Origin of the sequence: Streptomyces sp. NPDC102270, from assembly GCF_044766405.1 — a bacterium.
Taxonomy (GTDB): Bacteria; Actinomycetota; Actinomycetes; order Streptomycetales; family Streptomycetaceae; genus Streptomyces.
This window is the reverse complement of the sequence record NZ_JBIWLX010000022.1, coordinates 113,619-171,289: the sequence shown is the minus strand read 5'-3', so window position 1 is coordinate 171,289 and position 57,671 is coordinate 113,619. Positions and strand designations below refer to the sequence as shown.

At 69.8% G+C, this 57,671-nt stretch carries 49 protein-coding genes and 1 riboswitch (2 of these 50 cut by a window edge); of the genes, 35 read left to right on the top strand and 14 right to left on the bottom strand.

The features are described 5' to 3' along the window. Positions 1–369, bottom strand: the beginning of a protein-coding gene (gene lexA, locus ACIRP7_RS37805) for a transcriptional repressor LexA (protein WP_352382363.1). The gene continues 411 nt to the left of window position 1, outside the view; 369 of the gene's 780 nt are visible here — the first part of the coding sequence; the start codon lies at positions 367–369; its stop codon lies off the left edge, out of view. A 552-nt stretch (positions 370–921) separates the two neighbouring features. Here lexA and nrdR point away from each other — a divergent pair. From nrdR to ACIRP7_RS37790, 3 genes are all read left to right on the top strand, one after another. Then, a complete protein-coding gene (gene nrdR, locus ACIRP7_RS37800) occupies positions 922–1,500 on the top strand; it encodes a transcriptional regulator NrdR (RefSeq protein WP_403669068.1) in 579 nt (192 codons plus the stop codon). A 157-nt stretch (positions 1,501–1,657) separates the two neighbouring features. Then, complete coding sequence (locus tag ACIRP7_RS37795) at positions 1,658–4,558, top strand: vitamin B12-dependent ribonucleotide reductase (protein ID WP_403669065.1); 2,901 nt, start codon at positions 1,658–1,660, stop codon at positions 4,556–4,558. A gap of 142 nt (positions 4,559–4,700) precedes the next feature. Further along, positions 4,701–5,408 (top strand): DUF6215 domain-containing protein, encoded by a 708-nt coding sequence (locus ACIRP7_RS37790; RefSeq protein ID WP_403669062.1) that lies wholly within the window; start codon positions 4,701–4,703, stop codon positions 5,406–5,408. A 4-nt stretch (positions 5,409–5,412) separates the two neighbouring features. On the opposite strand, the gene ACIRP7_RS37785 is transcribed toward ACIRP7_RS37790, so the two are convergent. Continuing rightward, on the bottom strand, positions 5,413–5,964 hold the full coding sequence (locus ACIRP7_RS37785) for a TerD family protein (protein ID WP_403669060.1): 552 nt from the start codon (positions 5,962–5,964) through the stop codon (positions 5,413–5,415). Positions 5,965–6,085: 121 nt separating this feature from the next. Here ACIRP7_RS37785 and ACIRP7_RS37780 point away from each other — a divergent pair, with 121 nt between their 5' ends. The 4 genes from ACIRP7_RS37780 (at position 6,086) to ACIRP7_RS37765 (ending at position 8,827) form a co-directional block, all read left to right on the top strand. Continuing rightward, on the top strand, positions 6,086–6,691 hold the full coding sequence (locus tag ACIRP7_RS37780; protein ID WP_352382354.1) for a YdbC family protein: 606 nt from the start codon (positions 6,086–6,088) through the stop codon (positions 6,689–6,691). Between the two features lie 43 nt (positions 6,692–6,734). Next, complete coding sequence (locus tag ACIRP7_RS37775) at positions 6,735–7,124, top strand: hypothetical protein (protein ID WP_403669055.1); 390 nt, start codon at positions 6,735–6,737, stop codon at positions 7,122–7,124. Positions 7,125–7,249: 125 nt separating this feature from the next. Next, complete coding sequence (locus ACIRP7_RS37770) at positions 7,250–7,909, top strand: histidine phosphatase family protein (RefSeq protein ID WP_403669052.1); 660 nt, start codon at positions 7,250–7,252, stop codon at positions 7,907–7,909. 12 nt (positions 7,910–7,921) lie between these two features. Further along, positions 7,922–8,827, top strand: coding sequence for an ADP-ribosylglycohydrolase family protein (locus ACIRP7_RS37765; RefSeq protein WP_403669049.1), 906 nt, complete (start codon positions 7,922–7,924; stop codon positions 8,825–8,827). Positions 8,828–9,103: 276 nt separating this feature from the next. On the opposite strand, the gene ACIRP7_RS37760 is transcribed toward ACIRP7_RS37765, so the two are convergent. Next, on the bottom strand, positions 9,104–10,651 hold the full coding sequence (locus tag ACIRP7_RS37760) for an MFS transporter (protein WP_403669046.1): 1,548 nt from the start codon (positions 10,649–10,651) through the stop codon (positions 9,104–9,106). 187 nt (positions 10,652–10,838) lie between these two features. Between ACIRP7_RS37760 and ACIRP7_RS37755 the strand changes: the two genes are divergently transcribed. The 3 genes from ACIRP7_RS37755 to ACIRP7_RS37745 all read left to right on the top strand — a co-directional run bounded on the left by ACIRP7_RS37755 (position 10,839) and on the right by ACIRP7_RS37745 (position 12,973). Further along, entirely contained in the window at positions 10,839–11,462 is a 624-nt protein-coding gene (locus tag ACIRP7_RS37755) for a TetR/AcrR family transcriptional regulator (protein WP_403669043.1), read from the top strand. A gap of 81 nt (positions 11,463–11,543) precedes the next feature. Continuing rightward, a complete protein-coding gene (locus ACIRP7_RS37750; protein WP_403669040.1) occupies positions 11,544–12,245 on the top strand; it encodes a ribonuclease HII in 702 nt (233 codons plus the stop codon). A 68-nt stretch (positions 12,246–12,313) separates the two neighbouring features. Further along, positions 12,314–12,973: a hypothetical protein gene (locus ACIRP7_RS37745; RefSeq protein ID WP_403669037.1), complete on the top strand. Its 660-nt coding sequence runs from the start codon at positions 12,314–12,316 to the stop codon at positions 12,971–12,973. Positions 12,974–13,195: 222 nt separating this feature from the next. Here ACIRP7_RS37745 and ACIRP7_RS37740 read toward each other — a convergent pair whose 3' ends face one another. Beyond that, positions 13,196–13,828: a hypothetical protein gene (locus ACIRP7_RS37740; RefSeq protein WP_330324930.1), complete on the bottom strand. Its 633-nt coding sequence runs from the start codon at positions 13,826–13,828 to the stop codon at positions 13,196–13,198. Between the two features lie 295 nt (positions 13,829–14,123). After that, complete coding sequence (locus ACIRP7_RS37735) at positions 14,124–16,295, bottom strand: RecQ family ATP-dependent DNA helicase (RefSeq protein ID WP_403669034.1); 2,172 nt, start codon at positions 16,293–16,295, stop codon at positions 14,124–14,126. A gap of 141 nt (positions 16,296–16,436) precedes the next feature. Here ACIRP7_RS37735 and ACIRP7_RS37730 point away from each other — a divergent pair, with 141 nt between their 5' ends. From ACIRP7_RS37730 to ACIRP7_RS37695, 8 genes are all read left to right on the top strand, one after another. Then, a complete protein-coding gene (locus ACIRP7_RS37730; protein ID WP_403669031.1) occupies positions 16,437–18,269 on the top strand; it encodes a DUF4192 domain-containing protein in 1,833 nt (610 codons plus the stop codon). A 463-nt stretch (positions 18,270–18,732) separates the two neighbouring features. After that, entirely contained in the window at positions 18,733–18,903 is a 171-nt protein-coding gene (locus tag ACIRP7_RS37725) for a hypothetical protein (protein WP_403669028.1), read from the top strand. Positions 18,904–18,934: 31 nt separating this feature from the next. Then, entirely contained in the window at positions 18,935–20,845 is a 1,911-nt protein-coding gene (locus ACIRP7_RS37720) for a glycogen debranching N-terminal domain-containing protein (protein ID WP_403669025.1), read from the top strand. 130 nt (positions 20,846–20,975) lie between these two features. Continuing rightward, positions 20,976–21,734, top strand: coding sequence for an NUDIX domain-containing protein (locus ACIRP7_RS37715; RefSeq protein WP_403669022.1), 759 nt, complete (start codon positions 20,976–20,978; stop codon positions 21,732–21,734). Positions 21,735–21,774: 40 nt separating this feature from the next. Beyond that, a complete protein-coding gene (locus tag ACIRP7_RS37710; RefSeq protein ID WP_403669019.1) occupies positions 21,775–23,775 on the top strand; it encodes an ATP-binding cassette domain-containing protein in 2,001 nt (666 codons plus the stop codon). A gap of 162 nt (positions 23,776–23,937) precedes the next feature. Continuing rightward, the gene (locus tag ACIRP7_RS37705; RefSeq protein WP_393603826.1) at positions 23,938–24,825 is read left to right on the top strand and encodes a FadR/GntR family transcriptional regulator; all 888 of its coding nucleotides are present in this window, start codon (positions 23,938–23,940) and stop codon (positions 24,823–24,825) included. Between the two features lie 487 nt (positions 24,826–25,312). Next, positions 25,313–26,851 (top strand): RNA polymerase sigma factor, encoded by a 1,539-nt coding sequence (locus tag ACIRP7_RS37700; protein WP_403669016.1) that lies wholly within the window; start codon positions 25,313–25,315, stop codon positions 26,849–26,851. Between the two features lie 121 nt (positions 26,852–26,972). Then, entirely contained in the window at positions 26,973–27,836 is an 864-nt protein-coding gene (locus ACIRP7_RS37695) for a S1 family peptidase (RefSeq protein WP_403669013.1), read from the top strand. Positions 27,837–27,978: 142 nt separating this feature from the next. Here ACIRP7_RS37695 and ACIRP7_RS37690 read toward each other — a convergent pair whose 3' ends face one another. Continuing rightward, positions 27,979–28,209, bottom strand: a complete 231-nt coding sequence (locus tag ACIRP7_RS37690; RefSeq protein WP_007385181.1) for a hypothetical protein — start codon at positions 28,207–28,209, stop codon at positions 27,979–27,981. A gap of 442 nt (positions 28,210–28,651) precedes the next feature. Here ACIRP7_RS37690 and ACIRP7_RS37685 point away from each other — a divergent pair, with 442 nt between their 5' ends. From ACIRP7_RS37685 to ACIRP7_RS37660, 6 genes are all read left to right on the top strand, one after another. Continuing rightward, positions 28,652–30,775 (top strand): type IIA DNA topoisomerase subunit B, encoded by a 2,124-nt coding sequence (locus tag ACIRP7_RS37685; protein WP_403669010.1) that lies wholly within the window; start codon positions 28,652–28,654, stop codon positions 30,773–30,775. Positions 30,776–31,111: 336 nt separating this feature from the next. Next, a complete protein-coding gene (locus ACIRP7_RS37680; RefSeq protein ID WP_403669007.1) occupies positions 31,112–31,639 on the top strand; it encodes a DUF1453 domain-containing protein in 528 nt (175 codons plus the stop codon). Continuing rightward, entirely contained in the window at positions 31,636–32,787 is a 1,152-nt protein-coding gene (locus ACIRP7_RS37675) for a sensor histidine kinase (RefSeq protein WP_403669004.1), read from the top strand. The genes ACIRP7_RS37680 and ACIRP7_RS37675 overlap by 4 nt, the downstream gene beginning before the upstream one ends. Next, positions 32,784–33,476, top strand: coding sequence for a response regulator (locus ACIRP7_RS37670; protein WP_403669001.1), 693 nt, complete (start codon positions 32,784–32,786; stop codon positions 33,474–33,476). Before ACIRP7_RS37675 ends, ACIRP7_RS37670 begins: the two co-directional genes overlap by 4 nt. A gap of 60 nt (positions 33,477–33,536) precedes the next feature. Then, positions 33,537–34,100, top strand: a complete 564-nt coding sequence (locus ACIRP7_RS37665; protein WP_403668999.1) for a DUF485 domain-containing protein — start codon at positions 33,537–33,539, stop codon at positions 34,098–34,100. Beyond that, the gene (locus ACIRP7_RS37660; RefSeq protein ID WP_403668996.1) at positions 34,097–35,689 is read left to right on the top strand and encodes a cation acetate symporter; all 1,593 of its coding nucleotides are present in this window, start codon (positions 34,097–34,099) and stop codon (positions 35,687–35,689) included. Before ACIRP7_RS37665 ends, ACIRP7_RS37660 begins: the two co-directional genes overlap by 4 nt. A gap of 93 nt (positions 35,690–35,782) precedes the next feature. Here ACIRP7_RS37660 and ACIRP7_RS37655 read toward each other — a convergent pair whose 3' ends face one another. Next, a complete protein-coding gene (locus tag ACIRP7_RS37655; protein ID WP_403668994.1) occupies positions 35,783–36,475 on the bottom strand; it encodes a response regulator in 693 nt (230 codons plus the stop codon). A 161-nt stretch (positions 36,476–36,636) separates the two neighbouring features. Here ACIRP7_RS37655 and ACIRP7_RS37650 point away from each other — a divergent pair, with 161 nt between their 5' ends. The 3 genes from ACIRP7_RS37650 (at position 36,637) to ACIRP7_RS37640 (ending at position 39,453) form a co-directional block, all read left to right on the top strand. Beyond that, complete coding sequence (locus ACIRP7_RS37650; protein ID WP_403668991.1) at positions 36,637–37,452, top strand: ABC transporter ATP-binding protein; 816 nt, start codon at positions 36,637–36,639, stop codon at positions 37,450–37,452. After that, positions 37,442–38,308, top strand: coding sequence for an ABC transporter permease (locus ACIRP7_RS37645; protein WP_403668988.1), 867 nt, complete (start codon positions 37,442–37,444; stop codon positions 38,306–38,308). The genes ACIRP7_RS37650 and ACIRP7_RS37645 overlap by 11 nt, the downstream gene beginning before the upstream one ends. A 74-nt stretch (positions 38,309–38,382) precedes the next feature. Then, complete coding sequence (locus ACIRP7_RS37640; RefSeq protein ID WP_403668985.1) at positions 38,383–39,453, top strand: ABC transporter substrate-binding protein; 1,071 nt, start codon at positions 38,383–38,385, stop codon at positions 39,451–39,453. 6 nt (positions 39,454–39,459) lie between these two features. On the opposite strand, the gene ACIRP7_RS37635 is transcribed toward ACIRP7_RS37640, so the two are convergent. From ACIRP7_RS37635 to ACIRP7_RS37620, 4 genes are all read right to left on the bottom strand, one after another. Continuing rightward, entirely contained in the window at positions 39,460–40,140 is a 681-nt protein-coding gene (locus tag ACIRP7_RS37635) for a response regulator (RefSeq protein ID WP_403668982.1), read from the bottom strand. Beyond that, entirely contained in the window at positions 40,137–41,807 is a 1,671-nt protein-coding gene (locus ACIRP7_RS37630; protein WP_403668979.1) for an ATP-binding protein, read from the bottom strand. Before ACIRP7_RS37630 ends, ACIRP7_RS37635 begins: the two co-directional genes overlap by 4 nt. Positions 41,808–41,897: 90 nt before the next feature. Further along, on the bottom strand, positions 41,898–42,842 hold the full coding sequence (locus ACIRP7_RS37625; RefSeq protein WP_403668976.1) for a sucrase ferredoxin: 945 nt from the start codon (positions 42,840–42,842) through the stop codon (positions 41,898–41,900). A 52-nt stretch (positions 42,843–42,894) separates the two neighbouring features. Next, a complete protein-coding gene (locus ACIRP7_RS37620) occupies positions 42,895–44,157 on the bottom strand; it encodes a citrate synthase (protein ID WP_403668973.1) in 1,263 nt (420 codons plus the stop codon). A gap of 112 nt (positions 44,158–44,269) precedes the next feature. Here ACIRP7_RS37620 and ACIRP7_RS37615 point away from each other — a divergent pair, with 112 nt between their 5' ends. Together ACIRP7_RS37615 and ACIRP7_RS37610 are read left to right on the top strand one after the other, a co-directional pair. After that, the gene (locus tag ACIRP7_RS37615) at positions 44,270–45,433 is read left to right on the top strand and encodes a citrate synthase/methylcitrate synthase (protein ID WP_403668970.1); all 1,164 of its coding nucleotides are present in this window, start codon (positions 44,270–44,272) and stop codon (positions 45,431–45,433) included. Between the two features lie 265 nt (positions 45,434–45,698). Continuing rightward, positions 45,699–45,938, top strand: coding sequence for a hypothetical protein (locus tag ACIRP7_RS37610; RefSeq protein ID WP_403668967.1), 240 nt, complete (start codon positions 45,699–45,701; stop codon positions 45,936–45,938). A gap of 49 nt (positions 45,939–45,987) precedes the next feature. Here the strand turns inward: ACIRP7_RS37610 and ACIRP7_RS37605 are convergent, their stop codons facing one another. After that, positions 45,988–46,545, bottom strand: coding sequence for a DUF6082 family protein (locus ACIRP7_RS37605; RefSeq protein ID WP_403668964.1), 558 nt, complete (start codon positions 46,543–46,545; stop codon positions 45,988–45,990). 322 nt (positions 46,546–46,867) lie between these two features. On the opposite strand from ACIRP7_RS37605, the gene ACIRP7_RS37600 reads away from it, so the two are divergent. Further along, positions 46,868–47,965, top strand: coding sequence for a CobW family GTP-binding protein (locus ACIRP7_RS37600; protein WP_403668961.1), 1,098 nt, complete (start codon positions 46,868–46,870; stop codon positions 47,963–47,965). Here ACIRP7_RS37600 and ACIRP7_RS37595 read toward each other — a convergent pair. Further along, complete coding sequence (locus ACIRP7_RS37595) at positions 47,962–50,415, bottom strand: DNA topoisomerase (ATP-hydrolyzing) subunit A (RefSeq protein WP_403668958.1); 2,454 nt, start codon at positions 50,413–50,415, stop codon at positions 47,962–47,964. The two genes, ACIRP7_RS37600 and ACIRP7_RS37595, sit on opposite strands and share 4 nt — an antisense overlap. 325 nt (positions 50,416–50,740) lie before the next feature. On the opposite strand from ACIRP7_RS37595, the gene ACIRP7_RS37590 reads away from it, so the two are divergent. The 4 genes from ACIRP7_RS37590 (at position 50,741) to ACIRP7_RS37575 (ending at position 55,530) form a co-directional block, all read left to right on the top strand. Then, the gene (locus ACIRP7_RS37590) at positions 50,741–52,141 is read left to right on the top strand and encodes a M16 family metallopeptidase (RefSeq protein WP_403669145.1); all 1,401 of its coding nucleotides are present in this window, start codon (positions 50,741–50,743) and stop codon (positions 52,139–52,141) included. Further along, positions 52,138–53,526, top strand: coding sequence for a M16 family metallopeptidase (locus ACIRP7_RS37585; protein WP_403668955.1), 1,389 nt, complete (start codon positions 52,138–52,140; stop codon positions 53,524–53,526). Before ACIRP7_RS37590 ends, ACIRP7_RS37585 begins: the two co-directional genes overlap by 4 nt. Before the next feature lie 189 nt (positions 53,527–53,715). After that, positions 53,716–53,879: riboswitch (cyclic di-AMP (ydaO/yuaA leader) on the top strand. A gap of 13 nt (positions 53,880–53,892) precedes the next feature. Next, entirely contained in the window at positions 53,893–54,645 is a 753-nt protein-coding gene (locus ACIRP7_RS37580) for a M23 family metallopeptidase (RefSeq protein WP_403668952.1), read from the top strand. Between the two features lie 189 nt (positions 54,646–54,834). After that, entirely contained in the window at positions 54,835–55,530 is a 696-nt protein-coding gene (locus ACIRP7_RS37575) for a GntR family transcriptional regulator (RefSeq protein ID WP_403668949.1), read from the top strand. 126 nt (positions 55,531–55,656) lie between these two features. Here the strand turns inward: ACIRP7_RS37575 and ACIRP7_RS37570 are convergent, their stop codons facing one another. Continuing rightward, complete coding sequence (locus ACIRP7_RS37570; protein WP_007385204.1) at positions 55,657–55,938, bottom strand: HPr family phosphocarrier protein; 282 nt, start codon at positions 55,936–55,938, stop codon at positions 55,657–55,659. A 196-nt stretch (positions 55,939–56,134) separates the two neighbouring features. Between ACIRP7_RS37570 and ACIRP7_RS37565 the strand changes: the two genes are divergently transcribed. Then, positions 56,135–57,671, top strand: partial view of a GNAT family N-acetyltransferase gene (locus ACIRP7_RS37565; RefSeq protein WP_403668946.1) — the 5' portion only. It continues 1,301 nt past the right edge of the window; 1,537 of the gene's 2,838 nt are visible here — the first part of the coding sequence; it begins with the start codon at positions 56,135–56,137; its stop codon lies off the right edge, out of view.

Genomic DNA, 57,671 nt, shown 5'->3' with positions numbered 1-57,671 from the left:
GCCCTGGTCCGAGCCGCGTACCTCGTACGCGCGCGGCCGGTGCGGGTCGCGGCGCAGGAAGCCCTTGCGCTCCAGCGCCATCAACTGATGGGCGACGGACGAGGTGCTGGACAGCCCCACCGCCTGGCCGATCTCCCGCATGGACGGCGGGTAGCCGCGCCGCTGGACGGAGTCCCTGATGACCTCGATCACCCGGCGCTGCCGGTCGGTGAGCCCCGAGCTGTCCGCACGGATGCCCGGAGGTCGGCCCGGCAGGGAGCGCTTGTGCCCCTCGGGATTCACGGCTTCGTTCATCGCATGCACCGGCTCGAGTCGGCCCTGGGAACGGTCCTGGGCAGTGATGGTGGCACTGTCTGCGGTCGTGGTCACGTCGGCCCCTCTCGATGGTCTCCCTGCTGGACAACGGTAGTTGCTTTCGAAAGGTTGCGCCAAACACACGTTCGAGTGAAAAATCGCGAATCGCCTTTCGCGATGATGTGTCTGGGTGTATGGCTAACGCGCCGCCGCCGAACAAAAGGGCCCATTGCTGTACTCTTCACCGCCGGATGGCGACCTCGCGGGTTGTTGCCCCAGTCTGCCACCTGGTGCGCTGTGGGCCGGGTAGCGGCTCCCATCTGTGCGGGAATCCCACGTCCCCTCCTTGTGGTGCCCACGGTATCTCCGCATGCGTCGCAGCGATACGGCTGTGCGCCGGGCGCCGGGACGGTCGTATGGCACATGCCAATACCGGCGCGACACATGTGTACGGCGTGTATGCCGTGCCAATCCCTACATGTAGTGCTTGGATTGCTACAGCAGCCCAGAAGTTGTGGTCCCCCGGGTCTCCGCGCCCGCTGCGATCGCCTATGCTGAGGGCTGGTTCGAGGGGCCCATGGGGCTCAGCGAGGCTATTGAGTCTGCTGTGAGGGAGGTTGGGAGTTCATGCACTGCCCCTTCTGCAGGCACCCCGACAGCCGTGTCGTCGACAGTCGTACGACCGACGACGGCACGTCGATCCGCAGGCGCCGCCAGTGTCCGGACTGCTCCCGTCGTTTCACGACCGTGGAGACGTGCTCGCTGATGGTGGTCAAGCGGTCGGGGGTCACCGAGCCTTTCAGTCGTACCAAGGTCATCAACGGTGTGCGCAAGGCATGCCAGGGGCGGCCTGTCACCGAGGACGCGCTCGCCCAACTCGGCCAACGGGTCGAGGAGGCGGTGCGGGCCACCGGAAGCGCCGAGCTGACCACCCACGACGTCGGGCTGGCCATACTCGGCCCGTTGCAGGAGCTCGATCTCGTCGCGTATCTGCGATTCGCCTCCGTGTACCGGGCCTTCGACTCGCTCGATGACTTCGAGGCCGCGATCGCGGAACTGAGGGAAGACACGGGACCCCCCGCCGCGGACGACGAGGACCGCGGTGCGGCTGTGGACGGCGACGAGGCCGTCGTGGAGAGCCGGGAAGACGATCGCGGGCCTGGAGGGACTGCTCAAGTCCCGGAGCCCGCCCGCGCCGCCGACTGATCGGCGGGCCGGGCCGGGACCCCGGGCCGGCCGGACGGCGGCGAACCAAGACCTGTTGCGGGCGGTAGTGAGTGGGTGCCCGCAATACCAGACAGAACACCGTGCCACGGGAACAACGGGGCACTTCAGGGCGTTTTCGCCCGTACAGGGAGGCGGCATGACAGAGACGGCGAGCGGTCCGGCACGGAGTTCCCGCGCCAAGGGCACCAAGGCGGCTGCTAACAAGGGCCTGCGCATCGAGCGCATCCACACCACCCCCGGCGTGCACCCGTACGACGAGGTGGAATGGGCGCATCGTGACGTCGTCATGACCAACTGGCGCGACGGCTCGGTCAACTTCGAGCAGCGTGGCGTCGAGTTCCCCGACTTCTGGTCGGTGAATGCGGTCAACATCGTCACCAGCAAGTACTTCCGCGGTGCCGTCGGCACCCCCCAGCGCGAGGTGAGCCTCAAGCAGCTCATCGACCGCATCGTGAAGACGTACCGGAAGGCCGGCGAGGACTATAAGTACTTCGCCTCGCCCGCCGACGCGGAGATCTTCGAGCACGAGCTTGCGTACGCCCTCCTGCACCAGATCTTCAGCTTCAACAGCCCTGTCTGGTTCAACGTCGGCACGCCCCAGCCGCAGCAGGTCTCGGCCTGCTTCATCCTATCCGTCGACGACTCCATGGAGTCGATCCTCGACTGGTACAAGGAAGAGGGCATGATCTTCAAGGGCGGCTCCGGAGCCGGCCTGAACCTCTCCCGCATCCGCTCCTCCAAGGAACTGCTGTCCTCGGGCGGCAACGCCTCGGGTCCCGTCTCCTTCATGCGCGGTGCCGACGCCTCCGCAGGAACGATCAAGTCGGGTGGCGCCACGCGCCGCGCCGCCAAGATGGTCATCCTCGACGTCGACCACCCCGACATCGAGGACTTCATCGAGACCAAGGTGAAGGAGGAGGAGAAGATCCGCGCCCTGCGCGACGCGGGCTTCGACATGGACCTGGGCGGCGACGACATCACGTCCGTCCAGTACCAGAACGCCAACAACTCGGTCCGCGTGAACGACACCTTCATGAAGGCCGTCGAGCAGGGCGGCAAGTTCGGCCTGACGTCCCGCATGACCGGCGAGGTCATCGAGGAGGTCGAGGCCAAGGCGCTGTTCCGCAAGATGGCCGAGGCCGCCTGGGCCTGTGCCGACCCGGGCATCCAGTACGACGACACCATCAACCGCTGGCACACCTGCCCGGAGTCCGGCCGTATCAACGGCTCGAACCCCTGCAGCGAGTACATGCACCTGGACAACACGTCCTGCAACCTCGCCTCGCTGAACCTCATGAAGTTCCTCAAGGACGACAGCAAGGGCAACCAGTCCTTCGAGGTCGAGCGCTTCGCCAAGGTCGTCGAGCTGGTCATCACCGCGATGGACATCTCCATCTGCTTCGCGGACTTCCCGACGCAGAAGATCGGTGAGAACACGCGCGCGTTCCGCCAGCTCGGCATCGGCTACGCCAACCTCGGCGCCCTGCTGATGGCGACCGGCCACGCGTACGACTCCGACGGCGGCCGCGCTCTCGCCGGGTCCATCACCTCCCTGATGACCGGCACGTCGTACAAGCGGTCCGCCGAACTCGCCGCGGTCGTCGGCCCGTACGACGGCTACGCCCGCAACGCGCAGCCGCACCTGCGGGTCATGAAGCAGCACTCCGACGAGAACACCAAGGCCGTCCGCATGGACGACCTGGACACGCCGATCTGGGCCGCCGCCACGGAGGCCTGGCAGGACGTGCTGCGTCTCGGTGAGAAGAACGGTTTCCGTAACGCCCAGGCGTCCGTCATCGCTCCGACCGGCACCATCGGTCTCGCGATGTCCTGCGACACCACCGGTCTTGAGCCCGACCTCGCGCTGGTCAAGTTCAAGAAGCTGGTCGGCGGCGGCTCGATGCAGATCGTCAACGGCACCGTCCCGCAGGCCCTGCGCCGCCTGGGCTACCAGGAGGAGCAGATCGAGGCGATCGTCGCCCACATCGCCGAGAACGGCAATGTGATCGACGCCCCCGGCCTCAAGCACGAGCACTACGAGGTCTTCGACTGCGCCATGGGCGAGCGTTCCATCTCCGCGATGGGCCACGTCCGCATGATGGCGGCGATCCAGCCCTGGATCTCCGGCGCGCTCTCCAAGACGGTCAACCTGCCGGAGACGGCGACCGTCGAGGACGTCGAAGAGGTCTACTTCGAGGCCTGGAAGATGGGCGTCAAGGCGCTCGCCATCTACCGCGACAACTGCAAGGTCGGCCAGCCCCTCTCCGCGAAGACCAAGGAGAAGGAGAAGGTCGAGGTCACGGAGAAGGCCGAGGCGACCATCCGCGAGACGGTCGAGAAGGTCATCGAGTACCGCCCGGTCCGCAAGCGCCTCCCCAAGGGCCGTCCCGGCATCACGACGTCCTTCACGGTCGGCGGTGCCGAGGGGTACATGACCGCCAACTCCTACCCGGACGACGGTCTCGGCGAGGTCTTCCTGAAGATGTCCAAGCAGGGCTCGACTCTCGCGGGCATGATGGACGCCTTCTCGATCGCGGTCTCCGTCGGTCTCCAGTACGGCGTGCCGCTGGAGACGTACGTCTCGAAGTTCACCAACATGCGCTTCGAGCCGGCCGGCATGACGGACGACCCGGACGTGCGGATGGCGCAGTCGATCGTCGACTACATCTTCCGCCGCCTGGCGCTCGACTTCCTGCCCTTCGAGACCCGCTCCGCGCTCGGTATCCACTCCGCCGAGGAGCGTCAGCGCCACCTCGAGACCGGCTCCTACGAGCCGACCGAGGAGGAGGTCGACGTCGAGGGGCTCGCCCAGTCGGCGCCGCGCGCCCAGGAGTTGAAGGCGGTCGTCACGCCGAAGGCCGAGGTCGTGGCGGCCAAGCCCGCCCCGCAGCAGGCGCACACCAGCGCCGAGCTGGTGGAGATGCAGCTGGGCATCCAGGCCGACGCTCCGCTGTGCTTCTCCTGCGGTACGAAGATGCAGCGGGCCGGTTCCTGCTACATCTGCGAGGGCTGCGGCTCGACCAGCGGTTGCAGCTGATCTGAGTTAGCCGTCCAGGGCGGTGCGGTCGGACATCGACCGCACCGCCTTCGGTTTTTTCCCGTTTCTCCACGGGACGATCACCCGTTAGGCTCCCCCAGCGCACGACCGGCGCGACGGCAGGATGGGGGACACGGGGAACATGGCTGAGCAGCAGATTGCCGCTGTCGCGGGGGGCGTGAGGCAGCCCGAGAAGGGCTCGAACGGGTGGGGCCAGGCCATAGCGGCACTGGTGGTGGTCGGGGGGCTCGCCGCTCTTTTGTTGTCAGGGACCTTTCAGCAGGAGTCCGGCGACCCCGAGCCGGCCGTGTGTCACGCGTCGGAGGACGCCCGGCCGTCGAAGCCCGTCTCAGGGGTGCAGTTGTGCACGGCCCTGAACCGTGCGGACCTGCCCACACTGCTCGGCACGCCGACCGAGTACGCGATGAACGCCAGCGGCAACGAGAGCGTCGGCGACTGGGCCGACGGCACCAAGACCGTCACACCCGAGGCGGAGGTCCAGCTCTCCAGCTACTCCGTGAGGCTGTCGACGTCCGACGACGACATTCCAGTGGCCGAGATGGCGCGCTTCCTGGGAAGTACCGCGGAGAGCAGGACGATAGGCGGACATCCGGCGGTCCTCTACTCGGACCGGACCATCGCCCTCAAGTTCGATCTCGGTGGCGGCAAGGTCGACTCCGGTCCCGGCGGTATCGCCCGGAGTCTGCTGGTCGCCAAGGACACCAAGGACGGCGGCGGCTACTACGAGGTCTCCATCTGGCGTCAGGACGACGTCGTACCCGATGACCTCGCGTTGTTCCGCGTCGCCGAGACGGTGCTGCCGACGGTCCCGGGCTGGACCGCCGGCTGACGCGTCACGCCCGGCCCATGCTCCGGGTGAACGTCGCGGGGTCGTCCTCGAAGCCCTTGATTCCGGGATGGAAGTCCCAGGTACCGGATTCCTGGCGGACGAACTCCCCGACTCTCGCGGCCGTAGCGCCGAGGACACTGCCGAAGTCGTCCTCGGCCAGGACCGTGTAACCCTCACGTATACGCAGACCCGGGTTGAGCACGCCGACGAAGGTGCGGTGCGCGGAGCGCTGCTGGATGACGGCGCCGACGACCACGCGCGTGTACCGGGCGTCCAGCCGGTCGAGTTCGAGGGTCATGACCTCGTCCCAGCCGAAGCCCTTGCCGTCCTTGCTGTCCCGGTTGAGATAGATGGTGCCGTCGGGGGAGCGGCTGTCGAAGTGCACCACATAGGCCGGATCGCCGTACGGGTCGGCCTCCACATAGGTCGCCGCGACGATGTCCAGGTCGGTGGGCGGTTGCCCCGCCGGACTCGGATCCCACTTGAGCGCGACCTCGACCTTGCGGATCCCCTTGTTGATGCCGCTCACCGGAATTCCCCTTCCCCCTGTGTCCACGGCCCGAACTGCCGGTCGGGCAAGACGTGTTGTCCATCCTGCCACGTGGGTCGGACACTTGGGGGCCTGCTCTGCCGCCGAGAGTGACCGGCGCCACGCTCCGTGGCCTTACCATGGCGCGGTGCTGGTCAAGTGGATTCGCTGCACCGTGGTGGACCGCCGCGGGTTCGAGCGGGGGCAGCGAAAGTGGGCGGGGCTTCTGGGAGAGCCGGGGTTTCGGGGACAGGGCGGAGGCTGGAGCCGGGGGCGGCAGGGTGTGGCGCACATCTTCTCCTTCTGGGAGAGCCGTTCCTTCTACGACTCCTTCATGGCGCGTTCCCACGACCGGCTCGCGGCGGCCCAGTCAGGCACGTTCAAGGACATACAGGTCAAGCTGTTCGACTACCGCTTCGACGTGAAGACGGGCTTCGAGCCCCGCTTCACCGACGCCGATCTGGTGCGGTTCGCCCATTGCCGCGTCCACGAGGAGCGCGCGGAGCACTTCTCCCTCATGCAGGAGAAGGTCTGGAATCCGGCGATGGCGGGTTCGCCGGGGATGATCCGCGGCCTGTTCGGCGAGGCCCCCGGCCACGAGTTCCTCGTGCTCTCGATGTGGCGATCGGCCGCCGAGCACGGCAAGTACCGCACCGAACGCGTGGAACGGCTCGCCCTGAGGGCCCAGACCGAGACCGACGTCGCCGCGCTCACGGGCGACATCCTGGATCTCGAACCTGCCTGGACGGTGTGAAACTCCGCAGGCACCCCTTGGGCCACACCACCAGGAGGAATCAGTGTCGTACCCGCGTCTGCTCACCCCCGAGGAAAAGCTCGCCGACGCGAAGAAGCTGTTGAACCTGCCGCGTATCGTCGTGATCTGCGGCTCCACCCGCTTCATGGCCGAGATGACCGAGGCCGACCTGCGGGAAACCGAAGCCGGAAAGATCGTCGTCAAACCCGGCTGTGACATGAAGTCGCCGCACGAACTCTGGTCCGATCCTGTCGAGGCCGAGGCGCTGAAGGGTCGACTCGACGATCTGCACCGGGCGAAGATCCGGCTCGCTGATGAGATGCTCGTGGTCGGCGACTACATCGGAGACAGCACCCGAGACGAAATCGCCTACGCCCGGTCGCTGGGCAAGCCCGTGCGGTTCACGCACCCCGAGGTCGACCCTGACGCCTGACCGCCCGCTGCCACCGCGTCTTGATCATCTAGGTGGGCGGCCGATGGGGCGGGAAATGTGTGACCTACGCCGTATGGAGCCCGTACGAGTCCTCGATACGCCCTCACCCGATCTAGGGTCTTGGCATGGCACGACCGCGGCGAATCATCCTTGTCCGGCACGGGGAGTCAACGGGCAATGTTGATGACACCGTGTATGAACGCGAGCCCGACCATGCACTGGCCCTGACCGAACGGGGCTGGCAGCAGGCGGAGGAGACCGGAAAACGGGTGCGAGAGGTACTGGGCCGCGAACAGGTCAGTGTGTACGTCTCCCCGTACCGTCGTACGCACGAGACCCTGCGCGCCTTCCACCTGGACTCCGAGCTCATACGGGTGCGCGAGGAACCCCGGCTCCGGGAGCAGGACTGGGGAAACTGGCAGGACCGCGACGACGTACGTCTCCAGAAGGCGTACCGCGACGCCTACGGGCACTTCTTCTACCGGTTCGCCCAGGGCGAATCCGGGGCCGACGTGTACGACCGTGTCGGCGGCTTCCTGGAGAGCCTGTTCCGCAGCTTCGAGGCGCCCGACCACCCGCCGAACGTCCTGATCGTGACGCACGGCCTGGCCATGCGGCTGTTCTGCATGCGCTGGTTCCACTGGACGGTCGCCGAATTCGAGTCGCTGTCGAATCCGGGGAACGCGGAGATGCGGATGCTCGTTCTCGGAGACGACGGCAAGTACGCCCTCGACCGGCCCTTCGGACGCTGGCGCGAGCCGCAGCCGTACGGGATCACCGATTAGAGTGGCAGACCGATGACCCCTGACTCCTCACCCGAAGCGCGTCTGCACCGCGCCCTGGCCAGCCTGCGTGGCCTGGCCGTGGGAGACGCGCTGGGCTCGCAGTTCTTCGTACCGGTGAACTACCCCCTGCTGAAGAACCGCGAGCTGCCGCCCGGCCACTGGCAGTGGACGGACGACACCGAGATGGCCTGCTCGGTCGTGGCCGTCCTGGCCGCCCACCATCGCATCGACCAGGACGCCCTGGCTCACTCCTTCGCCGAACACCACGACTTCGACCGGGGCTATGGCCCCGCCGTCAACCGACTGCTGCGGCTGGTCCGCGAGGGTGGTGACTGGCGTGAACTCGCCGCGGCCCTCTTCAACGGCCAGGGTTCCTGGGGCAACGGCGCGGCGATGCGCATCCCGCCCCTCGGGGCCTTCTACGCCGACGATCCTGAACAGGCCACCCACCAGGCGGAGATCTCGGCGTACCCCACGCATCAGCACCGCGAGGCCGTCGTCGGCGCCATGGCCGTTGCTGCGGCCGCCGCGCTGGCCGCAGCTCCCAGCGGTCCGCCCAGTCCAGACGCGCTTCTCGACGGTGTCATCGCGCTCGTCCCGAAGAGCGCCGTCGGGGCCGGGCTGCGGCGGGCCCGCGACATGCTCGACTACGCCGACGCCTCCACCGTGGCGGCCGTGCTGGGCTGCGGGCGCCGTACGACGGCCCACGACACGGTGCCGTTCGCGATCTGGTCCGCCGCCCGGTCCCTGGACGACTACGAAGAGGCGTTCTGGACGACCGCGCAGGTCGGCGGTGACGTGGACACGACCTGCGCCATCGTGGGGGGTGTGATCGCCGGGGGCAAGGCAGGGACGCCGCCCGTCGAGTGGGTGCACCGGACCGAGGCCTTTCCCGACTGGTTGCAGGTGCCGGCCTAGGCGCTCGTGCCGGGCCGGCACAACACCGTCGAAACTCTCCGTGCATGCCGGGAACTCTGCGTAACCAGATGCTCGTTGTCGTGACAGTTGCCGTGCGGCGGATGGGCCGGTGCACGCACAAGGCATGTGAGAGGGGCGGGTGTGGTCATGGAGTGGTTGCCGCTGCTCGCCCTGCTGTGCGCGGTTCTTCTGATGCGGATGGCCGGACCGCAGTACTTGCCGTCGATCCCCCGGACCCGGTCCGGCCATCCGCGGCTCATCGAGAGCCCGGCTCCATCAGCCGAGCCCCGGACCGGCCGTGCCGGCGAGTGCCTCCAGGTCGCTCTTGCGGACCTTGATGACCAACGAGGCGCTGACCAGGGCGAGTACGGCCATCGAGGCGGCCGCCACGAACCCCGACGAGATGCCTTGGGCGAGCACTTCGTGTCCCCACGGGGCGGGCAGCTGGTGCGTCTTGGCGAACTCCGCCTTCTGCTCCGCCGAACCGTCGGCCATGAAATGCGGCAGCTGCTTCTCCGCCTCGTCCCTGCTGGCCGATCCGAAGACCGTCGTCAGGATGGACAGACCGAGCGAACCGCCCACTTGCTGCGTGGCGTTGAGGAGCCCGGAGGCCGCGCCGGCCTCGTGCTGGGCCACACCGGAGACCGCGGTGATCGTCAGCGTCACGAAGTTCAGGCCCATGCCGAAGCCGAAGATCAGCATGGGCCCGAGAACTCCACCGGCGTAGGAGCTGTCGGAGCTGATGAGGGCCTGCCAGGCGAGCCCGGTCAACGCGAGCGCCGAACCCGTGAGCATGAACGGCTTGGGGCCGAGCACCGGCAGGAAGCGCTGCGACAGACCCGCCCCCAGCGCAATGACGACGGTCACGGGCAGGAAGGCGAGACCGGCCTCGATCGGGCTGTAGTCCAGGACGTTCTGGACGAAGAGCACGATGTAGAAGAACATGCCGAACATCGCGGCAGCGAGACTCAGCATGATCACGTACGTGCCCGAGCGGTTGCGGTCGGCGAACATCCGCAGGGGGGTGATCGGTTCCTTGGCGCGCGACTCGATGAACGCGAAGGCGAGCAGGAGCACCACGGCGATGCCGAAGGACCCAATGGTCAGGTTGTCCCGCCACCCCTCGTCGGCGGCGCGGATGAAGCCGTAGACCAGCAGGGCCATGCCACCCGTGGAGGTCAGGGCGCCCGCGACATCGAAGCGGCCGCTGTGCTTCTCGGACTCGCTGATGTAGAGCGGAGTGAGTACGGCGATCAGCACGCCGATCGGCACGTTGACGAAGAGCACCCATCGCCAGTCGAGCCACTCGGTGAGCATGCCTCCCGCCAGCAGGCCTATGGCACCGCCGCCGGCGGAGACGGCGGCGAAGACGCCGAAGGCCCGGTTCCGCTCGGGACCTTCGGGGAAAGTGGTGGTGATCAGCGCCAGCGAGGTCGGCGACGCGATCGCGCCACCCACGCCCTGCAGGACACGGGCGGCCAGCAGCTGCCAGGGCTCCTGGGCGAGACCGCCGAGCAGGGAGGCGAAGGTGAACAGCAGGATGCCGGTCATGAAGACCCGGCGGCGCCCGAGGATGTCACCCGCGCGGCCGCCCAGAAGGAGCAGGCCGCCGAAGGTGAGCGTGTAGGCGCTGACGACCCATGTGAGGTCGGTGGTGCTGAACTTGAGAGCGTCTTGAATGTGCGGCAGCGCGATGTTCACAATCGTCGCGTCGAGTACCACCATGAGTTGACAGGCGGCGATGACGGCGAGCGCGATGCCGGGTCGCCCCTCCCGGCGGGCCGCACCTGGTTTCTGATCCTTGATCAATTGAGAGGTAGTCACTATGGGTCCCCCACAAGCGCTTTAGTGAACGGTAGCGTTCACTGTTGCGCCAACGGTAGTGAGTCCCCAGTAGTGAACGCAAGCGTTCACTTAAGTTTGTTGGCGTGCGGCGTGTCCCCCTGTGTCGCCGTGCGGTGCTGCGTCCCTCCCCGGAATCCCCGCTTCCCTGTTCGCTGGAGACATTCAGATGGTTACCTCGCGCTGGACGGCCGCCCCCGCTCAGACGGCCTCCCTGCGTCGGCGCGGCGTCGTGCTGGAGCGCGCGATCCTCGACGCCGCACTGGAACAGCTCAGCACCGTCGGCTGGAACGGCCTCACGATGGAAGGCGTCGCCGCCGGAGCCCAGACGGGCAAGGCCGCGGTCTATCGCCGCTGGCCCTCCAAGGAGGATCTCGTCGCGGACGCCCTTCGAGCCGGACTGCCGCGTTTCGAGGAGACCCCCGACCTCGGCGGTGTGCGCGAGGACCTGCTCGAACTGTGCCGCCAGGCTCGCGAGGCGATGTTCTCCCGCCCCGGCTTCGCCCTGCGTGCAGTCATTCACGAATGCGACCAGACCCAGGCGGAACGTTTTCATGCCGTGATCTTCAACGGAGTCGTGGAGCCGAGCGTCAGACTCCTTCGTGAGATCATCATCCGTGGGATAGAGCGGGGTGAGGTGCGCCCTGACGCGGCCAACGACTATGTCTTCGATGCCATTCCGGCCATGATGATGTACCGCTCCAAGATGCGCGGAAGCGAATGGAGTGACGAGGACGTCGAGGAGATGATCGACCAGTTCGTACTGCCGCTGCTGCGGCCGGGTCGACCGTGAGTGGCCTTCGTGTATGTCTCGACGCCGCCGAGGGAACCGGGGTGTCGCAGGGTGATCCGATCGGCGTAGGCTAAGGGCGCCATGCCGTACGAACCGCCTACTCACACCGTCGAGCGCTCCCTCCGCGCCACGACCGGAGCGAAGATCATTGCCGGTGTCGACGAGGTGGGGCGAGGTGCCTGGGCCGGCCCCGTCACCGTCTGCGCTGCCGTCACCGGACTGCGCCGACCGCCCCAAGGCCTCACGGACTCCAAGCTGCTCAGCGTCAAACGCCGTACCGAACTCGCAGAGGAACTGCGGACGTGGGTGACGTCGTACGCGCTGGGGCACGCGAGTCACGAAGAGATCGACAACCTCGGTATGACGGCCGCCCTGCGGATCGCCGCCGTGCGCGCCCTGGAGGCACTCCCGGTCCGACCGGACGCGGTGATCCTCGACGGCAAGCACGACTATCTCGGAACGCCCTGGAAGGTCCGGACCGTGATCAAGGGCGACCAGTCCTGTGTGGCGGTCGCTGCGGCCTCGGTGATCGCCAAGGTTCAGCGCGACAAAATGATGGCCGAACTGGGTACCGAACATGCAGACTTCGGTTTCGCGGCCAACGCCGGGTATCCCTCGCCCGTGCACAAGGCCGCGCTGGAGGTTCGGGGCCCCACCCCGTACCACCGGTTGTCGTGGGCGTATCTTGATGCGCTGCCTCAGTGGCGGCACCTCAAGAAGGCCCGCAGCTGGGCGGACGGAAGCGTTCCGAAGATCGAGGGCCAGCTCGGCTTCGATTTCTGACGGTTCCGCTCACACTGATGTGCCACCCGTTGGCGCGAGCCGCACCAACGTTTGATAAAAATCAGCCCATGCCTCTCATTCCCGAGGAGCCTCAGATTCACGAGAGTGCCCAGGGTCCCCGCGCCACTCCGGCCAGTGGCCGCACCGCGCCGACCCCCCGCCCCGTACCCGGTCCACGCCCTGTGGCTCCGCCGCGCCCCGGTCGTCCCGGCCCGCTGAGGCCCGCGCCGCCGGTGCAGCGGACGCCGCACGACGTGGCCGTGGCCAAGCCCGCAGTGCCGGGCCCCGCCGCCCCTGCCACCTCCGCCCCGACTCCGGTCCCGGCGTCGGTTTCGGCGGCCCCGCAGATCCAGCTCATCCCGGCCTCGGCCGCCGGTGCGCTCGACGCTGCCGAGGAAGCCGTAGACCTCCTGCTGGATTCGGGCCGTGCCCCCGGTGAAGTGCTGGTGATCACCACCGGCGAACAGCATCCGTGGGCCACCCATGAGCTGTCCTTCGGTGAAGCCGCCTACTGGGCCCAGCACGACGCCGGTGACGACGTGTTCTACGCGGACGCCACCGCGGCCTCGCGGGCCGCGGCCCGTCCGGTGGTCGTGGTCGCCGTCAATGGTGGTTCCGCCGCTGCTGTCGCCGAGGGCCTGCCTCTGGCCCACACCCGGGCCGGTGCCCTGCTGATCGTCTGCGGCGACCCGCAGCAGATCAACTCGGTACTGGGCGCCGGCGTCTGAGCCGGTCTCGGTGGGGCCGGAAGGACACCGGGGGGTGAGGAAAGGGTGCCGCCTGGGCGGCACCTGTACGGCGAGCCCTTCGGCATGCCCGCGTCTGAGTGGACGGCGGGCTCGGGCCAGAAGCTCTGCCGGTTCCAGGACACGTGCGCTCGGTGGCACGACGTCAAGGGCCGTACGTCATGGACGTACGGCCGAAGAACGGTGACCGGGGCTGACTCGGCTTCAGCGAGCCGCCGCGCGGCGCAGGACCTCCGAGGCGGCGCCGCCGGTGCGCGGCAGCAGAGGCGGTGACTCGGACGTGGCGAAGGGCTCCGGCGCGGAGTCCGCGTTCGGCCGGCGTCCGCCGCGTCCCTCGCCGAGCACCTGCCATCCGTCGCGCGTCAGCGTGATGTACGCCCCGCAGCGCAGCCCGTGCAGGGTGCATGCGTCACGCAGACCCCACATCCACGCGCCGTCCTCCTCCGTCCAACGCGCGTCGCCCTCACGGCAGTAGAGCAGCACGGCGGTGCGCACGGGGGTACGGCGCCGCAGGTCGTGCGGGATCACCCGGCGCAGCTGGGCCAGGAGCGTGTTCCGGAACATCCAGCCGTCGGCCGGAGCCGGGCGGCGCGTGAACGAGGCGCTCGCCCGCAGCCGTTCGTCCGGGTCGAGGACCGCCACGATCGCGGTCGCCGGTTTGGGACGGTGCCGCGAGTGCAGCCCGCTGACGACCTCGCGCGGGTTGCGCAGCAACGGGATGCCGGCCTCGGCCCACTCGGCGGGTTCGAGCAGACGGGCCAGAGGGTTGGCGGATGCGGCGGACAGGTCGGTTGACGACGTGGACGCCGCGGAGGACGGAGCGAATCCGAAGGTCACGGTCCTCCCTTCGGCTACGCGCCCATACGGCGGGCGGGGTCGGATTCGGGGGAGCGCGCACCGCAGGAGAGCCCTACCGGTCAACGGGCGAGGCCGTGCGGGGAGCGGACCTCAATTCTTCCTGTCGAACTTGGTTGCGGCAACGAGCAATTGGGCCCGCCGACCCGAATCGGACTGTTCGTGGCTTATATCCCTACCCAGTGTTTTGCCGGGCGACGCCTGGGGCCTCCGAGCCCGGCAACTCCAGGCCCGCATCGGTGCACGCGTGTGGGGCGCCGTCGCCTTCGGTGCTTGCTCAGCCACGTACGGCCAGCACCAGAGGCAACACCCCTTGGGCACCCGACCGCGACAACAGTCGGGCGGCGACTGCGACGGTCCAGCCCGTCTCCATCATGTCGTCGACGAGCAGTACCGGGCCTGCGGCTGCCTGCAGCGCCTCCCGCAGGGGCTGAGGCACGACGAGTGCCCCGTGCAGGGCCCGCAGACGCTGGGCGCTGTTGGAACGGGGCAGGGAGAGGTCGTCGGAGTGGTCCGTGTACGTGAGGGACCCCAGCAACGGGAGGCGGCCGACAGCGGAGATCCGACTCCCCAGCGACTGCACCAACTGGGGCCGGCTGCGCGAGGGAAGGGTGACGACCCCGACAGGGCGGCCCGGTGCGTCCGGAGCGCCGGACGCCCAGCCGTCGGGCGACTTGGCCCAGTCGGCCAACACGGTCACGACGGCGTTCGCCACGTCGTCGGGGACCGGAGCGTCCGGAGTCTGGGGTGCGAGCAGTGGCCGCAGACGGTTGCCCCAGCCGATGTCCGACAGTCGCCCGAGAGCCCGGCCGGGCAAAGCCTGTTCGCCGGGCGGGATGCGGCCCTTCAGGTCGACGCCGATGGCAGGGAGGCCCGTGGGCCACATCCGGCGGGGCTCCACCACGACACCGGCACGGGAGAGCGAGCCGCCTGCCGTGTCCAGGGCGGCAGGGGAGATGTCGGCGGTGAAACGGGGGCCGGCGCAGTTGTCGCAGCGGCCGCAGGGAGCGGCCTGCTCGTCGTCCAACTGCCGCCTCAGGAACTCCATACGGCAGCCCGAGGTGGTGGCATAGTCGCGCATGGCCTGCTGTTCGGTGGTGCGCTGCTTGGCGACCCAGGCGTAGCGCTCGCTGTCGTACGACCACGGCGCTCCGGTGGCGATCCAGCCGCCCTTGACCCGGTGGACCGCGCCGTCCACGTCCAGCACCTTGAGCATGATCTCCAAGCGGGTGCGGTTGAGCTCCACCAGCGGTTCGAGCGCGGGCAGCGACAGGGGCCGGTCCGCCTGGGCGAGGGTGTCCAGAGTGCGTCGTACGGCTTCTTCGGGCGGGAACGCGACGGAGGCGAAGTAGGACCAGATCGCCTCGTCCTCGCGGCCTGGCAGGAGCAGCACCTCGGCGTGCTCGACGCCTCGTCCGGCGCGGCCGACCTGCTGGTAGTAGGCGATGGGGGATGAGGGCGAGCCGACATGGACGACGAAGCCGAGGTCGGGCTTGTCGAACCCCATGCCGAGCGCGGAGGTGGCCACCAGCGCCTTGACCTTGTTCGCGAGGAGGGCTTCCTCGGCCTGCTGGCGTTCGGCGTTTTCCGTCTTGCCCGTGTAGGAGGCGACGGTGTGCCCGCACTGTCGCAGGAAGGCGGTGATCTCCTCGGCGGCGGCGACCGTCAGCGTGTAGATGATGCCGGAGCCCGGCAGGGCGTCCAGGTGATCGGCGAGCCAGGCCAGCCGGTGGGCGGCGTCGGGCAGTTGGAGCACGCCGAGGCTCAGGCTCTCGCGGTCGAGCGGGCCGCGCAGGACCAGTGCGTCCGAACTCATACCGGTGCCCAGCTGCTCGGCCACGTCAGCGGTGACCCGCGCATTGGCGGTGGCGGTGGTCGCCAGTACCGGCACGCCGGGCGGGAGGTCGGTGAGCATGGTGCGCAGCCGGCGGTAGTCGGGGCGGAAGTCGTGGCCCCAGTCGGAGATGCAGTGCGCCTCGTCGACGACGAGGAGGCCGGTGGCGGCGGACAGCTCGGGCAGGACGTTGTCGCGGAAGTCAGGGTTGTTGAGCCGCTCTGGGCTCACGAGCAGCACGTCCACGGTGCCCGCGGCGACCTCGGCGCGGATGGTCTCCCACTCCTCCGGGTTCGAGGAGTTGATGGTCCGGGCGTGGATGCCGGCTCGGGCGGCGGCCTCGACCTGGTTGCGCATGAGCGCGAGCAGCGGAGAGACGATCACGGTCGGCCCGGCACCGCGCTCGCGCAGCAGGGCGGTCGCCACGAAATACACCGCGGACTTGCCCCATCCCGTGCGCTGCACGACCAGGGCCCGGCGCTTGTCGGCGACCAGCGCCTCGATCGCCCGCCACTGGTCCTCGCGCAGCCGCGCCGATCCGGTGCTGTCCCCGACGAGCCGGACGAGGATCTTGTCGGCAGCCTCGCGCAACTCCGTCTTGCTCGTGTGCGTCATGCCCCCATACAACAGGACGCCTCCGACAGCCGGGCATCGCGGCGGTCCGGCTGTGGACGACGAGACGGGGCTTGTCGTGGCCCTGATCGGACTTATCCACAGGCCCAAACGGAACATCGAGATCCGCGAGATCGTCTGCTCATGACGAATCACAGCGAAACGACGGGACCCGCCGCAAACGGCAACAACCGCGGACGGAACGGCGACGGACGGAACGGCGGACGGCACAGCGGCGGACGAAACGGCGGCGGGCCGGATCACGACGGCTCGGGCATCGGGGACCGGGTCGGATTCGACGCACCTGGCGCCGAACACCAGGTCACCCTGCGCACGCCGGGCGAACTGGCCGATGCCCTGCCCTACCTGCTCGGGTACCGGCCCGAGGACAGCATCGTTCTGGTCGCCCTGCACGACCGGGGTGGCCGCGGCCGATTCGGAGGGCGGGCCCGGCTCGGCATTCCCGCGAACAAGGACGACTGGCCGGCGGTGGCCCGGCAGCTGGCCCACGGACTGATCACCGGCAGCGAGCGCAGGGGCGCCCGGCCGGAACAGATGGTCGCCTACCTGTGCCAGGAACCGGGGGCCGGTGAGACGGGAAGGCAGATCACGGAGCGGCTCGCCCCGCTCGCCGGGCTGCTGCGCACGGAGTGCGGCCGGCTCGACGTTCCCGTGATCGAGGCGTTGTGCATCTCTGACGGCCGTTACTGGTCGTACTGCTGTCCGAGCCAGGAATGCTGCCCTGTGGAGGGCCTCCCTATGGGTCTGCCTGGCACATCGGTGCTCGCCGCCGCGGCCACGTACGCCGGACTGCAGGTGCGCGGCACACTGCGCGAGCTGCGGGCCAGGCTGCAACCCTGGGAGACCGCGGCCGCGCTGGAGCAGGAGGTCGCCCTGGACACCGCCGGCATGGCACTGGTCCCCAAGATGCTCGACCAGGCGGGCCGGACGGACGTGGCCGAGGAGACGCTGCGGCTGGCCAGGCGCACCATGACCCGTTTCGCTGAGGCAGTGCCCGTGTCGGGCCCGCTCCAGGCCGACCTGCGTGACGACGAGCTGCTGGGACACGAAGACGCGGCGCAACTCATTCTCGGTCTGCAGGACCGGACGACCCGGGACCGTGCGGCCGAGTGGATGGAGGCAGAGGAGGCCGGGCCGGCCCTGCGCCTGTGGCGCGCGTTGGCTCGCCGGTGTGTTGGACCCTACGGCGAGCACGCGGCGGCGCCGCTCACCCTCGCCGGATGGGTCGCCTGGTCCGAGGGCGACGAGATCGAGGCCAGGGAGGCGCTGGCCATGGCCCTGGGCGCAGATCCCAGCTATCTCTTCGCCCGGCTCCTGCACCAGGCATGCAACGAAGGACTCGACCCGGAGTCCATCCGCCGCTGCCTGCGCGCGGAACGCGAGGGGCGCGACGCACGCGCGCGGCCGGAGGCCGCTCAGTCCGACGACGGAAAGACGACCGAGGACAGGACGCGGCCGAACATGCCTGGTCCGGACGTGGGTCAGGCATCATCCCGGCCAGGTTCCGCCGGAATGGCGGAGCTGCCCGACACCTCGGAGGACGCCCTGCCTGCGTGTCCGTCCGGTGCTGAAGGTGCGTTGCCGCCGGGTCCGTCCGACGTCGAAGGCGCGCTCCCACGGTGCACGTCCGGCGTCGAAGGCGCGTTGCCATGGCGCACCTCCGCTGGCGGCGACGCGCTGTCGTCGTGCCCGTCCGATGCCGACCCGACTCTGTCGACCCCGGCGTCCACGGCCTCCCGTCGACGCCGGCGGGTGCGTTCCGGCGCTCGTGCCGATGCTCGTCCCCATTCCGCGGAGGCGGAGAAGCGACACCTCGGTGTCGAGGAATCCCGCCCGCGCTCCCGTTCGGCCCGCGGTACGCGTCCCGGTGCCGTCCGCCGCACCACCGGCAAGGACGACGCACGGCGACCCGAGGGCACACGGCCCGGGGGCGGTGCCACCGAGGAGGAGGGATGAGCGACCGCTGGAAGCATGTCGCGCGCGGGTGGTCACACCTGTGCCGCCGGGTGGTGGCTCCTGTCCGCCGCCATTCGGTCGGCTTCCCGGCCCGTGGGCGTGACCCCGAACAGGTCCGTCCCGTTCACCTGAGTGGCGGAATCCCCTACCGGACCGTACCGCCGCATCGCCCATGCCCTTCAGGAGCCCCGCACCGGGCGCCGAACCCGCCCGAGCCGCGCAGAGCGCAGAGGAAGCGCACCTTGCACCAGCCGACTCCACCCTCCACCGGCGAAGGCCGCCCCGCCCTCGGCGCCCGGACGACAGGGTGGAAGGGAAGCGCCGGTCCACCGCCGCGGGCCACGAACACGGGCATGCCTGAGTCGAGGTTCCCCAGCGGCACCGAGCACACCTCGGTGGCGGCGGAACACCGCCCGGACCCGACCGCGGAACAGGATCGGAAGGACACCGCTCCCTCCCTGTCATGGGACCGCGAGCCGTCTCCGTCGGAGGGGGCCGTACGACGCCCGGCGACACCGGCGAGGCCGAGCCCGACTCCCACGCCGACAGCGAGCCGCCCTCCCCGCACACCTTCACCCGTCCCGTCCGGACCGCCGCCTCAGAGCCCCTTCTCGGGCACCCGAGCCCCAGCTGACCTTCCCCCGGCACACTCGGTCATCATCTGCGTGGCGCTTCCCGGCCTCGCCATCTCCACGGATCAAGGGCAGCTGACCGGTCAGGGACTGGAAGGCTTCTACCGCGCAGGTCGACGGGTGCTCTCCCGGTGTCAGCTCCGTGTCGCCGGCCGTGAGCCACTCGCGGTCAAGGCACAGACGACCGCGGCGGATCGCGCACGCTTCGTGGCCACCGCGCGTGTCTCCCAGGGCGGCGGCCCGGATCCCGACGTGGTCGTAGAGCGCATCCGCCACGCGGACGGGACGGAACGCATCATGCTGCACAGCTCCGCCGCCCGCCCACTGCGCCTGCCGGTGGAGGTGGCACTCGGTACGGACCTGGCGGACCTGGGCGCGATCGCCTCGGGCCGAGCGGGACCCGAGCTGCCCGCGATCGTCCACGACTCCGGCCTGCGCTGGTCCTGCGCGGCAGGCGGGGCATCGGTCACGGCCGACCCACCACCCGCCGACGCGCTCGCGTCGGCAGGCCTGCTGCGCTGGGAGCTCGACCTGCCCCCCGCAGGCACGGTCGCTCTGGAGCTGCGCGTCCGGCTGGAGGGCACGGGCCCTGTCCGAGCTGTGGGGCGCGTGGCGACCAGCCCCCTGGCTTCCGCCCGCGCGTCGGGAGACCACTCCGCGGTCCAGCCGCTCCTGCACACGAGCATCGACGACCTTCAGTCCCTGCTGCTGCGCGACCCGGCACACCCCACCGACACCCACCTCGCGGCCGGAGTCCCCTGGCGCTGCGGCCTGGCCCCCGCCGACGCGCTCATCGCGGCCCGTATGACCCTGCCACTCGGCACCCGGCTCGCCGCAGGGACGCTTCGCACCCTCGCGCGCACCCAAATCCGCGGGCAGACAGCGCAGTCCGGCATGATTCCCGGGCCACGCCGGGACGCGGGCGTCCACCTTCCAGCCGGCTGTACGGGCACCGAGGCCACCCTGCTCTTCCCCGCCCTCCTCGCAGAGGCGTTCCGATGGGGGCTCTCGCCACAGGAGACGGAAGAGCTGCTCCCGACAGCCGAGCGGTGTCTGAGTTGGCTGCGGACGGCCGCGGGGGAGGGACCATATCTGTGCGACCCACAGCCGGGCGGCCCCGTCCGCTGCGAGACGCAAGCACATGCGCACCGCGCGGCCGTCCTCGGTGCCGACCTGCTCGACGCGTTCGACAGACCCGGCGGGGTGGCGCTGCGGCAGTGGGCCCGCGAACTACGCGTGGCCTTCCGCGAGGACTTCTGGGTCGAGGACCGCAGCGGTGGCCGACCGGCGGTTGCGCGGGCCCCCGACGGCCGCCTCCTGCCGCACCTCGGCGCCTCGGCTGTCCATCTCCTGGACACCGGACTGCTGGGCGGGGGCGAACAGGCACCCGGCCTGCTCGACAGGGTCCAGACCGAGCAGCTCGCCCGGCTGCTCGGAAGCCCGGCCATGGACTCGGGCTGGGGACTGCGCGGACTGGGCACGAACGAGGCGGGCTACAACCCGTTCGGCCATCGCACCGGTGCCGTGAGAGTCCACGAGACGGCGATCGCCGTAGCGGGCCTGGCCGCCGCAGGGTACGAGAAGGAGGCCGGCTCGCTCGTGCGGGGTCTGCTGGCCGCGGCTGAGGCCTTCGGCCACCGCCTCCCCGAGATGTACGCCGGTGAACAACGCACCGAAAGGAGCTCTCCTCTTCCCCACCCGGCGGCCTGTCGCCCGGCGGCCACTGCGGCGGCCGCCGCAGTCCATCTGCTCAGCACCCTCGCGGGAATCCGCCCCGACGTCCCGGCGGGGACGGTCACGCTGTGCCCCGTGCGCAGCGCGCCTCTCGGAGAGATCGGTCTGACCGGACTGAGGATCAAGGGAGCGCCGTTCTCGGTACGGGTCAGCAGGCTCGGGCTCGCCATGGTCGAGGAGGCCGCCGAAGGGCTGCAACTCAGGGCGTGACCTCGAGCGACACCTGGTCCGCCGGAGGCGCACAGAGGGAGAAGGGACCTGTTCAGGTGGCAGTGGATCAACTGCCGATGCGACCGGCGAAGGGAGTGTTTATCGTCAGGCAGACGACTATGATCGCCGCATGCCCTACGACCCGTCAGCCTTTCCGCCCTTCGCCGTCACCGTGGATCTGGTCGTACTGACCGTGCGTCGTCACGCCCTGTGCGCGCTCGCGGTACGCAGGGGCGAGCCGCCCTTCCAGGGACGCTGGGCGCTTCCCGGCGGTTTCGTGCGGGCCGATGAGGATCTGGCGCAGGCCGCTGCCCGCGAGCTGGCCGAGGAGACGGGACTGCGCGCCCATGACCCGGCTGTCCCCGTCCAGGACAACGGAGCGCACCTGGAGCAGCTCGCGACCTACGGTGACCCCAAGCGTGACCCCCGGATGCGTGTGGTGAGCGTCGCCCACCTCGCCCTCGCCCCCGACCTGCCCGCCCCCCGGGCAGGCGGTGACGCCAGCAACGCACGCTGGGCACCCGTCGAAGAGCTGTTGCAGCAGGGGGGTTACGGTCGAGACGGCGAGCCGGTCGCGCCACTCGCCTTCGACCATGCGCAGATCCTGTCCGACGGGGTGGAGCGCGCCCGCTCGAAGATCGAGTACTCGTCGCTGGCCACGGCGTTCTGCCCGCCCGAGTTCACCGTCGGCGAGCTGCGCCGGGTCTACGAAGCGGTGTGGGGCGTGGCACTGGACCCGCGCAACTTCCACCGCAAGGTGACGGGCACACCGGGCTTCCTGGTCCCCACCGGCGGCACCACCACGCGACAGGGCGGCCGCCCCGCCCAGCTCTTCCACGCCGGCGGCGCCACTCTTCTCAACCCCCCGATGTTGCGCCCCGAAGTGTGACGGACCCAAAAACGGGACATAACGCGCTATCTTGCTACGGGTGATCCAGGCGTTCGGACTGACCAGCCATTCCCACAAGGACCTCCCGCCCGCGGTCGATGACGTGTCCTTCGAGGCCCGTGCGGGCCACGTCACCGCGCTTCTCGGAGCGACGGGCGCGGGCAAGACGACAGCGCTCAGACTGATGCTCGAACTCCAACAGGGCCGCGGTCTCACCTACTTCAGGGGCCGCCCCCTGCACCGCCTCGCGCACCCCTCGCGCGAGGTCGGCGTACTCCTGGGCGAGGTGCCCGGCCATCCCGCACGCACGGTCCGCGGCCACCTGCGCATGCTCAGCGCCGCGGTCGGCGTCCCGGCCCGGCGCGCCGACGAAGTACTCGAAGTGGTGGGCCTGGTCAGCCTGCGCGACGAGCGGCTCGGCACGCTGTCGCGTGGCATGGACCGCCGCCTGGGCCTGGCCTGCGCCCTGTTGTCGGACCCGCACACACTCGTGCTGGACGATCCCGCCGACGGGCTCTCCACCCGTGAGAGCCACTGGCTGCACGGCATGCTGCGAGCGCACGCCACCCAGGGCGGCACAGTCCTGTTCACCACGTCCGAGCCCAAAGAGGCCGCGCGCGCCGCAGACCACGTCATCACGCTCGAGCAAGGCCGACTCGTCGCAGACCAGGTTGCCGCGGAGTTCGCCCGCACCCGACTCCGCCCCCGTGTCGCCGTCCGTACCCCCCATGCCGTCCGGCTCGCCGCCCTGCTCGCCAAGGAGGCCCGTACGGCTCAACGCTCCGTCGAAGTCGTCCGGGAAGGCGGCAACCGCCTGTCCGTGTACGGCAGTACCTGTGCCGACGTCGGCGAGACGGCCTTTCGTCACGGCATCCTGGTCCATCAACTCGCCGACGAGATGGGGGACATGGGGCCCGGTGCCGGGCCGTTTCCCGGCGAGACCGCGGAAGCGGCCCGGGACGCGAGGGAGGGCGGGACGGAACCCGAGTCCAGTGAGCTCCTTGGTCATCGGGCCGTGGGGTTGGCCGGGACAGCGCCGCGGGGCGGCCGAGCGCAGGACAAGCCCGCGTCGCAGGCCGGCTCGCACAGGCCCGGTGACCGGGTCGTGCCCGCCGACCGGAGAGCGCGCGGCGACCAAGCGGCACACGGCAGTCCCGACACCGGCAGCGGCCCGGCTGAGGGACGCGGTGATACTCCTCCGAGCCCCGCTACCGTCTCCAGGGCACCCGCCCCCCTGCCCCCTCTCCCACCCCCCATCTCCGCCAGGTCCGCCCCCAGCCCCTTGCGCCCCCTGCGCTACGAACTGCGTCGCGCGACAGGAATCGGCACCGGGTTCCTGACCGCGGCCGCCGTGCTCGTCACGTCCGCCCTCACCGCCGTACTCCTGGCGCGAGTCGGCCACACCCCGCAGGCACGTCTGCTGGCCGCGTGGCCGAGGGAGTTGCCGCTGCCCCCGGCTGCACTCGGAGCCGGCCTGCTCGGCGCACTCGCGTTCGGCGACGAGTTCCGCCACCCCGCCCTGGCTGCGGACCGCGGCAGCGTTCCCCGCCGACTGGGACTGCTCACCGCGAAACTCGTCGTCGCCGCCGTCACCGCGCTGGCGCTGGCTTTTCTCGCGGTGGGTTGCGACGCCGAAGTGCTCTATCTCGTCTACGGACGGGAACTCGCGGAAGTTCCCGCGGATTGGCTGGTGCTGAGCGCGAGTTGGTTCGGGCTCGTGGTCGGGTGTGCCTGGGCCGGTGTCCTGGCCGCCGGTGTCTTCCGGTCCACCGCGGCCGGGCTCGCCGCGGTGGTCGCCGTACCCGTTGTCGTCGTACCCCTTGTACAGAAAGCGCTGGAGGGTGCGTCCCTGCGAGCGGCGGCCGGTCTTCCCGCGCGGCTGCGCGAGGTCTTCCTGCTGCAATGGCCCTTCGGCGGCGAGCGCTACCTCGTCGGAGCGGTGCGTGTCATCGCCCAACCGGTGGGCGGGGCACTGACGTTGTCGCTGACCGCCCTGCTGTGTGCGTATCTGCTCACGACCCTGCGTAGCAGGGCCCGATGACGACCGACCGCGCGCTTCCGGTCCCGACCTGCGCACAACTTCCCGACGAAAGCGCATTTCTTTCCGATAAGGCGTCAATTGCGACGGGGTGAGCGATCACCCTTTCGTGTGCTTTTCACCAAAGACCTCAAGGGAGTTGGAGACGGCGCCGACAAAGGATCCGTGAGTACCCTTGCGCACACCATGATGACCGCCGCCCGCTCCGCCGACTCCGGTCTGGCCGGCCCGGGCGATCTCGACCGCTACCCCTACGCCGAGGCCCCGGCCGCAGGCCGCGTCGGCGCCTCCGTCTGGGACGGCTCGGACCCGGAGCTGGGCCGCGTGGGCCGACGGGCCGCGGGCAGCCGCGGGCGCGGACTGCACGGCCAACTCGTCCAGCAGCTCGGCCAGATGATCGTCTCCGGTGACCTGGGAGCCGACCGGCCGCTGGTCCCCGAGGAAATCGGCCAGCGTTTCGAGGTCTCCCGTACCGTCGTCCGTGAGTCGCTCCGCGTCCTGGAGGCCAAGGGCCTGGTCAGCGCCCGCCCGAACGTCGGCACGCGCGTGCGTCCCGTCAGCGACTGGAACCTCCTCGACCCGGACATCATCGAATGGCGGGCTTTCGGACCGCAGCGCGACAACCAGCGCCGTGAGCTGAGCGAGCTGCGCTGGACGATCGAGCCGCTCGCCGCGCGCCTGGCCGCGGGACACGGCAGGGAGGACGTCCAGCAGCGCCTCGGTGACATGGTAGAGATCATGGGGCACGCCATGAGCCAGGGTGACGCGCTCACCTTCTCCCGTGCCGACGCCGAGTTCCACTCCTTGCTGATCCAGCTCGCGGGCAACCGCATGCTGGAGCATCTCTCCGGGATCGTCTCCTCCGCCCTCCAGGTTTCCGGCGGCCCGGTCGCCGGCTGTGACCGGCCGAACGAGTCGTCCCTGGCGCACCACGGCCGGATCGCCGACGCCCTCGCCACCGGCGATGCGGCAGCGGCCGAGGCGGCCATGCGGCAACTGCTCACCGTCCATCCCGAGGTGGAGCGCGTGGTGCCGGCCCCGCGTGAGCACTGACCGCGCACCGCAAGCGTCGCGGCCGAGGATGTCCTCCACCTCCTTCGGCGTCGTCCGGCTGCCGAACCGCCTCCGTCGGACCCCGCAGGGTCTCCAGGGACCCTGCGGGGTCCGACGGTCCGGGGCGGTGACGTCACCCCGGACTGTGCCGACCCGTGCTGTGCCGACCCGGCCTCTGTCGACCTGGCCTCTGTCGACCTGGCCTCTGCTGGTCCGGGCAGGCGAGTGACCTTGTCTGTCCATGTCTGACTATTTTTGTCTGCCTACGGGGTGTGACTCGGGCCACGCAGATTGGGCGTAACGCTGGCGGGAGCAGCGCGATGACCTAAGAGGTGACAGCCGCGGAGGGAATACGGACGCCGTTTCAGGCGCTGTGCATCTTCCCGGCCCCCCGCCCGCGCCGTCGGCCACTCCCAGGCCGGTGGTCGGCCCCTGTCCGCTGTGGACGGGGCCGGAAGCCGTTTTCCAACGTTCCGAGAGGTTGTTCGTGTCGGCCAGCACATCCCGTACGCTCCCGCCGGAGATCGCCGAGTCCGTCTCTGTCATGGCTCTCATTGAGCGGGGAAAGGCTGAGGGGCAGATCGCCGGCGATGACGTGCGTCGGGCCTTCGAAGCTGACCAGATTCCGGCCACTCAGTGGAAGAACGTACTGCGCAGCCTCAACCAGATCCTCGAGGAAGAGGGTGTGACGCTGATGGTCAGTGCCGCGGAGCCCAAGCGCACCCGAAAGAGCGTCGCAGCGAAGAGTCCGGCCAAGCGCACCGCCACCAAGACGGTCGCGGCGAAGACGGTGACCACGAAGAAGGCCACCGCCACCGCCACCCCGGCGGCCCCCGCCGCCGAGCCCGCAGTCGAGGGCGAAGAGCTCACGAAGCCCGCCGCGAAGAAGGCGGTCGCCACCAAGAAGGCGGCCGCGAAGAAGACCGTCGCCACCAAGAAGACGGCGGCGGCCAAGAAGACGACCGCCAAGAAGGACGACGCCGAGGTCGTCGAGGAAGAGGTCCTCGAGGACGCTCCCAAGACCGGCGACGAGCCCGAGGGTGCCGAGAGCGCCGGCTTCGTGCTGTCCGACGAGGACGAGGACGACGCGCCCGCGCAGCAGGTCGCGGCCGCCGGCGCCACCGCCGACCCGGTCAAGGACTACCTCAAGCAGATCGGCAAGGTCCCCCTGCTCAACGCCGAGCAGGAGGTCGAGCTCGCCAAGCGCATCGAGGCCGGTCTGTTCGCCGAGGACAAGCTGGCCAACGCCGACAAGCTCGCCCCGAAGCTCAAGCGCGAGCTGGAGATCATCGCCGAGGACGGCCGCCGCGCCAAGAACCACCTCCTGGAGGCCAACCTCCGTCTGGTGGTCTCCCTGGCCAAGCGTTACACCGGCCGCGGCATGCTCTTCCTGGACCTCATCCAGGAGGGCAACCTCGGTCTGATCCGCGCGGTCGAGAAGTTCGACTACACCAAGGGCTACAAGTTCTCCACGTACGCCACCTGGTGGATCCGTCAGGCCATCACCCGCGCGATGGCCGACCAGGCCCGCACCATCCGTATCCCGGTGCACATGGTCGAGGTCATCAACAAGCTCGCGCGCGTGCAGCGCCAGATGCTTCAGGACCTGGGCCGCGAGCCCACCCCGGAGGAACTGGCCAAGGAACTCGACATGACCCCGGAGAAGGTCATCGAGGTCCAGAAGTACGGCCGCGAGCCGATCTCGCTGCACACTCCTCTGGGCGAGGACGGCGACAGCGAGTTCGGTGACCTCATCGAGGACTCCGAGGCCGTCGTCCCGGCCGACGCAGTGAGCTTCACGCTCCTGCAGGAGCAGCTGCACTCCGTCCTCGACACCCTGTCGGAGCGCGAGGCGGGCGTGGTCTCGATGCGCTTCGGCCTCACCGACGGTCAGCCGAAGACCCTCGACGAGATCGGCAAGGTCTACGGCGTCACGCGCGAGCGCATCCGCCAGATCGAGTCGAAGACCATGTCGAAGCTGCGTCACCCGTCGCGTTCGCAGGTGCTGCGCGACTACCTCGACTAAGCCGTAGTCGTACGACACCGAAGGCCCGGCCCCTCTTTGGGGACCGGGCCTTCGTGCTGCGCGCACAGGCGCCCTGCATGACTCTGGGTTTCCGATCATCACCCCCGAGTGAGGAGCATGCATGCGTCACCCCATTGCCCGGGCGCTGGTCCGGCCGCTGGTACTGGCGGCCCTGACGGCGGCCATACCGCTGGCGTCGGCCGCCCCCGTGGCTGCCGACAGCATCGTCGTCGGGGGCTTCCCGGTCGATGTGTCCAAGGCGCCCTGGACGGTTGCCCTGTCCAGCCGTGACCGGTTCGGAGGTACGCGCGCCGGGCAGTTCTGCGGCGGTGTCGCCGTCGGCCGCACCACGGTGCTCACCGCGGCCCACTGCATGGGCGAGGACGTCCTCGGGGCACCACCCGAGCAGGTGAGCGACTTCCGCGTCATCACGGGCCGGACGGATCTGCTCTCGGATCAGGGGAAGGAGATCGCCATACGTGAAGCCTGGGTGAATCCCGGCTACGACCCGCAGAGCAACGCCGGGGACTTCGCCGTCCTCACCCTCGCCGAGCCGCTGCCGCAGAACGCGGTCATCGCCATGGCGGACGCCGGCGACACCGCGTACCAGCCGGGAACCGGTGCCACGGTGTACGGCTGGGGTGACGTCACGGGCGGCGGCGACTACGCGCGCAGCCTCCGGGCGGCACAAGTACACGTGCTGGCCGACGCGGGCTGCACGGAGGCTTATCCGGGCGGCGCCGACGGCACCTACCGCGCCGACAGCATGCTGTGCGCCGGGGAGGACTGGGGCGGTCGTGACGCCTGCCAGGGGGACAGCGGTGGGCCGCTGGTCGCCCAGGGGAAGCTGATCGGGCTGGTGTCCTGGGGGAGCGGCTGTGGACGAGCGGGCAGCCCTGGTGTGTACGCCCGTGTGTCCGACGTCCTGCGGACGCTGGGACCGGCCGGTCGCAACCGGGCCGACGGACGCCATGGAACCGCGTGACAGTGCCTTGGGGGCGTTGAGCGTCCCCGCAGAGCCATGAGGTCCTCGCAGAGCCATGAGTAAGGGCGGCTGCCCCTGGGAGCAGGGACAGCCGCCCTCATGCCGGCCTGTGCCGGAGCTGGCTCGTCGTGGACGCGAAGTGTCAGCGTTCTTCTTCTGAGACCGATGCGGGAACGGCCGTGAGCCGCTCCGTCTCGTCCTGTATCTCAGCGGCGATCTTCTTGAGTTCCGGCTCGAACTTGCGACCGTGGTGGGCGCAGAAGAGCAGCTCTCCACCGCTGAGCAGCACGACGCGCACGTACGCCTGGGCGCCGCAGCGGTCGCAGCGGTCAGCGGCCGTCAGCGGGCTCGCGGGGGTCAGAACAGTAGTCACGTCGCCTCTTCTCTAGCTCGACGAGCTGTCGTACCAGGGTCAACATCCAACCAGCCCCAAAACGTTCCCGCTCGGGGCTTCTCCCAGAGAGAAATTTTCCGGGCGGCTGGCTGCTGCCGGTTTGGCGGCGAATGTGCCGTATTGCGTGTCTGTGTGTCTTACGGTTTCGCGCTGTCGGTCAAGGTCGGTCCTCCCGGCTGGGTTGCCGGTTGTTCATGAGGACGTGCCCGGAGCCTAAATGGTTCATGCCTGTAAGGGAACGTGATATGTACTTCACCCCATCGAGGGATCGAACAGGTATGCGACCCTGGACTACTCTGTGTTTCCGCACGAGGGTGGCGTTACAACGGCTCTACCAGGCCTCGGTACCCTCATGGCGGCGACCGAAGCCGCGCCCTTACCCACAAGGGCCCCACCTGAAATTCAGCGAGGAGCGAACCGCGTGACCGCCGAGACGTCCGTGCCGTCCACAGCTCTGCTGGCAGGAGCAGACCGGGACGGTTCCAACTACACCGCGCGGCACCTGCTCGTCCTCGAAGGGCTTGAGGCCGTACGCAAGCGCCCGGGTATGTACATCGGATCTACCGACAGCCGTGGCCTGATGCACTGTCTGTGGGAGATCATCGACAACTCCGTCGACGAGGCCCTGGGCGGGCACTGCGACCACATCGAGGTGATCCTCCACGACGACGCCTCGGTGGAGGTCCGGGACAACGGCCGGGGCATCCCGGTCGACATCGAGCCCAAGACGGGCCTGTCCGGCGTCGAGGTCGTCATGACCAAGCTGCACGCCGGCGGCAAGTTCGGCGGCGGCTCGTACGCCGCCTCCGGCGGACTGCACGGCGTGGGCGCCTCCGTGGTGAACGCCCTGTCCGCGCGGTTGGACGTCGAGGTGGACCGCGCCGGCAACACCCACGCGATCAGCTTCCGGCGCGGCGTGCCCGGTGCCTTCGCGGGGAACGGCCCCGAGGCCAAGTTCGAGGCCGCGAGCGGTCTGCGCAAGGCCAAGAGGATCCCCAAGACCCGCACCGGCACGCGCGTGCGGTACTGGGCCGACCGGCAGATCTTCCTCAAGGACGCCAAGCTCTCCCTGGAGAACCTCCACGGGCGCGCTCGCCAGACCGCGTTCCTGGTGCCCGGCCTGACCATCGTCGTCCGCGACGAGTACGGCCTGGGCGAGGGCGGCAGCAAGGGCGAGGAGTCGTTCCGGTTCGACGGCGGCATCAGCGAGTTCTGCGAGTACCTGGCCACCGACAAGCCGGTCAACGACGTTCTCCGCTTTTCCGGCCAGGGCACCTTCAAGGAAACCGTCCCGGTTCTGGACGAGCACGGCCAGATGACGCCCACCGAGGTCACCCGCGAACTCGGCGTGGATGTCGCGATGCGCTGGGGCACCGGCTACGACACGACTCTGAGGTCGTTCGTCAACATCATCGCCACGCCCAAGGGCGGCACCCATGTCGCCGGCTTCGAGCAGGCCGTCGCCAAGACGATGAACGAGGTGCTGCGCGCGAAGAAGATGCTGCGTGTCGCCGAGGACGACATCGTCAAGGACGACGCCCTCGAGGGCCTGACCGCGGTCGTCACCGTGCGCCTCGCCGAGCCCCAGTTCGAGGGACAGACCAAGGAGGTTCTCGGCACCTCGGCGGCCCGCCGCATCGTGAACACCGTGATCTCCAAGGAGCTCAAGGCGTTCCTGACGTCCACGAGGCGCGACGCCGCGGCCCAGGCGCGGGTCGTCATGGAGAAGGCGGTCGCCGCCGCGCGCACGCGTATCGCGGCCCGCCAGCACAAGGACGCGCAGCGCCGCAAGACGGCTCTGGAATCGTCCTCGCTGCCCGCCAAGCTCGCCGACTGCCGAAGCGACGACGTCGACCGCAGCGAACTGTTCATCGTCGAGGGCGACTCCGCGCTCGGTACCGCGAAGCTCGCCCGGAACTCCGAGTTCCAGGCGCTGCTGCCCATCCGCGGCAAGATCCTCAACGTCCAGAAGTCGTCCGTCACCGACATGCTCAAGAACGTCGAGTGCGGTGCGATCATCCAGGTCATAGGAGCGGGGTCCGGCCGGACCTTCGACATCGACGCGGCCCGCTACGGCAAGATCATCATGATGACCGACGCCGATGTCGACGGCTCTCACATCCGGTGCCTGCTGCTGACGCTGTTCCAGCGCTACATGCGGCCCATGGTCGAGGCGGGCCGGGTGTTCGCCGCGGTGCCGCCGCTGCACCGCATCGAGCTCGTCCAGCCGAAGAAGGGGCAGGACAAGTACGTCTACACGTACTCGGACCGTGAGCTGCGCGAAAAGCTGCTGGAGTTCCAGAGCAAGGGGGTCCGGTACAAGGACTCCATCCAGCGGTACAAGGGTCTCGGCGAGATGGACGCCGACCAGCTGGCCGAGACGACGATGGACCCGCGGTACCGGACTCTGCGGCGGATCAACCTCGCCGATCTGGAGGCCGCGGAGCAGGTCTTCGATTTGTTGATGGGCAACGACGTGGCGCCGCGGAAGGAGTTCATCTCGGGCTCGGCGGCGACGCTGGACCGGTCGCGTATCGACGCGTAGCCCTGGGCAGGGGCCGGTACTCCGACCGGCCCCTGCGTCATGTTCGGACGGGTTGGTCCGCACCCGCGGCACAGCCCTGCGGCCTTCGCGGTCGACCGAGGCGGGCGGGCGAGCACGGTCGACACCGCCACCCGGCGCTCGCGATGTCGCCGGCGGTGCTGGGACCGACTGGCTTCGGCGAGGCGGTTGTCCACCCGTGGGTGGAGAGCCCGGCTGCCCGGGAATCCACCCGTGATCCACCCCAGCTCCGATCCCCCGACCTGCGGATTTCCGTAGCTTCGAAGGTGTCGGCGGCGTCCGCTGCCGAAAGACCCTTCCTCGCTCACAGAGGCTGTGATGTCCGGGCTCGTCGATGCGTTGCTGATCGTGGTTGCGGTGGTCGTCGTGATCGCCCGGCAGTTCCGGGCGAGCCGGATCGACACCGGCCGGCGCTGGTGGCTCCTGCCCGCCGTCCTGGCGGTCGTGGCATTGCGCGAGCCGGGGCTGGTGGACGCTCATCACCGCACGGCATCCGTCACCCTGCTCATCGTCGAACTGTTCACCGGCCTCGCCATCGGGGCCGGCTGGGCCTGGACGAGCCGGATATGGACGGAGCCGGACGGCGAGGTGTGGAGCCGGAGCACCAAGGCAAGCGGGGCTGTCTGGGCCGTCGGCATCGCCCTGCGCGTAGGCCTCTTCGCGCTGGATGCGGCGATCGGTGTCCACCAGGACTCCTCCGCGCTGCTGCTCGCCTTGGCGGCCACCCTGCTCGTGCGTTCCGGGATCCTCGTCCGGCGAGCGCACTCCCTGCGCCCTGCCGCCGCACCCGCCCCGGCGGCGTACGGTGAGCCCATGGTCCGGTCCACGGGGAAGGAACGCGTGTGACGGACAAGGCCTGGACCCGCTGGCCCTCCCGGGAGGCGCTCGGGCGTGAGGCGACCACACGTCCTCGGCGTCTGCTCGGCTGGGTCACGCGGTCGCTGGTGCTCGTCATGCTCCTGTGGGGCGCTTTCCACAGCAGCCGTGTGCAGGGCTGGGGCGTGCTCGGAGCAGTGACGGGAATCCTCCTGTCCGCCGTCGTCGCCTGGGCCCTCTTCCGCACCACCCTGGCGCACCGGCTCTGGCCCTCCCTGGCGCTCTACGGCGTCCTCCTGACGATCGCGGTCGCCGCCCAGGCCGCCCACTTCGGGGTCGTCGCCCTCGTACTGTGGTGCGGCTGCGCCATCACCGCTCTGGAACGGCTGCCCGTCGCCGCCGCCCTGCCCGTGACCGTGGTCGCCCTCGCCCTGTACGCCGCCTTCAACGACGACGTGTGGCTGACCACCCTGGCCACGACCGCGGGGCTCGCCCTGGCCGGCTACGTCCTGCGGTTGGACGCCGAAGCCCGTGGCAACGCCCAGCGGCTGCTCAAACAGGAGCGGGCCGCGCGGGCGGCCGAGGCGGAGTCGGCGGCACTCGCGGAGCGGGCCCGGATCGCTCGGGAGATCCACGACGTGCTGGCCCACAGTCTCTCGGCCCAGCTCGTGCACCTGGAGGCGGCCCGGTTGCTGATCGAGCGGGGTGCGGACCGGGAACAGATACTCGAACGGGTGGTGGCGGCCCGGGGCATGGCCCGCGACGGTCTCGCGGAGACGCGGCAGGCGCTGTCGGCTCTGCGTGGGGACATGACTCCGCTGGAGGAGTTCCTGAGCCAGCTCGTCGGGACGGCGGACGGCGCCGAGACCACCATTTCAGGTGAGCGCAGACCGCTGCCGGCAGAGGCGTCGCAGGCCGTGCGCAGGGTCGCGCAGGAGGCCCTGACCAACGTCCGCAAGCATGCGCCCGGAGCCAAGGTCCGGATGCGGCTGGAGTACGGAGAGGAGCAGGTGACGTTGGTCGTACGGGACTCGGGTGGTTCGGCGGGCGACCTCGCCACCACCGGAGGCGGGTACGGTCTGCTGGGGATGCGGGAGCGCGCCGAACTGCTGGGCGGTTCGCTGGACGCCGGGCCGGACGACGGAGGGTTTGTGGTGACGTTGAAGGTGCCGGTATGACGGTGGGGGCGGAGACGAAGCCCGCGCGCGTGGTGGTCGCGGACGACCAGACCGTGGTGCGCGAAGGCATCGTCATGCTGCTCGGTCTGCTGCCCGGTGTCGAGGTCGTGGGCGCGGCCGGGGACGGGGAGGAGGCGGTGGCGCTCGTCGCCGAACTCGCCCCGGACGTGGTGCTGATGGACCTGCGCATGCCCCGCTGTGACGGGGTGGAGGCGACCCGCAGAATCCGGGCCGAGTACCCGGGGACTCAAGTCGTAGTGCTGACGACGTTCGCGGACGACGAGTCGCTGTTTCCCGCGCTCAAGGCGGGGGCGCGCGGCTATCTCACCAAGGACGCGGGAGGTGACGAGATCGTGCGGGCCGTGCACAGCGTGCTCTCCGGGGACGCCGGACTGTCGCCGAGCATCCAGCGGCGGCTGCTGGAGCGGCTGTCGGACCCCGAGCCGCCGCAGCCGGCGCCCGGGGAGGTGCCCGACGGGCTCACCGCCCGTGAGGTCGAGGTACTGGCGCTGATCGCCGAAGGGCTGACCAATCAGGAGATCGCCCGCGAACTGCATGTCTCCACAGCCACGGTGAAGACCCACATCAACAACCTCTTCGCCAAGACGGGCATCAAGGACCGCGCGCAGGCGGTGCGTTACGCGTACGCGAACGGGCTTGTACGGCCACCGATGGGAGGAGTCACCTGATGGGGTGAAGAGCACCGGGAAGAAGAGTCGGGGATCTTCCCGTTCTGTCCATCCTTGGGCATGCAGTCAAGCAACGCTCGTCCCCGCGGAAGCGAGGGTGATGCCGAGAGTCCGGCCGAGAACCACGACGGCCACGATGTGGCCCGTGCCGAAGCGTCCGCCGGGGTGCGGTACGACGATCCCTGGTACGACGAGCTCGCCTCCGGCTGGGGCGAGACGGGCGGTGACGGCACATCCGCGGCACCGGTCGTGACGGCACGCGCGGAGCACGAGGACCGGGCCGCCGCGGCGGCCGACGTCTACCTCGAGGTGCAGCGCAGCGCGGCCTTCCGGGAGGTGCGCAGCAGGTACCGCAGGTTCGTGGTGCCGGCGGGTATCGGGTTCTTCGCCTGGTACGTGGCCTACGTCGTGACGGCGACGAGCGCGCCGGGACTGATGGCGCGACCGGTGGCGGGCGCGGTGAACGTGGCGATGCTCGCGGGACTCGGGCAGTTCCTCACCACCTTCGTCCTCACCTGGGCCTACGCCCGGCACGCGCGGCTGCGCCGGGACCGGGCCGCCCTCGAACTGCGGTGGGACACACAGGAACTGACGCGTACGGCCCGGGGCGGTGCGTCGTCATGACGGTGGACCACCAGACTCTGGCGCTGTTGCTGTTCAGTGCGTTCGTCGCGGTAACGCTGGGGATCACGACGTGGGTGAGCCGCCACCGGCACGGTTCGGCGGAGGAGTTCTATGCGGGCGGGCGGTTGTTCTCGCCGATGGAGAATGGTTTTGCCATCGCGGGTGACTACATGTCGGCCGCGTCCTTCCTCGGTATCTCCGGGCTCATCGCGCTCTTCGGGTACGACGGCATGCTCTACTCGGTGGGCTTCCTCGTGGCCTGGCTGGTGGTGCTGTTCCTCGTCGCCGAACTGGTGCGCAACTGCGGGCGGTTCACGCTGGCCGACGTGGTCGCCGCGCGGATGAGCGAGCGGCCGGTGCGGATCGCGGCGGGAACTTCCTCGGTCACCGTGTCCGTTCTGTATCTGGTGGCCCAGATGGTGGGCGCGGGCAGCCTCGTCGCGTTGCTGCTCGGAGGCACCAGTGAGGCGGCCCAGTTCTGGACCGTCATCGCCGTCGGGGCGCTCATGGTGATCTACGTGTCCCTGGGCGGGATGCGCGCGACGACCTGGATCCAGATCGTCAAGGCGGTCCTGCTGCTGGGTGGGACCGTCGCGTTGACCGTGCTCGTGCTGGTGCGGTTCCACGGCGACGTCGACCAGTTGCTGCTCACGGCCGCGGAGCGCAGCGGCCACGGCCGGTCGTTCCTGGCGCCGGGTCTGAAGTACGGCGGGGACTGGACCGCCCGCCTCGACTTCATCAGCCTGGGACTCGCCCTCGTACTCGGCACGGCGGGGCTTCCGCACATCCTGTCCCGCTTCTACACCGTGCCCACGGCACGCGCCGCACGGCGTTCGGTGGTCTGGTCGATCGGGCTCATCGGCGGCTTCTACCTCATGACGATCGTCCTCGGGTTCGGCGCCGCGGCGATCGTGGGGCCCGAGACGGTCCGGGGATCGAACGCCGCGGGGAACACCGCCGTCCCCCTCCTGGCCCTCGACCTGGGCGGCGGCGCCGACTCCACGGGAGGAACGGTTCTGTTCGCGATCGTCGCCGCCGTAGCCTTCGCCACGATCCTCGCAGTGGTCGCCGGCATCACCCTCGCCTCCTCGGCCTCCGTCGCCCATGACCTGTACGCCTCACTACGACGCCGACGGGCCAGGCCGCGCAGTGAGGTGGCCGTGGCCAGGACAGCCGCCGTCGGGATCGGCGTGATCGCGATCGCCCTCGGCCTGCTGGCCCGCGATCTCAACGTCGCCTTCCTGGTGGGCCTCGCCTTCGCCGTCGCCGCGTCCGCGAATCTGCCGGTGCTGCTCTACTCGCTGTTCTGGCGCGGGTTCACCACCCGGGGCGCCGTCTGGTCCGTGTACGGCGGACTGATCCCCGCCCTGGCCCTGGTGCTGCTGTCGCCCGTGGTGTCCGGCAGCCCGGAGTCCCTCTTCCCGGGCGTCGACTTCCAGTACTTCCCGCTGCAGAACCCCGGTCTGGTCTCCATCCCGCTGGGCTTCGTCGCGGGCTGGCTCGGCACGGTCACCTCGGCGGAGGTCGCCGACCAGGCCAAGCACGCGGAGACCGAGGTGCGGTCACTCACGGGGGCGGGGGCCGTGTAGGGGCGGCGCCTGTGCCGGACGGTGCCCTCGTCGTCGTACCGCATCCGTTTTCGTCGTACGGCATCCGAAAGCAGGCCGTCCCGGGGCGTACGGCTATGGCGCCACCCATGCGTACCGGTGCTCCGGGCGCCCCGTGTCGCCGTATCTGAGGGACAGGCGGAGGCGGCCGGCCTGTTCGAGGTGGCGGAGGTAGCGCTGGGCGGTGGAGCGGCTCAGGCCCGTCTCGGCGGCGACCTCGTGGGCCGACAGTGGGTGGCCGGCGTGGTGCAGGACGCGGCAGATGAGGTCCGTGGTCGGCTCCGAGTGGCCGCTGGGCAGGCCGGGGGAGGCGGGAGCCGAGGTGGTGCGCAGGGCGCTGAAGATGCGGTCGACCTGCTCCTGACCGGCGATGCCGTGGCCGCCGACCCGGTCGACGGTGCGGCGCAGGGCGGCATAGGAGTCGAGGCGGGTGCGCAGCGCCGCGAAGGTGAAGGGCTTGACCAGGTAGTGGAGGGCGCCCAGGCGCATCGCCGTCTGGACGGTCGTCACGTCCCCGGCTGCCGTGATCATGATGACGTCCGTGCCGTGGCCCTGTTCCCGCATGCGGTGCACGAGTTCGAGGCCCGTCTGGTCGGGCAGGTAGTGGTCGAGCAGGACCAGGTCGATGGTCCCGCGCTGCACGCTGGCCAGCGCCTGGGCGGCGCTGTGGGCGCGGGCGGCCACCCGGAAGCCGGGAACCTTGCCCACGTACTTCGCGTTGATCTCGGCGACACGGAAGTCGTCGTCCACGACCAGGACGTCAATCATCGGGCCTCTTTCCCTCAAGGCCTGGCGGGCGTCACGCCCGTGTTTCGGCTCCGCTGTTGTAGCGCGCGCAAAACGAGCACGACAGGCCGTTGCAAGCAAAAGAACGGCATGTGCCCAGAAGACTGATGCCGTGGCACAGGCCACATCTACCGTCCCCGGCCATGAGCGCAGACACCAGCCCCGCCATCGAACTGCGAGGCGCGAGCAAGACATTCCGGACCCCGTCGGGGGGTCTGCACACGGCCGTCAGCGGACTTGATCTCGCGGTGGGCCGTGGCGAGTTCGTGGCGGTCGTCGGACCCACGGGCTGCGGCAAGTCGACCACGTTGACCCTGGTCAGCGGGTTGGAGGAGCCCTCCGAGGGCGAGGTTCTGGTCGTCGGGGAGCCGGTCCAGGGGGTCGGGGACAAGGTGGGTTTCGTCTTCCAGCAGGACGCCACCTTCCCCTGGCGCACGGTCCTGTCCAATGTCATGGCCGGCCCTCGCTTCCGGGGCGTGCCCAAGGCGGAGGCCAGGCAGAAGGCGCGGGAATGGCTGGCCCGGGTCGGGCTCGCGGCCTTCGAGGACCGCTACCCCCATCAGCTCTCCGGAGGCCAGCGCAAGCGGGTCGCGCTCGCCGCGACCTTCGTCAACGACCCCGAGATCCTGCTGATGGACGAGCCGTTCTCCGCGCTCGACGTGCAGACCCGGGCCCTGATGTCCGACGAGCTCCTCGAACTGTGGGAGGGCACGGGCGCCTCCGTCGTCTTCGTCACCCACGATCTGGAGGAGTCCATCGCGCTGGCCGACAAGGTCGTCGTGATGACGGCCGGACCCGCCACCGTCAAGCAGATCTTCGATATCGACCTGCCACGGCCGCGCAAGGTCGAGTCGGTGCGCCTGGAGCCGCGGTTCATCGAGATCTACCGCGAGATCTGGCAGTCCCTCGGCGAAGAGGTCCGCATCACCCGGCAGAGGGGCGCAGCCCATGTCGCCTGAGGTTCTCAGCACACCGGTCGTGGACACGGCCACGCCTCCGCCGGACCGCGCGCACTCGCGCGCGCGTGCCGCCCGCAGACGCCGTATCGTCGTCGCCGCGTCCCGCGTGCTGCTCCTGGTGGCCGTCCTCGGTCTGTGGGAAGTGCTCTCGCGGGCCGAGGTCATCGATCCCTTCAACTTCTCCATGCCCTCGAAGATCTGGGACCAGATCTGGACGTGGGTGACGCACGGGACCGCACTCGGTTCGCTGGGCGAGCAGGTCTGGTACACGCTGTACGAGGCGCTGCTGGGCTGGGTCGTCGGCGTGGTGGCCGGTGTGGTCTTCGGTATTGCGTTGGGGCGGATCACCTTGCTGGCCGACGTCCTTGGTCCATACATCAAGGTGCTCAACTCGATACCGAGGATTGTCCTTGCACCCATCTTCGTGATCTGGTTCGGACTCGGACCGGCCTCCAAGGTGGCCTCGGCCGTCGTCCTGGTCTTCTTCCCGGTCTTCTTCAACGCCTTCCAGGGCGCCCGCGAGGTGGACCGCAATCTCGTGGCCAATGCCCGCATCCTGGGCGCGAGCGATCGCAGGGTGACGCTTCAGGTCGTCATCCCGTCCGCGACCTCGTGGATCTTCACCAGCCTGCACGTCAGCTTCGGCTTCGCCCTCATCGGCGCGATCGTCGGCGAGTACATCGGCGCGACCAAGGGCATCGGCCTGCTCGTCGCGCAGTCGCAGGGCACCTTCAACGCGGCCGGTGTGTACGCCGCGATGGTCATCCTCGCCGTCGTCGCCCTTCTCGCCGAAGGTCTGCTCACCTTCGCCGAGCGCCGCATCTTCCGCTGGAAGCCGACGAGTTCGGACAGCTGAGGCTGTCCACGGCAACCGCCGCCTCCTCACTCCAGCAGCCTCTCCGCACCGCCCCTCACAAGGACGTGAACTCCATGCGCATGACCGCCAGATACACCTCCCTGGCCGCCGCCGGCCTGCTCGCCCTCACCTCGCTCACCGCCTGTGCCAACGACGCCGCCAGTACGGCCTCAGCCGACTCCGGCAGCAAGGGTGACGGCAAGGGGACCAAGGTCAAGATCATGGTCGGTGGCCTCGACAAGGTCATCTACCTGCCCGCGATGCTGACCCAGCGGCTCGGCTACTTCGACGCCGAGGGACTCGACGTGGAGCTGCTGAGCGAGCCCGCCGGCGTCCAGGCCGAGACCGCGCTCGTCTCCGGCCAGGTCCAGGGGGCCGTCGGCTTCTACGACCACACCCTCGACCTGCAGGTGAAGGGCAAGGACGTGGAGTCGGTCGTGCAGTTCTCGCACGCGCCCGGCGAGGTGGAGATCGTCTCCAACAAGGCGGCGGGCGACATCACCTCGCCCAAGGACTTCAAGGGCAGGAAGCTCGGCGTCACGGGCCTCGGCTCCTCGACGGACTTCCTCACCAAGTACCTCGCGGTCAAGAACGGCGTGAAGGTCAGCGACTTCACCCCGGTCGCCGTCGGTGCGGGACCGACGTTCATCTCGGCGCTCCAGCAGGGCTCGATCGACGGTGGCATGACGACCGACCCGACCGTCGCGACGATCCTGGACAAGAAGGCCGGCAAGGTCCTCCTGGACATGCGCACGCCCCAGGGCTCGGACGAGGCACTCGGCGGGCCGTATCCGTCGTCAAGCCTGTACATGCAGACGGACTGGGTCAACGGTCACAAGGACACCGTCCAGAAGTTGGCCAATGCATTCGTCAAGACGCTCAAGTGGATGTCCACCCACAGCGCCACCCAGATCGCCGACAAGATGCCCGCCGACTACTCGCAGGGCAACAAGCTGCTGCACGCGGTGGCCATCAAGAACACATTGCCGATGTTCACCAACGACGGCGTGATGCCCAAGGACGGTCCCGAGACCGTCGAGAAGGTCCTCAAGGCGTTCAACCCCAACATCCAGAACGCCGACGTCGACCTCGACAAGACGTACACGACGGAGTTCGTCGACAAGGCCGCGCAGAACGCCGGCTGAGCCTCCTCACGCGCGGGTCGCCCACACGTAACGGTGTTCCGGGCGGCCCGCGTCGCCGTACTTGAGGGTGAGTCTGGCCCGCCCCGTGCGCTCCAGGAGCTTCAGATAGCGCTGGGCGGTCTGCCGGCTCACCCCTGTCCGGTCGGCGATCTCCTGCGCCGACAAAGGCCCTTCGGCGTTCATCAGTGACCTTCGGACGAGCTCCACCGTGGTCGGGGAGTGCCCCTTGGGCAGATCGGGCTCAGCCGGCGAGGAGAGGGCACCGAAGATGCGGTCGACCTCCGCCTGTTCCGCCTCGCCGCCGCCGTCCAGGGTGCGCCGCAGCTCGGCGTACGCCTCCAGTCTGGCCCTGAGGCCCGCGAAGGCGAACGGCTTGACCAGGTACTGCAGCGCGCCATGGCGCATCGCCGCCTGCACGGTCGTCACGTCCCGCGCCGCCGTCACCATGATCACGTCGGTCTGGTGGCCGCGTCGGCGCATCTCCTGGACGACCGCCAGACCCGTCTCGTCGGGCAGGTAGTGGTCCATGAGGACCAGGTCGACGTGGGAGAGGCTCTCCAGCTGGCGCAGCGCGTCCGCGGCGCTGTGCGCCTCGCCGGCCACGTGGAAGCCGGGGACCTTCTCGACGTAGGCGGCGTTGACGCGCGCCACGCGGGTGTCGTCGTCCACGACCAGGACCTCGATCATCGCGACTCCTCCTCGACGGCGGTCTGCCGGGTGGGCGGCGCGGTGAGCGCCGGTTGCGGCTCGGCTAGTGCGTCCGGCAGGACGACGGTGAACTCCGCGCCTCCGCCGCCGGCCTCGCCGACGGTGGCGCTGCCGCCCTGACGTTCGGCTAGCTTGCGTACGAGGGAGAGCCCGAGACCGCGTCCCCGGTGCGCGGGCGGCTCCTTGGTCGACCAGCCCTCCGTGAAGACCAGCTCCCGCTGCTCCGCCGGAATGCCGGGCCCGGTGTCCCGCACCCTGAGGACGGCGGTACGGCGCTCCGTGCGCAGCTCGACCTCCACGCGCGCGTGCGGTGCGCCGGCGACGGCGTCCAGGGCGTTGTCCACGAGGTTGCCGACGATCGTGACCAGTCCGCTCGGATCGACCAGCCGGTCCGGCAGCCGGGTCCCGTCGGAGACCCACAGGGCGACCCCGCGCTCGGCGGCGACGGTCGCCTTGCCCACCAGCAGCGCGGCGAGCAGCGGATCCTCGATCTTCTCGGTGACCTGCTCCGCGGTGGCCCGGTGGTCGCCGACGACCTCTCCGACGAACTCCACGGCGTCGTCGTACATCTCCAGCTCCAGAAACCCCAGGAGCGTGTGCATCCGGTTGGCGTGCTCGTGGTCCTGGGCGCGCAGGGCGTCGATGAGGCCGTGGGTCGAGTCGAGCTCCCGGCCGAGCTGCTCCAGCTCGGTGCGGTCGCGCAGGGTGGCGACCGCACCGCCGTCGTCGGTGGGCATGCGGTTGGCGACCAGCACCCGCTGGCCGCGTACGGTGACCAGATCCGTGCCCGTCACGCGTCCGGCCAGGACGTCGGCCGTACGACCGTCACCGAGCGCCTCGTCGGGGGAGAGCCCGACGGCCTCGTCGCCGATGCCCAGCAGGCGCCTGGCCTCGTCGTTGAGCAGGCGGATGCGTCCGGCGCGGTCCAGGGCGACGACGCCTTCCCGGATGCCGTGCAGCATCGCCTCGCGCTCCGCGAGGAGCGCGGAGATGTCGGAGAAGGCCAGGTCGCGGGTCTGTCGCTGGACTCTGCGGGAGATGAGCCAGGCCGCCAGCGCGCCCACGGCGAGGGCCCCGCCGGCGTAGGCGAACAGTCCCGGGATCGCGTGGATCAGCCGGGCGCGCACGCTGTCGTAGGCGATGCCCACGGAGACGGCCCCGACGATGTGGTGCCCCCTGTCGTAGAGCGGCACCTTGCCGCGGGCGGTACGGCCCAGGGTGCCGCTGTCGATCTGCATGATCTCCTTGCCGGCCAGGGCCTGGCCCGGGTCGGTCGAGACGATCCTGCCCACCTCGCTGCGGGTGGGGTGCGACCAGCGGACACCTCGCCAGTCCATGACCACGACGTACTCGGCCCCGGTCGCCTTGCGGACCCGCTCGGCCTCCCGCTGGACGGGACCGTCGGGCAGCGGGGGCGTGTCCTTGACCTGCTCGGAGATCTGCGACTCCGCGGCGATGGTCTGGGCGATGGCCAGCGCCCGGCGCATCGCCTGGTCGTCCAACTGGTTGCTCAACGGCGCGAGGAACAGACCGGTCGCGAGCACCGCTACTCCCGCGGCGATCGCCAACTGCATGAGGAGAACCTGCGAGAACACCCGGCGGGGCAGGCCGAGGCGCAGGCGGCGGGCAGGGGGAGTGCGGCTCATACCCCTGACGGTACGGGGAGGCACCGGATCCACCGAAGGGGGTGTGGCATGGATCTCTTGATCAATACGTTGACGGGCCCGCAGGCCCGGTCAGCACGCCAGTGCTGTCGATGTCCTCACCTCACGCACCGCCACCACGTCCATCCGCGCGGGTGAGCCGAGCACCGACGCCCCGCAGCTCTCCGGACGGGGCGGCAGGGAGGCGCTCTGGGCCACGACGACCCGCCAATGGCGGCCGTCGGCGTGCGCGACGGTCACCTCCCAGTGCGGGGCCGCGCCGTCCGTGCGTACGACTGTCAGGGCCTCGGCGGCGTATTCACGCACCGCCGTGCGGACGGCCAGCTCGGCCGCCTGGCCGGGACGCTCCCAGGCGGAGTTGCCTCGACACCCCTCGACCACGATCCGGCCCTCCTGGACGCTCTGGAGGACTTCCCTGACGGCATGGGCCTCGGCACGGCCGTAGGCGTAGCCGTACGGCAGGACGAGCAGCGTCGGGGAGAAGCGGTGACCACCCAGATGGGTGACCTCCCAGGCGCCGTCGACGCCCGAGGCGGCCAGGTCCGCGGCGAGCGGACGGCCGAGGAGCGCGCAGCAGCGGTCCCGCTTGCCGTTGGTGCAGACGAGTGCGAGCGGATCGCCGGTGTGGGGGCGGCCTCCGAGCGTCGCGTCGAAGCTGCCGTGGTCGCCCCTGCCGAGTGCGGCGAGGTCCAGGCCGAGCAGGTCCCACGGATCGCGGGTCGTCGCACCGTGCAGCCACACGTTGCCCGGAACGGTGTGGGCGGCGTACACCTGCCGGATGGTGGCTACTCCGCTGTCGGCGTGCCGTCCCGGGCGGCGGATGAGCGCGATGCGCACGCCCGTGCCCTTCGCCGCGGCCTCAAGGGCGCGGCCCAGTGCGGGGTCCAGGTGGCTCGACGTGAGCGCCTTGGCACCCCAGGGACCCGACTGCTCCAGCAGCAGCCAGGTCCGCGCGGTGGCCGCGGTTCCGGAAACGGGCTCGTCGAGGTCGTGCGAGACCGTTGAGCAGGTACTCACAGAGGTGAGCCTAACCTGACTTGACGCACGGTGACTTCCGGCCGGGCCTGTGTCAGGGCTCCGGCAGCGGCTGGGGTGGCTTGGGGCCCACATAGGTGCCGCTCGGGCGCATCCGCAGCGGGCGCTCCCCGTACTCCTCCAGCGCGTGAGCGATCCAGCCCGCCGTACGGGCGACGGCGAAGACCGTCTCGCCGGCCGTGGCCGGCATCCCGGCGGAGGCGGTGAGCACGGCCAGGGCCAGGTCCACATTGGCGTGCAGGGGGGCGTGGCGGGCGGTGGTGGCCACGATGTCGCGGGCCGCGAGGAGGGCGGGCTCGGCGCGCGGGATCTCCTCCAGGAGGGTGAACAGGGCACGCGCGCGTGGGTCCTCGCCCGGATAGAGCCGGTGACCGAGGCCCGGGATGCGACGGCCGGCCCGCAGTTCCTCCGAGATCACGGGGGCCGCGTCGCCGCGGTCGAGCACGTCGAGCAGCAGCCTGTGGGCGAGCCCGCTGGCCGCGCCGTGCAAGGGGCCCTCCAGGACGCCGAGTCCGGCGGACACGGCCGCGTACGCGTGCGCGCGAGCCGATGCGGCGACGCGTACCGCGAGGGTCGAGGCGGCGAGGTCGTGGTCGACGAGAAGGCCCAGCGCGGTGTCCAGGGCGCGCAGGGACGCCTCGTCGGGCTTGCGTCCGCTGAGCCGCGTCCACAGCCGGGAGGCCAGCCGGCCGTCGTCACGGCGGCGGTCGTGGACCACGGGTGGCAGCGCGGCGACGAGGGTGGGGATGAGGGTCCGTGCGCTACCGAGCACGGCCTCCTCGGACAGGTCGAAGCGCAGTGGGTCGGCCGCCGCGGCGGCGATCGCGGCGACGCGCAACCGGTCGGTGGGGCCGGTGTGTTCGGGCAGCGCGTCCACCGCGCGGCGGGCCGTGTCGACCGTGGCGTCGGGCGCGGTGAAGGTGACGCCGGGCTGCATGCGTCCCGTCCAGAGCCACTCCGCGATCTCTTCGTAGGAGTGGCGCGCGGCGAGTTCCGTCGCGTCGACGCCCCGGAAGTAGTAGCGGTCCCGGTCGATGAACGTGATGCGGGTCCGTACGGACAGTTCACCGCCGGAGCCCGGACTCCCGCCGCTCTCCCTGCGGTTGCGCCGGGCGAGGGCCTCCACCTCCTTGGCGTCGAAGGTGCTGCCCCGGCCGCCGGGAACACGCCGGCTGCTGAGCTGGCCGCGGCTCACGTAGGCGTAGACGGTCTCGGGCTTCACGCCCAGCAGTTCGGCGGCCTCCTTGGTGCTGAGCCGGTGGTCGGCGGGGCCGGGGAGGGGGGCTTGATCGCGCATAAGAGGTCACCGTATCCGCAGCCGGGTAGGTTGATTAGGGTGTATTGATTCAATCAACATTGACAGAAAATGAGTCAACCATGGACAGTCGAATCAAGTCCAGGGAGGAATCATGTCGGTCAACAGGTCCGCAACCACACTCGTCGACGTACCGCGAGGACTCGCCGGAGTCGTCGTCACCGACACCGAGGTCGGGGACGTCCGGGGGCGCGAGGGGTTCTATCACTACCGCCAGTACTCGGCCGTCGAGCTCGCGCAGACCCGCTGCTTCGAGGACGTCTGGCATCTCCTGGTCCACGGCGAACTGCCGGACGCCGGACAGGCCGTGGCGTTCCGCGCCGAGACCGCCGCGCTGCGGCGACTGCCGGACGAGGTGCGGGCGGCGCTGCCCGCGGTCGCGGCGGCGAGCGGACGGTCGGGGCCCCTCGCCGGTATGCGCACGGCCTTGTCGCTGCTCGGCGCGGCGAAGGGGTTCCGGCCGGTGTACGACATCGGCCCGGACGAGCGACGGCGGGACACGCTGGCGGCGACCGCCGCGGTGCCTACGCTGCTCACCGCGTTGCACCGGCTGGGCGAGGGGCTCGAGCCGGTGGAGCCACGTGAGGATCTCTCGTACGCGGCGAACTACCTCCACATGTTGACGGGCGCGGAGCCGGAGCCGCAGCGGGTCCGTGCGGTCGAGCAGTACTTGATCTCGACCATTGATCACGGCTTCAACGCATCAACCTTTACGGCACGGGTCATCGCGTCGACGGGGGCGGACGTGGTGGCGTGTCTGGTGGGGGCCGTCGGAGCCTTGTCCGGGCCGCTGCACGGGGGAGCGCCGAGCCGGGCCCTGGACACCCTGGACGCGATCGGCACGCCCGACCGTATCGACCGCTGGATCCGTGAGCGTGTGCTCGCCGGCGAACGGATCATGGGCTTCGGTCACGCGATCTACCGCACGGAGGACCCGCGTTCCCGGATGCTCCGGGAGGTCGCCCAACGGTTCGGCGGGCCCCGAGTGGACTTCGCCGTCGAGGTGGAACGCCATGTCGAGGCGATCCTGGCCGAACTGAAGCCGGGGCGGGAACTGCACGCCAACGTGGAATTCTACGCGGGCGTGGTCATGGAGCTGTGCGGGCTGCCCCGCGAGATGTTCACGCCTACGTTCGCGGCGGCGCGAGTGGTGGGGTGGAGCGCCAACATCCTGGAGCAGGCGGCGGACTCGAAGATCATTCGACCGGTGGCGCGGTATGTGGGGGTGGAGGCGCCGGTTCCGGTATCGACAGGCTGAACCACGCATTCACCTCAGATGGCTCTTATCATCGTTTCTTCCGTTCTTACTGTCACTCTTGCGGATGTTTTCTCAGGCCTTGGGCGCCTCACTCCGTCGAGTGGTACAAATGGCCGCCAAGCGTTGCGACCATTGGCTTGTGAGTCGCTTGAATGCTTGTGTGGCCGGCGGTGGTCATGGCACACATGGGGCAACAGTGCGATCTTGCAGTCGCGCGGCAGCGGGCGCGGGCCCGCGTGTGCCATGAGAACAGAAGGATTCAACAGTGAGTCAGATCATCCGCCGGCTTGGGGTTGCTCCACGTTATCGAGGGAGTACGAATGGCGGCACATGTCCCGACATCTTCGAACTGGCGGACGGGAATTTTGCCATCATCGGCACGGATGTGACGGACGCGCTGGATGGTGAGCTTCCTGCTGATGCCGCACGGGCGAACTACGAGCGCATCGTCGTGATCACTCGCGAGACTCTCATCAGAGCAAAAGCCGATATTCCGGACGCCTAGTTGTGTCGGCGGTTGGGAGTGGTTGCCTCGCTGCTCCCGACCGTCTTTGTCAGTCTTCGGTGGGGGGTTCGCCGACGACCCACCATTCCTCGGTGTCTGCCTCCTCCAGTTGCCGTAGCAGGTCGTCGACCAGTAGCCCGAGTTCCGCCTCTTCTGTGTCCGCGATGCTCGCGCGCTGCTGCTGCGTGGCGTACCAGTACTCTCGGACGATCGGGTTCTGAAAAGTACCCCGGACGCGTTTGAAGAACTCATCCTTGCTCAGGTTCCCGATGCGGTAGTAGAAGAGCAAGTTCGTGTAGAGGGCATTGGCGTAGAGGTACTGCCGCCGCTTCGCGGGGGAAGCGGGTACCTCGAAGATGTCCAGAACCTCGGCGAGTTCTGGATCGTCTATCGCCTTGCTCAGCAGTTCCCAGTGCTGGCTCTGTTGACTGGCCAGGTTGGCGTGGTGCTGGGTGTGCGCTTGCTGTTCCAGGTGTTCCAGGCGCGCGCGCAGCGATTCGAGCATGCTGCGCTGCGCCGCCATCGTGGCGACGATGCCTGCTGCCATGCCCAGGCCGGCAACCACGGCGGCGCTCAGTCCCCTTGCCCCAAAGCTCAGTGTGGCCATGTCAACCCCCGGTTCAAACGGCCGTCCGCCGGTCGTCGGGGTGCGGGTCGACTGATGGGGACCGGCGAGCGGTGGGCGGCGCTTGCCGTCTCCCAGGGTGCCGAGCGGCTCTGATCGGCGGGGGAGGCGGAGAGGAGGCGCACGGAGGGAAGTGAGGGTCGCACGAACCGGCGCCTTGCCCAACGTCTGCCCCGCAAGTGTTGCTAACAATCGTTCACTTCGCAGTGATTATTCCGGCTCGTATCCTGGTCCGGCATTCAAAGCTCGTACGTGCGCCGGGACCGCGATCCGGTGCACGCAACAGCGCGAAAGAGGTCGTACGTTGAGTCAGCCGAGCGTGAGCCCCCGGCAGATCCCGGTCGTCGTGCTCGCCGGATTCCTGGGTTCCGGCAAGACCACGCTCCTCAATCACCTCCTGCACCGCAGCGGCGGCAGCCGTATCGGAGCGATCGTCAACGACTTCGGTGCCATCGAGATCGACGCCATGGCCGTCGCCGGCGCGCTCGGCGACTCCACCGTCTCCCTCGGGAACGGCTGCCTGTGCTGTGCCGTCGACGTCGGTGAACTCGACCAGTACCTCTCCCGGCTCGCCCACCCCGACACCGGAATCGACGTCATCGTCATCGAGGCCAGCGGTCTCGCCGAGCCGCAGGAACTCGTCCGCATGGTGCTCGCCAGCGAGGAGACGGACATCGTCTACGGCGGTCTCGTCGAGGTCGTCGACGCCGCCGAGTTCGACGACACCCGCGCCCGGCACCCCGAGCTCGACCGGCATCTCGCACTCGCCGACCTCGTCGTGGTCAACAAGCTCGACCGGGCGGACCCCCAGGACGCCGAGCGGGTTCTGGCGGTCGTCCGGTCCCTCGTCGACCGAGCCGCCGTCGTCCCGGCCACCTACGGCCGCATCGACCCCGAGTTCCTCTTCGACTGCCGGCCCAGCGAGGAGCGCATCGGACAGCTCTCCTTCGACGATCTGCACGACCACGACGACGACCATGACAGCGACCAGGACAACCACGACCACGCGGGGCATCTGCACTCCGCCTACGACAGCCTGTCCTTCACCTCGGACACGCCCCTGGACCCACGCCGGCTCATGGGCTTCCTCGACAGCCGTCCCGAAGGCCTCTACCGGATCAAGGGATACGTCGACTTCGGGCCGTACGACGTCCGCAACCGTTACGCCGTCCATGCCGTGGGGCGGTTTCTGCGGTTCTACCCGGAGGCCTGGCCGCCCGGCGACCCCCGCCTCACCCAGCTCGTCCTCATCGGCTCCGGCATCGACGTACCCGCCCTCGGCAAGGATCTGGAGGCGTGCAGGGCGCACACGACAGACGCCCCGCACGCCGACGAGGCCGGCATGTGGGGCGTCCTGCGTTACGTACAGGGCACCGAGGAGGACCCCGAGGAACCGGCCTAGACCGGCCCCGCCACCACCGACACCGTCTTCGCCAGCGACACGCCCGAGCCGTCACGGCGCGGGTCCATCTCCGGCAGGTCGGCCGGCGTCCCGTTCTTCTGCGCGGCGCGGGCCGGAACGGCGCCCGCCCAGGCCAGGGACAGGCAGTCCTCGCCCTTCAGGAACCGCTGGCAGCGGACACCGCCGGTGGCGCGGCCCTTGCGCGGGTACTGGTCGAACGGCGTCAGCTTGGCCGTCGTCTGGACCGAGTCGTCGAGCGTGCCGCGCGAGCCCGCGACCGTGAAGACGACCGCGTCCACCGCCGGGTCCACCGCGGTGAAGGAGATGACCTTGGCGCCCTCCGTGAGCTTGATGCCCGTCATACCGCCCGCCGGACGGCCCTGCGGACGGACCTGCGAAGCCTGGTAACGCAGGAGCTGGGCGTCGTCGGTGATGAAGACGAGGTCCTCGTCGCCGGTGCGCAGTTCCACCGCGCCGACGATCCGGTCACCCTCCTTGAGCGTGATGACCTCCAACTCGTCCTTGTTGGACGGGTAGTCGGGGACCACGCGCTTGACGACGCCCTGTTCGGTGCCGAGCGCCAGACCGGGCGAGGACTCGTCCAGCGTGGTGAGGCAGATCAGCGTCTCGCCGTCCTCCAGGGAGAGGAACTCCGACAGCGGGGCCCCGCCCGAGAGGTTCGCGGCCGACTCCGGCAGCTGCGGCAGGTCGATGACGTTCAGGCGCAGAAGACGTCCGGACGACGTCACCGCGCCGATCTCACCCCGCGCGGTGGCCGGCACCGCCGAGATGATCACGTCGTGCTTGGCGCGCTTTCCGCCGGCCTCCTCCGGGAACGGCTCGCCGTTCGCCGTGCGGGCCAGCAGCCCCGTCGAGGACAGCAGCACCCGGCACGGGTCGTCCGCCACCTGGAGCGGTACGGCGGCCACGGGGGCCGTGGCTCCGGCCTCCAGCAGGACCGTGCGCCGCTCGGTGCCGTACTTCTTGGCGACCGCGGCCAGCTCGGCGGAGACCAGCTTGCGCAGCTCGGCGTCCGACTCCAGGATCCGGGTCAGCTCCGCGATCTCCGCGTTCAGCCGGTCCTTCTCCGACTCCAGCTCGATGCGGTCGAACCTGGTCAGGCGCCGCAGGGGCGTGTCCAGGATGTACTGCGTCTGGATCTCGCTCAGCGAGAAGCGCTCGATCAGCCGCTCCTTCGCCTGCGCGGAGTTGTCGCTGGAGCGGATGATGCGGATGACCTCGTCGATGTCGACCAGGGCGGTGAGCAGGCCCTCGACCAGGTGCAGCCGGTCGCGCCGCTTGGTGCGCCGGAACTCGCTGCGGCGGCGAACCACTTCGAAGCGGTGGTCGAGATAGACCTCGAGGAGTTCCTTGAGGCCCAGGGTGAGGGGCTGACCGTCCACCAGCGCGACGTTGTTGACGCCGAAGGACTCCTCCATCGGCGTCAGCTTGTAGAGCTGCTCCAGGACCGCCTCCGGCACGAAGCCGTTCTTGATCTCGATGACCAGACGCAGGCCGTGCGCGCGGTCGGTGAGGTCCTTGACGTCGGCGATGCCCTGCAGCTTCTTCGAGCCGACCAGGTCCTTGATCTTGGCGATCACCTTCTCCGGGCCGACCGTGAAGGGCAGCTCGGTGACGACCAGGCCCTTGCGGCGGGCCGTCACCGTCTCCACCGACACCGTCGCGCGGATCTTGAAGGTGCCGCGGCCCGTCTCGTAGGCGTCCCGGATGCCGGAGAGACCGACGATCCGGCCGCCGGTGGGCAGGTCGGGACCCGGGATGTGCTTCATCAGGGCGTCCAGATCCGCGTTCGGGTAGCGGATCAGGTGGCGGGCGGCCGCGATGACCTCGGTGAGGTTGTGCGGCGCCATGTTGGTGGCCATGCCGACCGCGATGCCCGAGGCGCCGTTCACCAGAAGGTTGGGGAAGGCGGCGGGCAGCGCGCCCGGCTCCTGCTCCTGGCCGTCGTAGTTCGGCGCGAAGTCGACCGTGTCCTCGTCGATGGACTCCGTCATCAGGCTCGCGGCCTCGGCGGCGCGGCACTCGGTGTACCGCATGGCGGCCGGCGGGTCGTCGTTGCCCAGCGAGCCGAAGTTTCCGTGGCCGTCGATCAGCGGCACGCTCATCGAGAAGGGCTGGGCCATGCGCACGAGGGCGTCGTAGATCGACGCGTCGCCGTGCGGGTGCAACTTGCCCATGACCTCGCCGACCACGCGGGCGCACTTCACATAGCCGCGGTCGGGGCGCAGGCCCATCTCGTTCATCTGGTAGACGATGCGCCGGTGCACCGGCTTGAGGCCGTCGCGGGCGTCGGGGAGCGCGCGGGAGTAGATGACCGAGTACGCGTACTCGAGGTACGAGCCCTTCATCTCGTCCACGACGTCGATGTCGAGGATCCGCTCCTCGTACGAGTCGTCGGGCGGCGGGGTCTTCGTGCTGCGGCGGGCCATCGCTGCCGGCTCCTCTTTTCTGGTCGCTCGCCTACGGGTCGCTCACGTCGGCCCTTTGGCTCACTCTTGCTGAAGCGTGAACGGGTCTGCGCGGACCATTGTGGACCGCGGCACTGACAGTCCGGGCCAGGGCCCGGCCGGGCCGCCCGGCCCGGCAACGGCACAGCGCCTCCGTCACGGTTGCCCGCAGGCTACGCGATCCGCTGTGGGCGTACGCGCTCCGGGAACTTCGCCGAGGGTCCGCACGCTTGCATACAGTGGCAGGACCGGCAGGAAAACCGCGGTTTCCACGACCGCGAACGCGATCGAAGGGACGTACATGCCCATGGGTCACACGGCCACAGACCAGGCAGGCACCGGGGGCCTGACAGCGACCGAGCACCGCCTGGCCAACGGCCTGCGCGTGGTGCTCTCCGAGGACCACCTGACCCCGGTCGCGGCGGTGTGCCTCTGGTACGACGTCGGTTCGCGCCACGAGGTCAAGGGACGTACCGGCCTGGCTCACCTTTTCGAGCACTTGATGTTCCAGGGCTCCGGACAGGTCAAGGGCAACGGGCACTTCGAGCTCGTCCAGGGCGCGGGCGGCTCGCTCAACGGCACCACCAGCTTCGAGCGCACCAACTACTTCGAGACCATGCCGACCCATCAGCTGGAGCTCGCCCTCTGGCTGGAGGCCGACCGCATGGGCTCCCTGCTGGCCGCCCTCGACGACGAGTCGATGGAGAACCAGCGCGACGTCGTCAAGAACGAGCGCAGGCAGCGCTACGACAACGTCCCCTACGGCACCGCGTTCGAGAAGCTGACCGCGCTCGCGTACCCGGAGGGTCACCCCTACCACCACACCCCGATCGGTTCGATGGCCGATCTGGACGCGGCCACGCTGGAGGACGCGCGCGCGTTCTTCCGCACCTACTACGCGCCGGGCAACGCCGTCCTGTCGGTCGTCGGCGACATCGACCCGGAGCAGACGCTCGCCTGGATCGAGAAGTACTTCGGCTCCATCCCCTCGCACGACGGCAAGCCCGCGCCCCGTGACGGCTCCCTGCCCGAGATCATCGGCGAGCAGCTGCGCGAGGTCGTCGAGGAGGAGGTCCCCGCGCGCGCGTTGATGGCCGCCTACCGGCTCCCGCACGACGGCACCCGCGAGGCGGACGCGGCCGACCTCGCCCTCACCGTCCTCGGCGGCGGCGAGTCCTCCCGCCTCTACAACCGGCTCGTACGGCGCGACCGTACGGCCGTCGCGGCCGGCTTCGGCCTGCTGCGCCTGGCCGGTGCGCCCTCCCTGGGCTGGCTCGACGTGAAGACCTCCGGTGACGTCGAGGTGCCGGTCATCGAGGCCGCCATCGACGAGGAGCTCGCGCGGTTCGCCGCCGAGGGACCCACGGCCGAGGAAATGGAGCGCGCCCAGGCCCAGTTGGAGCGCGAGTGGCTCGACCGGCTCGGCACCGTCGCGGGCCGCGCCGACGAACTGTGCCGTTACGCCGTCCTGTTCGGCGACCCCCAGCTCGCCCTGACCGCCGTGCAGCGCGTCCTGGAGGTGAGCGCCGAGGAGGTGCAGGAGGTCGCCAAGGCCAAGCTGCGCCCCGACAACCGCGCGGTGCTCGTCTACGAGCCCACCGCCCCGGCCGAGATCGCCCAGAGCGCCGAGGACGCCGAAGGCGCCGACGACCCGGACTCCGCCGCCACCGTGGAAGCGACCGACGAGAACGAGGAGGCGGCCAAGTGACCGAGCTCGCCGCGATGGAATTCCACCCGCAGCCGCAGGCGGGCGAGCCCAAGGTCTGGGCCTTCCCCGCCCCCGAGCGCGGGAAGCTCGACAACGGCCTCACCCTGCTGCGCTGCCACCGCCCCGGCCAGCAGGTCGTCGCCGTCGAGGTGCTCCTGGACGCGCCCCTGGACGCCGAGCCGGCCGGCCTGGACGGTGTCGCCACGATCATGGCGCGCGCGTTCTCCGAGGGCACCGACAAGCACTCCGCCGAGGAGTTCGCCGCCGAGCTGGAGCGCTGCGGCGCCACCCTCGACGCGCACGCCGACCACCCGGGCGTCCGCCTCAGCCTCGAAGTACCGGCCTCCCGCCTCGCCAAGGCCCTCGGTCTGCTGGCCGACGCGCTCCGGGCGCCCGCGTTCGCGGACAGCGAGGTCGAGCGGCTCGTCCGCAACCGCCTGGACGAGATCCCGCACGAGCTGGCCAACCCGTCTCGTCGCGCCGCCAAGGAGCTCTCCAGGGAGCTGTTCCCGGCGGACTCGCGCATGTCGCGCCCGCGCCAGGGCACCGAGGAAACCGTCGAGAACATCGACTCCGCGGCCGTACGCGCCTTCTACGAGAAGCACGTGCGCCCCGCCACCGCCACCGCCGTGGTCGTCGGCGACCTCACCGACATCGACCTGGACGCGCTGCTCGGCGACACCCTCGGCTCCTGGACGGGGTCCACGGGCCGGCCGCGCCCCGTGCCGCCGGTGACCGCCGACGACACCGGCCGGGTCGTCATCGTGGACCGCCCCGGAGCCGTCCAGACGCAGCTGCTGATCGGTCGTATCGGCGCCGACCGGCACGCACGCGTGTGGCCCGCGCAGGTGCTCGGCACGTACTGCCTCGGCGGCACCCTCACCTCCCGCCTGGACCGCGTCCTGCGCGAGGAGAAGGGCTACACCTACGGCGTACGGTCGTTCGGGCAGGTCCTCAGGTCCGCCCCGGACGGCTCGGGCGCCGCGATGCTCGCCATCAGCGGCTCGGTCGACACCCCTAACACCGGTCCCGCCCTGGACGACCTGTGGAAGGTGCTGCGCACGCTCGCCGAGGGCGGTCTGACCGACGCCGAGCGCGATGTCGCCGTACAGAACCTTGTCGGTGTGGCACCGCTCAAGTACGAGACGGCCGCGGCCGTCGCGAGCACGCTGGCCGACCAGGTCGAGCAGCACCTGCCCGACGACTACCAGGCGACCCTGTACCAGCAGCTCGCCGCGACAGGCACCGTCGAGGCCACCGCGGCCGTCGTGAACGCCTTCCCGGTGGACCGGCTGGTGACGATCCTGGTCGGCGACGCGGCCGCCATCAAGGAGCCCGTCGAGGCGCTCGGCATCGGCGAAGTCAAGGTCGTGACGGCCGAGTAGAGGGTCCCGGCCCCAGGGGCTCTGGTGACGCAAGGTCACCAGAGCCCCTGATGTCCGAATTGGGCAGGAGGTTGCCCGTCTGCCCTGTGGGATGCGCTACAAAACCGTTGATCGGTTTGGGGATTGAAAGTGGCCCCGCTTAGCGTCCTCTGGGCTGTCCGTCAGGCACTGCGCCGCGCCCGCGGCACCGGACAGCCATCGCCGAGTCCCCGCATGGCGCGAGCCAGGGGAGCCGGGGACCCAACCATGCGTCCCTGGGGTGAATCGGACGCCCGCGCACCGCGAGGGGGTCCGTAGGAGACCTTCCTGCTCCGAACCCGTCAGCTAACCCGGTAGGCGAGAAGGAAGGAAAGGACCAGCCACCACATGGCGTTCACCTGCGCCACCGGGAAGCACCGTCGTCCCAGCCGCATGAAGCGCACCACCGCCCGCGCGGCGGGTGTCGCGGCCCTCGCCACCACCGGCGTCATCGGCACCATCGCAGCCCCGGCGTTCGCCGCCGACAACTCCGTCGAGCAGACCGGTCTCATGCCCGTCGTCAGCGTCGGAGAGTCCCTCGCCGACCAGCTCGACGCCCAGGCCGAGGCCCAGGCGCGGGCCGCCGCGCTGAAGAAGGCGGAGGCGGAGGCCAAGCGCAAGGCCGAGGCGCGCGCTGAGGAGATACGCGAGGCCAAGGAGCGGGCCGCCCGCGAGGCCGAGCGCAAGCGCCTCAACCGCTTCGGCGCCCCGATCTCCGGCTCCTACGTGTCCACCGGCTACAAGTCCGGCGGCTCCCTGTGGTCCTCCGGCAGCCACACCGGTGTCGACTTCCACGCCGCGAGCGGCACCTCGGTCCACGCGGTCGGCCGCGGCACGGTCGTGGAGACCGGCTGGGGCGGGTCGTACGGCAACCAGATCGTGATCAGGATGGCCGACGGCACGTACACCCAGTACGGCCACCTGTCGTCCATCGGCGTCTCGGTCGGCCAGTCGGTCACCCCCGGCCAGCAGATCGGTCTCTCCGGCGCGACCGGCAACGTCACCGGCCCGCACCTGCACTTCGAGGCGCGCACCACCCCCGAGTACGGCTCGGACATCGACCCCGTCGCCTACCTGCGCTCGCACGGCGTGAACGTCTGACGACCCACCGCGCGATCCCCGCGAGGCCCCGGCTCCCCGAGCCGGGGTTTTCGTCGTTTCCGGGGCCCCGTTGTCCAAAAAATATCCCCGGATTCCGGTCCGCCGTCGGAAATTCCCGCTCATTGCAATAGAGTCACTGAACACACGTCAATCGGCGACGTTTCACGGGGATTAAGACGGAGGTCGGACATGCGTATTCCGGCGCACTCGGTATGCACGGCGATCCGGGACGACATCGTCGCCGGTGTCCACGAGCGCGGGAGCCGGCTCACCGAGGAACTGCTCGCCCGCCGCTACGGCGTCTCCCGGGTCCCGGTCCGCGAGGCCCTGCGCACACTGGAGGCCGAGGGCTTCGTGGTGACGCGGCGTCACGCGGGCGCGTGTGTGGCCGAACCGACCGAGCAGGAGGGCGCCGACCTCCTGGAGATGCGCATGCTCCTCGAACCGCTCGGCGCCTCCCGGGCCGCCCAGCGACGCACCGAGGCCCATCTGAAGGTGCTGCGCGGCCTGGTCAGGCTGGGTCAGGAGCGGGCCAGGCGCGGCAACAGCGACGATCTGCGCTCCCTGGGGGGTTGGTTCCACGAGACGCTCGCGCAGGCCTCCGGCAGCCCCGCGCTGACCTCGATGCTGACCCAGCTGCGCCACAAGATCGCCTGGATGTACGTCGTGGACGCGCCCGCCAACCCGGTGGAGTCCTGGGCGGAGCACGGCGCGATCGTGGACGCGGTGGCACGCGGGGACGGCGAGCGCGCGCGGGCGATCACGGCGCTGCACACCGAGCGCTCGAGCGCGGTGCACCGGCTGCGGTTCACCTCCGGACAGGACCGCGCGGACCGTGTGAGGACCTCGCAACATCCTGTAAACGTGACAGGTCTGCGGCATTAACACGGGCACCGTATACAAAGAGGGGGGAATTCGAGGGGGAGTATTTCCGCTGCCCGTAAAAGGGAAATTCGAAGGGCCCGCCCGGTAATTCGGACGAGCCCCTCGGTGCTTTTAAGGCACCTTCCCTCAGACGGTCTCGGGAAGCTCCTCGAGCCCCTCGGCGACCAGCTTCGCGAGCCGGTCGAGGGCCGCGTCCGCGCCCTCGGCGTCGGAGGCGAGGACGATCTCCTCGCCGCCCTGGGCGCCCAGGCCGAGAACGGCCAGCATGGAGGCCGCGTTGACGGGGTTGCCGTCGGCCTTGGCGATCGTCACCGGGATACCTGCGGCCGTGGCGGCCCGGACGAAGATGGAAGCGGGGCGGGCGTGGAGGCCCTCGGCCCAGCCGACGTTGACGCGGCGCTCAGCCATGTGATGCTGCCCTTCGGTGTTCAGGGTTGTCTAGACCAGTTTCCCACACGTGAAGTGTCCCCGGACAGGACCTGAAGTCCCGCCGGGGGAGTGTTCGGACCGCGGCCTCGGCCCGAGTTCCGTCCTTGCGCGTCCTCGCGTGTTCTCCACAGACTGCCTCGCGCCGTTGTCGTACGCGAGCCGTACTCTGGGGCCCATGCAGAGCGCGTCGGACCGGCACGAGTACCCCGCCCACTGGGAGGCCGACGTGGTGCTGCGCGACGGCGGCACCGCGCGCATCCGGCCCATCACCGTCGACGACGCCGATCGCCTGGTCAGCTTCTACGAGCAGGTCTCGGACGAGTCGAAGTACTACCGCTTCTTCGCGCCCTACCCTCGCCTGTCCGCCAAGGACGTCCACCGCTTCACGCACCACGACTTTGTGGACCGGGTGGGACTCGCCGCCACGGTCGGCGGCGAGTTCATCGCCACCGTACGCTACGACCGCATCGGCGCCGACGGCATGCCCGCCACCGCCCCCGCCGACGAGGCCGAGGTCGCCTTCCTGGTCCAGGACGCCCACCAGGGGCGGGGCGTCGCCTCCGCCCTGCTCGAACACATCGGGGCCGTCGCCCGGGAGCGCGGCATCCGGCGCTTCGCCGCCGAGGTGCTGCCCGCCAACGTCAAGATGATCAAGGTGTTCACCGACGCCGGGTACACCCAGAAGCGCAGCTTCGAAGACGGCGTGGTGCGCCTGGAGTTCGACCTGGAGCCCACCGACCGCTCCCTCGCCGTGCAGTACGCGCGCGAACAGCGCGCCGAGTCGCGGTCCGTGCAGCGGCTGCTCACCCCCGGCTCCGTCGCCGTGGTGGGCGTCGGACGCGCCCCGGGCGGTGTGGGCCGCAGCGTGCTCGGAAACATCAGGGGCTACGGCTTCACCGGCCGCCTGTACGCCGTCAACAAGGCGTTCCCCGAGGACCAGAAGGAGCTGGACGGCATCCCCGCACACCGCTCGGTGCGGGACATCGACGGCCCCGTCGACCTCGCGGTCGTCGCCGTACCGGCCGAGCAGGTGCCCGAGGTCGTCGCCGAGTGCGGGGCACACGGCGTGCAGGGACTCGTCGTGCTCTCCGCCGGGTACGCCGAGAGCGGGCCCGAAGGGCGCGAGCGCCAGCGTGAACTCGTGCGCCACGCACGCGCGTACGGCATGCGGATCATCGGCCCGAACGCCTTCGGCATCATCAACACCTCCCCGGACGTCCGTCTCAACGCCTCCCTGGCCCCCGAGACCCCCCGCCCCGGCAGGATCGGCCTGTTCGCCCAGTCCGGCGCCATCGGCATCGCCCTGCTCTCCCGGCTGCACCGGCGCGGCGGCGGGGTCACCGGCGTGACCGGCGTCTCCACCTTCGTCGCCTCCGGCAACCGCGCGGACGTGTCCGGCAACGACGTCCTGCAGTACTGGTACGACGACCCGGACACCGACGTCGTCCTCATGTACCTGGAGTCCATCGGCAACCCCCGCAAGTTCACCCGCCTCGCCAGGCGTACGGCGGCGGCCAAGCCCCTGGTCGTCGTGCAGGGCTCGGGCACCGCCCCGCAGGGCCACGCCGTCCGCGCCACCCGCCTGCCGCACGCGACGGTGTCCGCGCTGCTGAGGCAGGCCGGGGTGATCCGCGTGGACACCATCACCGAACTCGTGGACACCGGCCTGCTGCTCGCCCGCCAGCCGCTGCCCACCGGACCCAAGGTGGCGA

Excerpts from the sequence above, each read along its gene's own strand:
- nrdR (WP_403669068.1), top strand. The coding sequence starts at position 922 with ATGCACTGCCCCTTCTGCAGGCACCCCGACAGCCGTGTCGTCGACAGT.
- ACIRP7_RS37795 (WP_403669065.1), top strand. The coding sequence starts at position 1,658 with ATGACAGAGACGGCGAGCGGTCCGGCACGGAGTTCCCGCGCCAAGGGC.
- ACIRP7_RS37790 (WP_403669062.1), top strand. The coding sequence starts at position 4,701 with ATGGCTGAGCAGCAGATTGCCGCTGTCGCGGGGGGCGTGAGGCAGCCC.
- ACIRP7_RS37770 (WP_403669052.1), top strand. The coding sequence starts at position 7,250 with ATGGCACGACCGCGGCGAATCATCCTTGTCCGGCACGGGGAGTCAACG.
- ACIRP7_RS37765 (WP_403669049.1), top strand. The coding sequence starts at position 7,922 with ATGACCCCTGACTCCTCACCCGAAGCGCGTCTGCACCGCGCCCTGGCC.
- ACIRP7_RS37755 (WP_403669043.1), top strand. The coding sequence starts at position 10,839 with ATGGTTACCTCGCGCTGGACGGCCGCCCCCGCTCAGACGGCCTCCCTG.
- ACIRP7_RS37750 (WP_403669040.1), top strand. The coding sequence starts at position 11,544 with ATGCCGTACGAACCGCCTACTCACACCGTCGAGCGCTCCCTCCGCGCC.
- ACIRP7_RS37745 (WP_403669037.1), top strand. The coding sequence starts at position 12,314 with ATGCCTCTCATTCCCGAGGAGCCTCAGATTCACGAGAGTGCCCAGGGT.
- ACIRP7_RS37735 (WP_403669034.1), bottom strand. The coding sequence starts at position 16,295 with ATGACGCACACGAGCAAGACGGAGTTGCGCGAGGCTGCCGACAAGATC.
- ACIRP7_RS37730 (WP_403669031.1), top strand. The coding sequence starts at position 16,437 with ATGACGAATCACAGCGAAACGACGGGACCCGCCGCAAACGGCAACAAC.
- ACIRP7_RS37725 (WP_403669028.1), top strand. The coding sequence starts at position 18,733 with ATGGGACCGCGAGCCGTCTCCGTCGGAGGGGGCCGTACGACGCCCGGC.
- ACIRP7_RS37715 (WP_403669022.1), top strand. The coding sequence starts at position 20,976 with ATGCCCTACGACCCGTCAGCCTTTCCGCCCTTCGCCGTCACCGTGGAT.
- ACIRP7_RS37695 (WP_403669013.1), top strand. The coding sequence starts at position 26,973 with ATGCGTCACCCCATTGCCCGGGCGCTGGTCCGGCCGCTGGTACTGGCG.
- ACIRP7_RS37680 (WP_403669007.1), top strand. The coding sequence starts at position 31,112 with ATGTCCGGGCTCGTCGATGCGTTGCTGATCGTGGTTGCGGTGGTCGTC.
- ACIRP7_RS37670 (WP_403669001.1), top strand. The coding sequence starts at position 32,784 with ATGACGGTGGGGGCGGAGACGAAGCCCGCGCGCGTGGTGGTCGCGGAC.
- ACIRP7_RS37665 (WP_403668999.1), top strand. The coding sequence starts at position 33,537 with ATGCAGTCAAGCAACGCTCGTCCCCGCGGAAGCGAGGGTGATGCCGAG.
- ACIRP7_RS37660 (WP_403668996.1), top strand. The coding sequence starts at position 34,097 with ATGACGGTGGACCACCAGACTCTGGCGCTGTTGCTGTTCAGTGCGTTC.
- ACIRP7_RS37655 (WP_403668994.1), bottom strand. The coding sequence starts at position 36,475 with ATGATTGACGTCCTGGTCGTGGACGACGACTTCCGTGTCGCCGAGATC.
- ACIRP7_RS37650 (WP_403668991.1), top strand. The coding sequence starts at position 36,637 with ATGAGCGCAGACACCAGCCCCGCCATCGAACTGCGAGGCGCGAGCAAG.
- ACIRP7_RS37645 (WP_403668988.1), top strand. The coding sequence starts at position 37,442 with ATGTCGCCTGAGGTTCTCAGCACACCGGTCGTGGACACGGCCACGCCT.
- ACIRP7_RS37640 (WP_403668985.1), top strand. The coding sequence starts at position 38,383 with ATGCGCATGACCGCCAGATACACCTCCCTGGCCGCCGCCGGCCTGCTC.
- ACIRP7_RS37635 (WP_403668982.1), bottom strand. The coding sequence starts at position 40,140 with ATGATCGAGGTCCTGGTCGTGGACGACGACACCCGCGTGGCGCGCGTC.
- ACIRP7_RS37630 (WP_403668979.1), bottom strand. The coding sequence starts at position 41,807 with ATGAGCCGCACTCCCCCTGCCCGCCGCCTGCGCCTCGGCCTGCCCCGC.
- ACIRP7_RS37620 (WP_403668973.1), bottom strand. The coding sequence starts at position 44,157 with ATGCGCGATCAAGCCCCCCTCCCCGGCCCCGCCGACCACCGGCTCAGC.
- ACIRP7_RS37615 (WP_403668970.1), top strand. The coding sequence starts at position 44,270 with ATGTCGGTCAACAGGTCCGCAACCACACTCGTCGACGTACCGCGAGGA.
- ACIRP7_RS37605 (WP_403668964.1), bottom strand. The coding sequence starts at position 46,545 with ATGGCCACACTGAGCTTTGGGGCAAGGGGACTGAGCGCCGCCGTGGTT.
- ACIRP7_RS37595 (WP_403668958.1), bottom strand. The coding sequence starts at position 50,415 with ATGGCCCGCCGCAGCACGAAGACCCCGCCGCCCGACGACTCGTACGAG.
- ACIRP7_RS37590 (WP_403669145.1), top strand. The coding sequence starts at position 50,741 with ATGGGTCACACGGCCACAGACCAGGCAGGCACCGGGGGCCTGACAGCG.
- ACIRP7_RS37580 (WP_403668952.1), top strand. The coding sequence starts at position 53,893 with ATGGCGTTCACCTGCGCCACCGGGAAGCACCGTCGTCCCAGCCGCATG.
- ACIRP7_RS37575 (WP_403668949.1), top strand. The coding sequence starts at position 54,835 with ATGCGTATTCCGGCGCACTCGGTATGCACGGCGATCCGGGACGACATC.
- ACIRP7_RS37570 (WP_007385204.1), bottom strand. The coding sequence starts at position 55,938 with ATGGCTGAGCGCCGCGTCAACGTCGGCTGGGCCGAGGGCCTCCACGCC.